Annotated in this window: 49 protein-coding genes (2 of these 49 running past the window's edge); 30 read left to right on the top strand and 19 right to left on the bottom strand. The window is 71.6% G+C overall.

The window, feature by feature from the left end; genetic code table 11:
* The 6 genes from ACWDVW_RS10470 to polA all read left to right on the top strand — a co-directional run.
* Window positions 1–243: the 3' portion of a branched-chain amino acid ABC transporter substrate-binding protein gene (locus ACWDVW_RS10470; protein WP_449946673.1), read on the top strand. The gene continues 909 nt to the left of window position 1, outside the view; the window shows 243 of its 1,152 coding nt (coding positions 910–1,152); its start codon lies beyond the left edge, outside the window; the stop codon is at window positions 241–243.
* A 61-nt stretch (window positions 244–304) separates the two neighbouring features.
* Window positions 305–1,288: a branched-chain amino acid ABC transporter permease gene (locus ACWDVW_RS10465; RefSeq protein ID WP_449946671.1), complete on the top strand. Its 984-nt coding sequence runs from the start codon at window positions 305–307 to the stop codon at window positions 1,286–1,288.
* Complete coding sequence (locus ACWDVW_RS10460; RefSeq protein WP_449946669.1) at window positions 1,285–2,442, top strand: branched-chain amino acid ABC transporter permease; 1,158 nt, start codon at window positions 1,285–1,287, stop codon at window positions 2,440–2,442. The genes ACWDVW_RS10465 and ACWDVW_RS10460 overlap by 4 nt, the downstream gene beginning before the upstream one ends.
* The gene (locus ACWDVW_RS10455; RefSeq protein ID WP_449946667.1) at window positions 2,435–3,394 is read left to right on the top strand and encodes an ABC transporter ATP-binding protein; all 960 of its coding nucleotides are present in this window, start codon (window positions 2,435–2,437) and stop codon (window positions 3,392–3,394) included. Before ACWDVW_RS10460 ends, ACWDVW_RS10455 begins: the two co-directional genes overlap by 8 nt.
* On the top strand, window positions 3,384–4,094 hold the full coding sequence (locus ACWDVW_RS10450) for an ABC transporter ATP-binding protein (protein ID WP_131053259.1): 711 nt from the start codon (window positions 3,384–3,386) through the stop codon (window positions 4,092–4,094). Before ACWDVW_RS10455 ends, ACWDVW_RS10450 begins: the two co-directional genes overlap by 11 nt.
* 123 nt (window positions 4,095–4,217) lie before the next feature.
* Entirely contained in the window at window positions 4,218–6,917 is a 2,700-nt protein-coding gene (polA, locus tag ACWDVW_RS10445; RefSeq protein ID WP_449946664.1) for a DNA polymerase I, read from the top strand.
* A gap of 19 nt (window positions 6,918–6,936) precedes the next feature.
* Here the strand turns inward: polA and ACWDVW_RS10440 are convergent, their stop codons facing one another.
* The 5 genes from ACWDVW_RS10440 to ACWDVW_RS10420 all read right to left on the bottom strand — a co-directional run bounded on the left by ACWDVW_RS10440 (window position 6,937) and on the right by ACWDVW_RS10420 (window position 9,711).
* Entirely contained in the window at window positions 6,937–7,353 is a 417-nt protein-coding gene (locus ACWDVW_RS10440; protein ID WP_449946662.1) for a MerR family transcriptional regulator, read from the bottom strand.
* A 7-nt stretch (window positions 7,354–7,360) separates the two neighbouring features.
* Complete coding sequence (locus tag ACWDVW_RS10435) at window positions 7,361–8,113, bottom strand: SDR family NAD(P)-dependent oxidoreductase (protein WP_449946660.1); 753 nt, start codon at window positions 8,111–8,113, stop codon at window positions 7,361–7,363.
* A 101-nt stretch (window positions 8,114–8,214) separates the two neighbouring features.
* Window positions 8,215–8,643: a DUF3140 domain-containing protein gene (locus ACWDVW_RS10430; RefSeq protein ID WP_449946658.1), complete on the bottom strand. Its 429-nt coding sequence runs from the start codon at window positions 8,641–8,643 to the stop codon at window positions 8,215–8,217.
* Entirely contained in the window at window positions 8,630–8,848 is a 219-nt protein-coding gene (locus ACWDVW_RS10425) for a DUF2945 domain-containing protein (protein WP_396742803.1), read from the bottom strand. Before ACWDVW_RS10425 ends, ACWDVW_RS10430 begins: the two co-directional genes overlap by 14 nt.
* A gap of 38 nt (window positions 8,849–8,886) precedes the next feature.
* Window positions 8,887–9,711 (bottom strand): class I SAM-dependent methyltransferase, encoded by an 825-nt coding sequence (locus tag ACWDVW_RS10420; protein WP_350696489.1) that lies wholly within the window; start codon window positions 9,709–9,711, stop codon window positions 8,887–8,889.
* Window positions 9,712–10,039: 328 nt separating this feature from the next.
* On the opposite strand from ACWDVW_RS10420, the gene rpsA reads away from it, so the two are divergent.
* Both rpsA and coaE read left to right on the top strand, forming a co-directional pair.
* The gene (rpsA, locus tag ACWDVW_RS10415) at window positions 10,040–11,527 is read left to right on the top strand and encodes a 30S ribosomal protein S1 (RefSeq protein ID WP_117227135.1); all 1,488 of its coding nucleotides are present in this window, start codon (window positions 10,040–10,042) and stop codon (window positions 11,525–11,527) included.
* 139 nt (window positions 11,528–11,666) lie between these two features.
* The gene (gene coaE / locus ACWDVW_RS10410; protein ID WP_449946656.1) at window positions 11,667–12,845 is read left to right on the top strand and encodes a dephospho-CoA kinase; all 1,179 of its coding nucleotides are present in this window, start codon (window positions 11,667–11,669) and stop codon (window positions 12,843–12,845) included.
* Between the two features lie 10 nt (window positions 12,846–12,855).
* Here coaE and ACWDVW_RS10405 read toward each other — a convergent pair whose 3' ends face one another.
* Window positions 12,856–14,604 carry a hypothetical protein gene (locus ACWDVW_RS10405; protein ID WP_449946654.1) on the bottom strand — a complete coding sequence of 583 codons (1,749 nt, stop codon included), beginning with the start codon at window positions 14,602–14,604 and terminating at the stop codon, window positions 12,856–12,858.
* Window positions 14,605–14,904: 300 nt separating this feature from the next.
* On the opposite strand from ACWDVW_RS10405, the gene uvrB reads away from it, so the two are divergent.
* Together uvrB and ACWDVW_RS10395 are read left to right on the top strand one after the other, a co-directional pair.
* Window positions 14,905–17,013 (top strand): excinuclease ABC subunit UvrB, encoded by a 2,109-nt coding sequence (uvrB, locus tag ACWDVW_RS10400; protein WP_449946652.1) that lies wholly within the window; start codon window positions 14,905–14,907, stop codon window positions 17,011–17,013.
* Between the two features lie 111 nt (window positions 17,014–17,124).
* Window positions 17,125–18,084, top strand: a complete 960-nt coding sequence (locus ACWDVW_RS10395) for a helix-turn-helix domain-containing protein (RefSeq protein WP_449946650.1) — start codon at window positions 17,125–17,127, stop codon at window positions 18,082–18,084.
* 170 nt (window positions 18,085–18,254) lie between these two features.
* On the opposite strand, the gene ACWDVW_RS10390 is transcribed toward ACWDVW_RS10395, so the two are convergent.
* The gene (locus ACWDVW_RS10390) at window positions 18,255–18,548 is read right to left on the bottom strand and encodes an antibiotic biosynthesis monooxygenase family protein (RefSeq protein ID WP_350696498.1); all 294 of its coding nucleotides are present in this window, start codon (window positions 18,546–18,548) and stop codon (window positions 18,255–18,257) included.
* 101 nt (window positions 18,549–18,649) lie between these two features.
* Between ACWDVW_RS10390 and pnuC the strand changes: the two genes are divergently transcribed.
* A complete protein-coding gene (gene pnuC / locus ACWDVW_RS10385; protein ID WP_449946648.1) occupies window positions 18,650–19,303 on the top strand; it encodes a nicotinamide riboside transporter PnuC in 654 nt (217 codons plus the stop codon).
* Entirely contained in the window at window positions 19,300–20,412 is a 1,113-nt protein-coding gene (locus tag ACWDVW_RS10380; RefSeq protein WP_449946646.1) for an AAA family ATPase, read from the top strand. The genes pnuC and ACWDVW_RS10380 overlap by 4 nt, the downstream gene beginning before the upstream one ends.
* 50 nt (window positions 20,413–20,462) lie before the next feature.
* Here the strand turns inward: ACWDVW_RS10380 and ACWDVW_RS10375 are convergent, their stop codons facing one another.
* A complete protein-coding gene (locus ACWDVW_RS10375) occupies window positions 20,463–21,380 on the bottom strand; it encodes a C40 family peptidase (RefSeq protein ID WP_449946644.1) in 918 nt (305 codons plus the stop codon).
* Window positions 21,381–21,565: 185 nt separating this feature from the next.
* Here ACWDVW_RS10375 and ACWDVW_RS10370 point away from each other — a divergent pair, with 185 nt between their 5' ends.
* Window positions 21,566–22,360, top strand: coding sequence for a tyrosine-protein phosphatase (locus ACWDVW_RS10370; protein ID WP_449946806.1), 795 nt, complete (start codon window positions 21,566–21,568; stop codon window positions 22,358–22,360).
* On the opposite strand, the gene ACWDVW_RS10365 is transcribed toward ACWDVW_RS10370, so the two are convergent.
* Window positions 22,314–23,213: a serine hydrolase gene (locus ACWDVW_RS10365; RefSeq protein ID WP_449946642.1), complete on the bottom strand. Its 900-nt coding sequence runs from the start codon at window positions 23,211–23,213 to the stop codon at window positions 22,314–22,316. The two genes, ACWDVW_RS10370 and ACWDVW_RS10365, sit on opposite strands and share 47 nt — an antisense overlap.
* Before the next feature lie 8 nt (window positions 23,214–23,221).
* Window positions 23,222–25,090 (bottom strand): translational GTPase TypA, encoded by a 1,869-nt coding sequence (gene typA, locus ACWDVW_RS10360; protein WP_449946641.1) that lies wholly within the window; start codon window positions 25,088–25,090, stop codon window positions 23,222–23,224.
* 126 nt (window positions 25,091–25,216) lie between these two features.
* Between typA and ACWDVW_RS10355 the strand changes: the two genes are divergently transcribed.
* Complete coding sequence (locus ACWDVW_RS10355; protein WP_449946639.1) at window positions 25,217–26,587, top strand: DedA family protein; 1,371 nt, start codon at window positions 25,217–25,219, stop codon at window positions 26,585–26,587.
* A 102-nt stretch (window positions 26,588–26,689) separates the two neighbouring features.
* On the top strand, window positions 26,690–27,580 hold the full coding sequence (locus ACWDVW_RS10350) for a transglycosylase SLT domain-containing protein (protein ID WP_449946637.1): 891 nt from the start codon (window positions 26,690–26,692) through the stop codon (window positions 27,578–27,580).
* Here ACWDVW_RS10350 and ACWDVW_RS10345 read toward each other — a convergent pair.
* On the bottom strand, window positions 27,526–29,655 hold the full coding sequence (locus ACWDVW_RS10345) for an MMPL family transporter (RefSeq protein ID WP_449946636.1): 2,130 nt from the start codon (window positions 29,653–29,655) through the stop codon (window positions 27,526–27,528). The genes ACWDVW_RS10350 and ACWDVW_RS10345 overlap by 55 nt on opposite strands.
* Window positions 29,656–29,844: 189 nt before the next feature.
* Here ACWDVW_RS10345 and ACWDVW_RS10340 point away from each other — a divergent pair, with 189 nt between their 5' ends.
* From ACWDVW_RS10340 to ACWDVW_RS10330, 3 genes are all read left to right on the top strand, one after another.
* Window positions 29,845–30,360 carry a MarR family winged helix-turn-helix transcriptional regulator gene (locus ACWDVW_RS10340; RefSeq protein WP_449946805.1) on the top strand — a complete coding sequence of 172 codons (516 nt, stop codon included), beginning with the start codon at window positions 29,845–29,847 and terminating at the stop codon, window positions 30,358–30,360.
* A 4-nt stretch (window positions 30,361–30,364) separates the two neighbouring features.
* On the top strand, window positions 30,365–32,089 hold the full coding sequence (locus ACWDVW_RS10335; RefSeq protein WP_449946634.1) for a CocE/NonD family hydrolase: 1,725 nt from the start codon (window positions 30,365–30,367) through the stop codon (window positions 32,087–32,089).
* A gap of 164 nt (window positions 32,090–32,253) precedes the next feature.
* Window positions 32,254–33,150, top strand: a complete 897-nt coding sequence (locus tag ACWDVW_RS10330) for a hypothetical protein (protein WP_449946632.1) — start codon at window positions 32,254–32,256, stop codon at window positions 33,148–33,150.
* A 62-nt stretch (window positions 33,151–33,212) separates the two neighbouring features.
* Here ACWDVW_RS10330 and ACWDVW_RS10325 read toward each other — a convergent pair whose 3' ends face one another.
* Window positions 33,213–33,416, bottom strand: coding sequence for a cold-shock protein (locus ACWDVW_RS10325; protein ID WP_111219891.1), 204 nt, complete (start codon window positions 33,414–33,416; stop codon window positions 33,213–33,215).
* A gap of 237 nt (window positions 33,417–33,653) precedes the next feature.
* Between ACWDVW_RS10325 and ACWDVW_RS10320 the strand changes: the two genes are divergently transcribed.
* Window positions 33,654–34,262, top strand: coding sequence for a DedA family protein (locus ACWDVW_RS10320; protein ID WP_449946631.1), 609 nt, complete (start codon window positions 33,654–33,656; stop codon window positions 34,260–34,262).
* Between the two features lie 61 nt (window positions 34,263–34,323).
* On the opposite strand, the gene ACWDVW_RS10315 is transcribed toward ACWDVW_RS10320, so the two are convergent.
* Window positions 34,324–34,977: an MBL fold metallo-hydrolase gene (locus tag ACWDVW_RS10315; RefSeq protein ID WP_449946629.1), complete on the bottom strand. Its 654-nt coding sequence runs from the start codon at window positions 34,975–34,977 to the stop codon at window positions 34,324–34,326.
* Window positions 34,978–34,984: 7 nt separating this feature from the next.
* Entirely contained in the window at window positions 34,985–35,701 is a 717-nt protein-coding gene (locus ACWDVW_RS10310) for a maleylpyruvate isomerase family mycothiol-dependent enzyme (protein ID WP_449946628.1), read from the bottom strand.
* A 121-nt stretch (window positions 35,702–35,822) separates the two neighbouring features.
* Here ACWDVW_RS10310 and rsgA point away from each other — a divergent pair, with 121 nt between their 5' ends.
* The 3 genes from rsgA to ACWDVW_RS10295 all read left to right on the top strand — a co-directional run bounded on the left by rsgA (window position 35,823) and on the right by ACWDVW_RS10295 (window position 40,616).
* Window positions 35,823–36,848 carry a ribosome small subunit-dependent GTPase A gene (gene rsgA / locus ACWDVW_RS10305; protein ID WP_449946626.1) on the top strand — a complete coding sequence of 342 codons (1,026 nt, stop codon included), beginning with the start codon at window positions 35,823–35,825 and terminating at the stop codon, window positions 36,846–36,848.
* 129 nt (window positions 36,849–36,977) lie between these two features.
* Window positions 36,978–39,974, top strand: a complete 2,997-nt coding sequence (uvrA, locus tag ACWDVW_RS10300; RefSeq protein WP_449946625.1) for an excinuclease ABC subunit UvrA — start codon at window positions 36,978–36,980, stop codon at window positions 39,972–39,974.
* 156 nt (window positions 39,975–40,130) lie between these two features.
* A complete protein-coding gene (locus ACWDVW_RS10295; RefSeq protein ID WP_449946624.1) occupies window positions 40,131–40,616 on the top strand; it encodes a Rieske (2Fe-2S) protein in 486 nt (161 codons plus the stop codon).
* 60 nt (window positions 40,617–40,676) lie between these two features.
* Here the strand turns inward: ACWDVW_RS10295 and ACWDVW_RS10290 are convergent, their stop codons facing one another.
* The gene (locus ACWDVW_RS10290; protein ID WP_449946622.1) at window positions 40,677–43,937 is read right to left on the bottom strand and encodes a penicillin acylase family protein; all 3,261 of its coding nucleotides are present in this window, start codon (window positions 43,935–43,937) and stop codon (window positions 40,677–40,679) included.
* Between the two features lie 195 nt (window positions 43,938–44,132).
* Between ACWDVW_RS10290 and uvrC the strand changes: the two genes are divergently transcribed.
* Complete coding sequence (gene uvrC / locus ACWDVW_RS10285) at window positions 44,133–46,199, top strand: excinuclease ABC subunit UvrC (protein ID WP_449946620.1); 2,067 nt, start codon at window positions 44,133–44,135, stop codon at window positions 46,197–46,199.
* A 483-nt stretch (window positions 46,200–46,682) separates the two neighbouring features.
* Here uvrC and recQ read toward each other — a convergent pair whose 3' ends face one another.
* The 3 genes from recQ to ACWDVW_RS10270 all read right to left on the bottom strand — a co-directional run bounded on the left by recQ (window position 46,683) and on the right by ACWDVW_RS10270 (window position 49,469).
* Window positions 46,683–48,563: a DNA helicase RecQ gene (gene recQ / locus ACWDVW_RS10280; protein ID WP_449946618.1), complete on the bottom strand. Its 1,881-nt coding sequence runs from the start codon at window positions 48,561–48,563 to the stop codon at window positions 46,683–46,685.
* Between the two features lie 38 nt (window positions 48,564–48,601).
* A complete protein-coding gene (locus ACWDVW_RS10275; RefSeq protein ID WP_449946616.1) occupies window positions 48,602–48,910 on the bottom strand; it encodes a hypothetical protein in 309 nt (102 codons plus the stop codon).
* Window positions 48,911–49,028: 118 nt separating this feature from the next.
* Complete coding sequence (locus tag ACWDVW_RS10270) at window positions 49,029–49,469, bottom strand: hypothetical protein (RefSeq protein WP_449946615.1); 441 nt, start codon at window positions 49,467–49,469, stop codon at window positions 49,029–49,031.
* 239 nt (window positions 49,470–49,708) lie between these two features.
* On the opposite strand from ACWDVW_RS10270, the gene ACWDVW_RS10265 reads away from it, so the two are divergent.
* From ACWDVW_RS10265 to ACWDVW_RS10255, 3 genes are all read left to right on the top strand, one after another.
* A complete protein-coding gene (locus ACWDVW_RS10265) occupies window positions 49,709–50,563 on the top strand; it encodes a DUF5753 domain-containing protein (protein ID WP_449946614.1) in 855 nt (284 codons plus the stop codon).
* 25 nt (window positions 50,564–50,588) lie between these two features.
* Window positions 50,589–50,792 (top strand): DUF397 domain-containing protein, encoded by a 204-nt coding sequence (locus ACWDVW_RS10260; RefSeq protein ID WP_449946612.1) that lies wholly within the window; start codon window positions 50,589–50,591, stop codon window positions 50,790–50,792.
* A gap of 228 nt (window positions 50,793–51,020) precedes the next feature.
* A complete protein-coding gene (locus ACWDVW_RS10255; RefSeq protein ID WP_449946611.1) occupies window positions 51,021–51,749 on the top strand; it encodes a hypothetical protein in 729 nt (242 codons plus the stop codon).
* A 152-nt stretch (window positions 51,750–51,901) separates the two neighbouring features.
* On the opposite strand, the gene ACWDVW_RS10250 is transcribed toward ACWDVW_RS10255, so the two are convergent.
* Complete coding sequence (locus ACWDVW_RS10250) at window positions 51,902–52,555, bottom strand: hypothetical protein (RefSeq protein WP_449946609.1); 654 nt, start codon at window positions 52,553–52,555, stop codon at window positions 51,902–51,904.
* Window positions 52,556–52,848: 293 nt separating this feature from the next.
* Between ACWDVW_RS10250 and rapZ the strand changes: the two genes are divergently transcribed.
* The 4 genes from rapZ to gap all read left to right on the top strand — a co-directional run.
* Window positions 52,849–53,724: an RNase adapter RapZ gene (gene rapZ, locus ACWDVW_RS10245; protein ID WP_449946803.1), complete on the top strand. Its 876-nt coding sequence runs from the start codon at window positions 52,849–52,851 to the stop codon at window positions 53,722–53,724.
* Complete coding sequence (locus ACWDVW_RS10240) at window positions 53,721–54,698, top strand: gluconeogenesis factor YvcK family protein (RefSeq protein ID WP_449946608.1); 978 nt, start codon at window positions 53,721–53,723, stop codon at window positions 54,696–54,698. Before rapZ ends, ACWDVW_RS10240 begins: the two co-directional genes overlap by 4 nt.
* 54 nt (window positions 54,699–54,752) lie before the next feature.
* A complete protein-coding gene (gene whiA / locus ACWDVW_RS10235; RefSeq protein ID WP_350696532.1) occupies window positions 54,753–55,733 on the top strand; it encodes a DNA-binding protein WhiA in 981 nt (326 codons plus the stop codon).
* Between the two features lie 333 nt (window positions 55,734–56,066).
* Window positions 56,067–56,919: the 5' portion of a type I glyceraldehyde-3-phosphate dehydrogenase gene (gene gap, locus ACWDVW_RS10230; protein ID WP_350696533.1), read on the top strand. The gene runs 152 nt beyond the window's last position; only the first 853 of its 1,005 coding nucleotides appear in the window; its start codon is at window positions 56,067–56,069; its stop codon lies off the right edge, out of view.

Raw genomic sequence — 56,919 nt, 5'->3', positions numbered from 1 at the left:
CTGCCGGGTTCGTACGGCGCTGAGGGCTTCGACGCCGCGCAGATCTTCATCGACGCCTTCAAGGACGGCAAGAACACCCGTGCCGACGTCCTGGAGTTTGTGAAGAACTACGACAAGCAGGGCGTGTCGAAGTACATCAAGTTCGACGCCAACGGCGACGTGGACCCGTCGAGGGTCGTCATCTGGGCGTACCAGATCAAGGGCACGGAGATCTCTCCGCTGCAGGAGCTCAAGCTCAGCTGACGAACAGTATCGGGGTGCGGCCGGGGTGATCCCCCGGCCGCACTCGATGCAAGGAGACCTGGTGAATTTCGCGGACCTCTTCAGCCACATCGGTCAGCACACCGTCGACGGGTTGTCCAAGGGGGCGATCTATGCCCTGATCGCTCTCGGCTACACCCTGGTGTACGGCGTCCTGCGCCTGATCAACTTTGCTCACTCCGAGGTCTTCATGGTCGGCACCTTCGCGGTGCTCGGCCTGTGGACGGCCTTCGGGGTGGAGAACAACCCGCCGCTCGGTCAAGCGGTGCTCTTCCTGGTACTCGGCCTGATAGTCGCGGCGATAGCCTCCGGCGGCACGGCCCTGGCGATCGAACGGGTCGCGTACCGACCGCTGCGGCGCAAGAACGCGCCGCCCCTCATCTTCCTGATCACCGCGATCGGTCTGTCGCTGGTGCTGGTGGAGGTCTTCGGCCTGGTGTTGCCGAAGCTGCTGGGCGACCTGGTGCCGTCCATGTTCGGCCGCGGCCGGATCATCCTCGGCATGCCGACGATCATCGAGCAGAAGACGCTGTTCACGATCGGCAACACGGAGATCAACAACGTTCAGTTGATCGTGATCGTGTCCGCGGTGGCGATGATGGCGGTGCTGGACTGGTTCATCAACCGCACCCGGTACGGCCGGGGTGTGCGGGCGGTGGCGCAGAACCCGGAGACGGCGGCCCTGATGGGTGTCAACCAGGAGCGCGTGATCATGCTGATCTTCGTGCTCGGTGGCATCATGGCGGGCGCGGCGGCGCTGCTGTGGGGCATGCGTTTCGGCTTCACGCAGAACAGCATCGGTTTCGTGCTCGGCCTCAAGGCGTTCACCGCAGCCGTTCTCGGCGGCATCGGTAACCTGCGCGGCGCGTTACTGGGTGGGCTGTTCCTCGGCATCGTCGAGGTCTACGGCGCCACCATCTTCGCGTCCAACTGGGAGGACGTCATCGCCTTCGTGGTGCTGGTCATCGTGCTGATGTTCCGCCCGACCGGCATTCTGGGCGAGTCGCTGGGGAGGGCCCGAGCATGATCGACAAGATTCGTGACCTGGACCGTAAGCGCACCAATGCGCTGCATTCGGTCGGCGACCGGTGGCGGGCACTGCCGAGGTGGCAGCGGGCGCTGTCCTTCGTGGCCTTCGTGATCTTCCTCTACTACCTGCCGCTGCTCGGCATCCCCGGCCTGACCTGGCTGCGGACCGACTCGATCTCGGGTGGTAGCAACTGGGCCGGTGTGCTGTTCACCTGCGCCGTCTACGTGTTGGTGGCGATCGGTCTCAACGTCGTGATCGGCCTGGCCGGTCTGCTGGACCTGGGCTACATCGGCTTCTTCGCCATCGGCGCGTACGCGGTGGCGCTGTTCGGCTCGGTGAACTCGCCGGTCGTGAAGTGGATCCAGGCGGAGTTCAACCTGCCGACGACCTGGGCGGTGGCCTGGGCGATCTGTGTGTTCATCGCGTTGGTGATGTCGCTGATCTCCGGGGTGATCCTGGGCTGGCCGACGCTGCGGCTGCGCGGTGACTACCTGGCCATCGTGACGCTCGGCTTCGGCGAGATCATCCGGATCGTGGCCCGCAACCTGGAGGGCGTCACCCGGGGTCCGCAGGGCATCTCGGCGATTCCCGGGCCGGAGGGTCCGCCCTCGCCGGACAACCAGATCTTCGGCCTGGTCGACGTCAAGCCGTGGTACTGGCTGGCGATCACCGTCGTGCTGCTCATGGTCTTCGCGGTGCGGCGGCTGGAGAACAGCCGGGTCGGTCGGTCCTGGCTGGCCATCCGGGAGGACGAGGACGCCGCGGCGGTGATGGGTGTCTACCCGTTCAAGTTCAAGCTCTGGGCGTTCGCCATCGGTGCGGCGCTCGGCGGTTTCGCCGGCTTCCTGTTCGCCAGCCGGTACGCCTTCATCGACCCGACCCAGTTCAACGTGAACCTGTCCATCCTGTTCGTGGCGATGGTCGTGGTCGGTGGGTCCGGCAACATGGTCGGCGTCTCGGTGGGCGCGGTGCTGCTGGCGTACCTTCCGGAGCGGTTCCGTGAGGTCGCCGACTACCGGTGGCTGGCCTTCGGTCTGGCCATGGTGCTGGTGATGATCCTGCGTCCGCAGGGCCTGATCCCCAGCGGACGGCGGGCCCGTGAGCTGAAGGACCGCGCGGCGGAGGCAGAGGAGGCGCCCGCTCATGTCTGACGAGACCAACACCCCGTCCGACGAGACGGAGACCCCGGTGGCGCAGAAGATCCCGGCGCAGCCGGGACCGCGCAAGACGCTGCTGGAGATCGACGACGTCACGCTGCGCTTCGGTGGCGTGGTCGCGCTCAACGGGATCAGCTTCGAGATCAACGAAGGCGAGATCCTCGGCCTGATCGGGCCGAACGGCGCCGGCAAGACCACCTGCTTCAACGTGATGACCGGGGTCTACAAGCCGACGTCGGGCGCGGTCCGGTTCCGCGGTGAGCGGGTCACCGGCCGTAAGCCGCACCAGATCAGCCGGATGGGCATCTCCCGGACGTTCCAGAACATCCGGTTGTTCCCGGAGATGTCCGCGCTGGAGAACGTCATGGTCGGGACGGACTCCCGGCACAAGACGAGCGTGCCCGGCGCGCTGTTCCGGCTCTACCGGGTGCGGCCCAAGGAGGAGGAGCTGCCGCAGGTCACCGCCTCCGGCGGGATCGTGCGGACCTGGCAGCAGGTGCGGCGTTCCTTCGCCAAGACCTTCGGTCTGTCCCGGCACATCCTGGAGGAGCGGGCGGCCGAGGAGAAGGCGATGGAGCTGTTGCGCTTCGTCGGCATCGCCGACCGGGCGAACGACGCGGCGCGCAACCTCCCGTACGGCTACCAGCGACGACTGGAGATCGCCCGGGCGCTCGGCACCGAGCCGAAGCTGCTCTGCCTGGACGAGCCGGCGGCCGGGTTCAACCCGGCCGAGAAGGAGGATCTGCTCGGGCTGATCCGCCGGATCCGGGACAAGGGCGTGACGGTGCTGCTGATCGAGCACGACATGCGGCTGGTGATGGGTGTCACCGACCGGATCGTGGTGCTGGAGTTCGGCAGCAAGATCGCCGATGGGCTGCCGACCGAGGTCAGTCGAGACCCGCGGGTGATCGCGGCGTACCTGGGGGAGCCCGCCGATGCTGCTTGAGTTGAACGACGTCAGCGTCTCGTACGGTCGGATCGAGGCGTTGCACGGCATCAGCCTCACCGTCAACGAGGGCGAGGTGGTGGCCCTGATCGGTGCCAACGGCGCCGGCAAGACCACCACCATGCGGGCGATCTCCGGTATCCGTTCGCTGTCCGGCGGTCGGATCACCTTCGACGGCGAGGACATCAGCAAGCTCCGTGCCGACCTGCGGGTGGTCCGGGGTCTGTGTCAGTCACCCGAGGGCCGGCAGATCTTCCCCGGCATGACGGTGCTGGAGAACCTGGACATGGGGGCGTACACCCGGCGGGACCACGCCGGCATCGCCGCCGACCTGGAGAAGGTGCTGGAGCTGTTCCCCCGGCTGCGCGAGCGTCGCAAGCAGGCCGGTGGCACGCTCTCCGGCGGTGAGCAGCAGATGCTCGCCGTCGGTCGGGCGCTGATGAGCCGGCCGAAGCTGCTGCTGCTGGACGAGCCGTCGATGGGCCTGGCCCCGATGATCATCCAGCAGATCTTCGACATCATCGTGGAGATCAACCAGCAGGGCACCACGGTGCTGCTGGTGGAGCAGAACGCGCAGCAGGCGCTCTCTCGCGCGCACCGGGCGTACGTCCTGGAGACCGGGCGGATCGTCAAGGAGGGGACCGGGCAGGAGCTCCTGCACGACCCCTCGATCAAGGAGGCGTACCTGGGCGTGGCCTAGTCGCCGCGTGCCGTCGACGGCCGCCCGTCCCCGTGTCCGGGGGTGGGCGGCCGTCGACGTTTCCGGTCGGCCGCCGGTGCCGCCGCGCGGGGGGTGTCGGGGGCACGGGCTAGAGTCGCTGCCGTGACAGCTACGACGCCGCGCCTGCTCCTCGTCGACGGACACTCCCTGGCATACCGGGCGTTCTTCGCCCTGCCGGTGGAGAACTTCTCCACCACGACCGGGCAGCCGACCAACGCCGTCTACGGCTTCACCTCCATGCTGATCAACGTGCTGCGCGACGAGCAGCCGACGCACATCGTGGTCGCCTTCGACGTGTCCCGCCGCTCCTTCCGCACCGAGAGGTACGCGGAGTACAAGGCCGGCCGCAGCGAGACGCCGACCGACTTCAAGGGCCAGGTCAGCCTGGTCAAGGAGGTCCTGGAGGCGTTGCGGGTGCCGGTGGTGGAGAAGGAGGGCTACGAGGCCGACGACGTCATCGCCACGCTCGCCTGCCAGGCCCGTGACCAGGGCATGCCGGTGCTGATCTGCACCGGTGACCGGGACGCCTTCCAACTCGTCGGCGACCACGTCACCGTGCTCTATCCGCGCAAGGGCGTCTCCGACCTGGCCCGGATGGACCCGGCCGCGATCGAGACGAAGTACGGCGTCGGCCCGCAGCGTTACCGCGACCTGGCCGCGCTGGTCGGCGAGACCAGCGACAACCTGCCCGGTGTCCCGGGCGTCGGCCCGAAGACCGCGGCCAAGTGGATCAACACGTACGGCGGGGTGGAGGGTGTGATCGCCCGCGCCGACGAGATCAAGGGCAAGGCCGGTGACAGCCTGCGCGAGCGGCTGGCCGACGTGATCCGCAACTACGAGATCAACTGCCTGGTCACCGACCTCGACCTGCCGGTGCGGCCGGAGGACGCCCGCTGGCAGGGGTGGGACCGCGAGGCGGTGCACCAGGTCTTCGACACCCTCCAGTTCCGTATCCTGCGGGACCGGCTCTACCAGTACCTCGACGCCGTGGAGCCGGAGGCGGAGGCGGGCTTCGACCTGACCGGCGAGGTGCTCGCCGCGCCCGGTGCGCTGGCCGGGTGGCTGGAGACGCACGCGACGGCCGGCACGCCGGTCGGCGTCGCGGTGAAGCTGGACACCGGCCCCAACCGCCGGCACACCGCCGTGGTCACCGGCATGGCGCTGGCCACCGCCGACGGCGCGGCGGCCTGGTTCGACCCCGCCGCGCTGGCGCAGGACGACGAGGCCGCCCTGGCGGGGTGGCTGGCCGACGAGAGCCGGCCCAAGGTGCTGCACGACAGCAAACCGGCCGTGCTGGCCTTCGGCGCGCACGGCTGGTCCCTGGCCGGCATCGCCCGGGACACCCAGATCGCGGCCTACCTGGCCCGCCCGGACCAGCGCTCGTACGACCTGACCGACCTGGCGCTGCGCTACCTGCACCGTGAGCTGCGGGTCGACACGCCGGACGACGGCCAGCTCACGCTGGACGGGTTGGGTGGTGACGGCGAGGCCGAGCAGAACCTGATGCTGCACGCCCGGGCCACCCTCGACCTGGCCGAGGCGATCGACGCCGAGCTGTCCCGCGACGGGGAGCAGTCGGCGCGGCTGATGGCCGGGGTGGAGCTGCCGCTGATGCGGGTGCTGGCCGCCATGGAGCGCATCGGCATCGCGGCCGACACCGACTACCTCTCGGAGTTGGAGGCGCACTTCGCCGCCGAGGTGAAGGCCGCCGCCCAGGGCGCGTACGAGGTGGTCGACCGGGAGTTCAACCTGGGTTCGCCCAAGCAGCTCCAGGAGATCCTCTTCGGTGAGCTGAACCTGCCCAAGACCAAGAAGATCAAGACCGGTTACACCACCGACGCGGACGCCCTGCAGTGGCTCTACGCGCAGACCGAGCACCCGTTGCTGCACCACCTGCTGCGGCACCGTGACGTGGCCAAGCTCAAGTCGACCGTGGACGGTCTGCTCAAGTCGGTCTCCGACGACGGGCGCATCCACACCACGTTCAACCAGACGGTGGCCGCCACCGGCCGACTCTCCTCCACCGAGCCGAACCTGCAGAACATCCCGATCCGCACCGAGGAGGGGCGCCGGATCCGTCGCGCGTTCGTGGTGGGCGAGGGATACGAATGCCTGCTCACCGCCGACTACAGCCAGATCGAGATGCGGATCATGGCGCACCTGTCGACGGACGACGCGTTGATCGAGGCGTTCAACTCCGGTGCCGACTTCCACGCCGCCACCGCCTCGTCGGTCTTCGGGGTGCCGGTCACCGAGGTCACGCCGGACCAGCGCCGCAAGATCAAGGCGATGAACTACGGCCTGGCGTACGGGTTGAGCGCGTTCGGTCTGTCCCAGCAGCTCGGCATCACCGCCGAGGAGGCGCGGGGGCTGATGGAGGACTACTTCGCCGGGTTCGGCGGGGTCCGCGACTACCTGCACGAGGTGGTGGCGCGAGCCCGCCAGGACGGCTACACCTCCACCATCCTCGGTCGCCGCCGATACCTGCCCGACCTGGTCAGCGACAACCGGCAGCGGCGTGAGATGGCCGAGCGGATGGCCCTCAACGCCCCGATCCAGGGCTCGGCGGCGGACATCATCAAGGTCGCCATGCTGCACGTCGACACCGCGTTGCGGGAGGCGGGCCTGGGGTCCCGGATGCTGTTGCAGGTGCACGACGAACTGGTCTTCGAGGTGGCGCCGGGCGAACGGACGGCGCTGGAGGAGCTGGTACGCCGCGAGATGGGTGCGGCCTATCCGCTCTCCGTGCCGTTGGAGGTGTCGGTCGGCGAGGGCCGGGACTGGAACAGCGCCGACCACTGACCCGTGCGGCGGTCAGCGGTCAGACGGTGAGCGCGGTGTCCGGGGACACGGCCGGCGTGGCGGTGTCGGGGCCGGTGGCCGGGGTGGCGTCGCGCAGTGCGGCGGCGAGCCGGTCGCGGAGCGCGACCTGGGCGGCGATGCGGGCGTCCAGCACGGCCAGACGGTCCCGGGCGATCCGGAGCCCGGCGGGGGAGGGCGCCGCGGCGGCCACGTCCCCGTCGAGGCAGGGCAGGAACGCCCGGACGTCGGTCAGCGTCAGCCCGGCGGCCAGCAGGTGCCGGATGTTGCGGACCCGGACGACGGCCCGGTCGTCGTACTCGCGGTAGCCGTTGGCGGTCCGGTGCGAGTCGATCAGGCCGTGTTCCTCGTAGTGGCGCAGCGCCCGGGGCGTGCTGCCGGTGACCCGGGCCAGTTCCCCGATCCGCAATCCGGGCACCGTCCTCTCAGGCGACGACCGCTCCGCCGTCGACCGGCAGCACCACCCCGGTGACGAAGGCGGCTGCCGGTTCGCAGAGCCGCAGGATCGCCCACGCTACCTCCTCGGGGTGGCCGATCCGGCCGAGCGGGGTGTGCGCGAGCTGCCAGGCGCGTACCGCCGCGCGTTGCTGCGGGTCGAGGCCCTGGTGCGTACCGATCGGGGTGTCGATCGCGCCGGGGGCGACCGCCACCACCCGGACGCCGCGCGGCGCCAGTTCCACCGCCCAGCTTCGGGTCAGCGAGTCGAGGGCGGTCTTGCCGGCGGCGTAGAGCGCGGAGCCGGGCCAGGCGCGCTGTCCGACCGCCGTGGTGACGTTGACGATCACGCCCCGGGTGGCGGTCAGCGCCGGAACGGCGGCGTGCGCCAGCCGGACCGGGGCGAGCAGGTTGGTCTCCAGTTGCCGGCGGGCTGCCGTCTCGTCCAGGTCGGCCAGGTCACCGCCGCCGGCGATGCCGGCGTTGTTGACCAGTACGTCCAGGCGTCCGTGGCGGTCGACGGCGGCGCGGAGCACCCGGTCGGGCGCGTCGGCGGCGGTGACGTCGACGGTCAGCGGGGTGATCAGCGGGTGGTCGGCGGCGGTCTGCGCCAGCGGCGCGGCGCGGCGGCCCACCGCGATGACGTGGGCCCCGGCGGAGCTGAACGCCCGGGCGGTGGCCCGGCCGATTCCGGTGCCGGCACCCGTCACGACGACGACCCGGCGTGGCATGTGATCGTTCATGCCGCCGATCGTCGGACCCTGCCGTCAGTGACAGGGTCAAGCCATGCCTCGGCCGGGCCGGATCGCCGAGGTCGGCGCGGGCCGCGGGCAGCTTGCCGGGGTCAGCGGGCCGGGCCGCGCCGGTTCTTCGGCGGGGCGCCGTGCCGTTCCAGTGCCTTGCGGGACGGGCCGCCGGGCGGGGGCAGCGGGGCCTTGACCGGGTCGTGACCCCAGTTCATCAGCGAGTACCGCCAGCGTGTCTCGCGGACGTCGCCGCTGGGTCGCTGGGCCATGTGCCGCCGGACGTAGCCGACGACCTTGCGCATGTGTTTGTAGTCGGCCGCGCTGAGCTGGTCCCGCTTGCGGCGGAGCAGGTCGACGATCCGGCGGCCGGATTCGTGGCCGACCGACTCGCCGCCCGCGGTCCCCTTCTTCTGCCAGCCGACGTGCTTGGACTCCGGCGTCTCCAGCCACTGCTGGAGTTCGCCGGGCTTCATGTTCACCGCCTCGGTGAACTCCCGGTAGGTCTGCTGGTCGTCAGTCCCGCTCACGGCGCAGCACCTCCGGATGGTGGGCGACGTCGCGGCCCGAGTCGTCGTTGCGGATGCGGTACTGCGGGGCCTGCGGGGACGCGTCGACGGTGTGTCCGCGTACCCGGGTGCGTTCGGTCAGTTTCTCCTGCACCACGCCGTGCGCCCGGCCGCTGTGGCTGGCCCAGGAGACGTGGTCGCCTCGGCGGAACTCCTTCTCGGCCATGTCGCGGGTTACCCGGGGGAGTGGGACGGAAACGGCGGCTACGGGCGCGCGCCGACAGCTCGGTCGGGTCGCTCGGTGACGAAGATCGCGGTGCCGGGGAAGAGCCGGCCGCGCAGCGGGCTCCACTGGCCCCAGATCCCCTCGTGTCCCGCCGGCCACTCCGGCTCCACCAGGTCCACCAGGCGGAATCCGGCACCGACCAGTTCGCGGATCCGGTCGCCGAGGGTGCGGTGCTGCTCGACGTAGGTGGCCACGCCGCCCTCGTCCTGCTCCACGTACGGCTGCCGGTCGAAGTAGGAGTGCACGGCGGTCAGTCCGCCCTCGCCGGGGTCGTCGAGGAAGATCCAGCGCATCGGGTGGGTGACCGAGAAGACCCAGCGACCGCCGGGGCGCAGGATCCGGTGCACCTCGCGCATCAGGGCCGCCGAGTCGTCGACGAACGGCACCGCGCCGAACGCCGTGCAGGCGATGTCGAAGCTGGCGTCGGCGAAGGGCAGCGCCAGCGCGTCGGCCTGGGCCAGCGGTACGCGTACGCCGCTGCGGTCGGCGGCGCGGGCGGCGTGGCGCAACATGCCGGCGGACAGGTCCACCGCGACCGGGTGGGCGCCTTCGGTGGCCAGCCAGCGGGCGCAGGACGCCGCGCCCGCGCCGACCTCCAGCACCCGGCGTCCGGCCAGCTCGCCGAGCAGCCGGGCGTCGGCCTCGCGCAGCCCCTCCGGGCACCAGACGAAGTCCACGTCGCCCAGGAAGGCCCCGTGTTCGGCCTGGTAGGCGTCGGCGTCGGTGTCCCACCAGCGGCGGTTGGCGTGGCGGATCTCGGCGTCGCCGACCCGGCGCCGGGTCACCCGGTTGTCGTCGTTCACCCGCTCACGCTAGGCGTCCGGAGGGGGTGGGAGGACGGTGGGCCGGGGTGTCGTGGCACCGGCTGGCCGAAATCTCCGCTTTCGCGGGTGGTGAGGTGATGAGGAGACGGGAGGGCTTGCACGCTGTGGTAATGCAGCGGGTAGGGTAGACGATGCGCTCGCGGATCGTGTGCCTCGGCAGGGAGCAGGTGCGCGGTCGACGGAGTCACATCAAGATCTCGTTCAGCGATTTCCGGGTGGTGGGTCCGCCGGCGGATCCGTTGGCGCGCACAGGTCACCGCGACACCAGCCTGCTGTGACACACCATCCGACCGGAGCAACCGCCCACATGACGAGCAGCATCGAGGCCCCCTCGAGCGCCACCAAGGTCACCGTCGACGATCTCGGCTCTGAGGAGGCTTTCCTCGCCGCGATCGACGAGACCATCAAGTACTTCAACGACGGCGACATTGTCGAAGGCACCGTCGTCAAGGTCGATCGGGACGAGGTCCTGCTCGACATCGGCTACAAGACCGAGGGTGTCATCCCCTCTCGTGAGTTGTCGATCAAGCACGACGTGGACCCGGCAGAGGTCGTCTCGGTCGGTGACCACATCGAGGCCCTCGTCCTCCAGAAGGAGGACAAGGAGGGTCGGCTGATCCTCTCGAAGAAGCGGGCGCAGTACGAGCGGGCCTGGGGCACGATCGAGAAGATCAAGGACGAGGACGGCGTCGTCCGCGGTTCGGTCATCGAGGTGGTCAAGGGTGGCCTCATCCTCGACATCGGGCTGCGCGGCTTCCTGCCCGCCTCCCTGGTCGAGATGCGGCGTGTGCGCGACCTGCAGCCGTACGTCGGCCGCGAGCTCGAAGCCAAGATCATCGAGCTGGACAAGAACCGCAACAACGTGGTCCTGTCCCGCCGTGCCTGGCTGGAGCAGACGCAGTCCGAGGTGCGCACCGAGTTCCTCAACAAGCTCCAGAAGGGGCAGGTCCGCAAGGGCGTCGTCTCCTCGATCGTCAACTTCGGCGCGTTCGTCGACCTCGGCGGCGTGGACGGTCTGGTGCACGTCTCCGAGCTGTCCTGGAAGCACATCGACCACCCCTCCGAGGTGGTCGAGGTGGGCCAGGAGGTCGAGGTCGAGGTCCTGGACGTCGACCTGGACCGCGAGCGGGTCTCGCTGTCGCTGAAGGCGACCCAGGAGGACCCGTGGCGGCAGTTCGCCCGCACCCACGCGATCCAGCAGATCGTGCCGGGTAAGGTCACCAAGCTGGTGCCGTTCGGCGCGTTCGTCCGCGTCGACGACGGCATCGAGGGCCTGGTGCACATCTCCGAGCTGGCCGAGCGCCACGTGGAGATCCCCGAGCAGGTCGTGCAGGTCGGCTCCGAGGTCATGGTCAAGGTCATCGACATCGACCTGGAGCGCCGCCGGATCTCGCTGTCGCTCAAGCAGGCCAACGAGGGCTTCGTCGAGGGCGAGGAGCACTTCGACCCGACCCTCTACGGCATGGCCGCGACGTACGACAACGAGGGCAACTACATCTACCCGGAGGGCTTCGACCCGGAGACGGGCGAGTGGCTCGAGGGGTACGACAAGCAGCGCGAGACCTGGGAGAACCAGTACGCCGAGGCGCGGCAGCGCTGGGAGGCGCACCAGAAGCAGGTGCAGACCTCTCGGGCCGCCGAGGCCGAGGCGGCTGCCAACCCGCAGCCCGCCCCGACCGGCACCACCACCTCGACCAGCGCGGCCCCGAGCCGTCAGGCCGAGGAGCCCGCGGGCACCCTGGCCACCGACGAGGCGCTCGCCGCTCTGCGGGAGAAGCTCGCCGGCGGTAAGTGACCCGCTGCTGACGACGACGGGCCCCGCCCCGACCTGGATCAACCGGGTCGAGGCGGGGCCCTCGCCGTCGACCGGCCCGCACGCGCGACCCCCGCCACCCGGGCTTGGCGCAACCGGCCTGGTCAGGTTGACTGGTGCCGTGTTGAAGATCGGACTCACCGGCGGGATCGGCTCGGGCAAGAGCGCGGTGGCGCGCCGGCTGGTCGAGCGCGGGGCGGTACTCGTCGACGCCGACCGGATCGCGCGGGAGGTCGTCGCCCCCGGCACCGACGGGTTGGCCGAGGTCGTCGCGACCTTCTCCGAACGGGTACTCGCCGCCGACGGCGACCTGGACCGGGCCGCCCTCGGCGAACTGGTCTTCGCCGACGAGTCGGCCCGCCGCCGGCTGGAGGCCATCGTGCACGGCCGGGTGCGGGCCCGTACGGCGGAACTGGTCGCCGCGGCGCCACCGGACGCCGTGGTGGTCAACGACGTGCCGCTGCTGGTGGAGGTGGGGCTGGCCGCCACGTACCACCTGGTGGTCGTGGTGCGCACGGAGGTGGAGACCCGGCTGCGCCGGTTGGCCCGCGACCGGGGGATGAGCCGCGACGAGGTGGAGCGGCGGATCGCCGCGCAGGCCGACGACGCCCGACGCGCGGCGGCGGCGGACGTGCTGCTCACCAACGACGGCACCCTCGACGAGTTGCACGCGGCGGTCGACGCGCTCTGGCGGGACCGGCTGGTGCCCTACGAGGTCAACCTGCGGCAGCGACGGCCGGTCCGGCTGGACCGGGTACGCCTGATCGAACCCGATCCGACCTGGCCGCAGCAGTACGCCCGGCTGGCCGCCCGGATCCGGCACGCGGTCGCCCCCGCCGACCTGCGCGTGGACCACATCGGGTCGACCGCGGTCACCGGACTGGCCGCCAAGGACGTCATCGACATCCAGCTCAGCGTGTCGTCGTTGGCCGAGGCGGACGGGCCGATGGCCGACCGGCTCGCCGACGCCGGGTTCCCCCGGTTGCCCGGCGAGTGGTGGGACACCGCGCGCACCGGCGGCGGCCGGTGGGAGAAGCGGCTGCACGGCAGCGCCGATCCGGGCCGCCCGGTGCACCTGCACATCCGGGAGACCGGCTCACCCGGCTGGCGGTACGCCCTGCTGATGCGCGACCACCTGCGCGCCGATCCGGACCGGCGGGCCGCTTACCTGGGACTCAAGCGGGAGCTGGCCGCCTCCGCGCCGGAGAGCGGCGCGTACGCCACGGCGAAGGACCCGTGGTTCGACGAGGAGCACCTGCGCGCCGAGGAGTGGGCCGCCCAGACCGGGTGGCGTCCCTGACCGGAGGCTCTCAGGTCGGTGGGGTCAGCCGGGGCACCCGCCCGACGGTCAGGTCGAGCTGTGCCCAGGCCCCGGCCGGGGTCCGTGCCTCCAGCCGGCGCAGCAGCCCGGTGCGGTCCACCCAGTAGCGCGTCGGTCCCCGGGCGGTCTCGACCTCGACGACGTCCACCGGTACGCCGTCGTGGCTGTCGCCGCGGACCCGGCGGGTACCGCCCTGCGGACCGGTGCCCCGGGCGGCCCGCAGCGCGGCGGACACCAGCGGATCCAGCGCCGAGGTGCGGTGCGGGCCGGTCCGCCAGCCGGTGGCCGGGGGTGGCAGCGGTGGCCGTGCCGCCGGATCCGTCGCGGGCCGGGTCTCGATCCGCGTCACCGCGTGTCGGTCGTGCCGGACCAGCACGCAGCGGTCCGTGGCGTCGAGTTCGGTGACGCCCAGGTACGCGGTGCCCGCCGTCCAGCTCAACCAGCCGGAGCCGCGCAGGTCGAGGCCGGTGCCGACCGGGCCGACCAGGGTGACGGTGGCGCCACCGGCGGCGCGCAGGCGGGCGGGCAGCCGTCGCCAGCGGTCCCGTTCGGTGGTGGTGAGGGCACGGGGCAGGCCGGGTCGGCCGCCCAACGCGTCGACCGGGCGCAGCGTGGGTCGGTCGGCGCGGTGCACCTGGAGTTGCACCGTGCCGACGCCGGGCAGTGCGGTCTCGAGCCGGTGCAGCCGTCCGGCCGCGTCCAGCCAGTACCGGGCGGTGTCGCCGGGGACGGTGCGGGGCGCGGCGGTGGGCGACCCGGTCGGGGAGGGGGCGGGGCGCGGCAGGGTCGCCTCCAGCACGTCGACCGTCTCGCCGTTGACCTGCTCGTGCCGCAGCCAGCGGCCGGTCAGTTCGTCGGCGGGTTCGGGCCGGTCGCGGGCGAGGTCGAAGAGCAGGTGGAGCAGGGGGTCGAGGCTCGGGTCGGCGGGCAGTCGCCAGCCGCCGCCCGGGGGCATCAGCGGTGGCATGGCCGGGGTCGACATCGCCTCCGGGTCGGGGCGGAGCACGGTCACCGTGGGGGTGGCCTGGGCCAGTCCGCGCAGCGGGCCGGCGCCGGGACCGCTGACGTCGAGGTAGACCAGTCGGCGGGCCCAGTCGACCCAGCCGAGCAGGTCGGTGCGGCCGGCGGTGCCGCTGACCGTGAGGTGCAGCCCGGCACGGACGTCCCGGTAGTTGACGACCCGCATGGCGGCCAACCGGTCCCGCTCGGCCGCCGTCAGCTCGCGGGCGGGCGGTGCGGCGGGCGTCCAGTTCACCAGCGTCGCGACCAGGGTGACGGCGGAGGCCGCGGCGGTCAGGGCGAGTGCGGCCAGGACGACGCGGCGACGTCGGGCGGCGGCCTGCCGGGACTGCTCGACGTCCTGGTCGGTGCCGGCGAGGTCGTCGTCCTCGGCCGGGTTGCCGGCCGCCGGGTCGAGCATGCCGTGCACCACGGCCGCCCGGCGCACGCCGGGGCGCGGTCGGGGTGTTCCGGTGGCCGGATCGGGCCTGGTCAGGCCGAGGATCGCCGGTGGGGTGATGCCGGCGCGGTGCCGACGGGCACCGGCGCGGTGGCGGCGGCTGTCCCGTCCGGCGGGGCCGTCCGTCGGACGGTCGGCCGTGAGGTGCGCCTCTGCCGTGAGGTGCGCGCCGGGCGGGGTGTGCGCGTCGGCCGTGGTGTGCGCCGGAAGCGGGGTGTGCGCGTCGGGCGGGTCGCCGGGGCCGGTGTCGTCGGAGGCCGGTCGTGAGGTGTCCTTCACGGGAGGTTGAACGGGACGGACCGGGCTGGGGTGACGAGGTGGCGGCGCTCGCGGCGGCCGGTCTGCGCGTTCGGCGCGACCACCTCGGGCGCGCACGCCGGGCATGCCGGGTGCTGCGGCCTTCGGTGCCGGGGGCGGCGTGGCCTGTGGGGCCCGCCACCGGCCCGGTCGGCCGCCGCGAGCGGCCTACGGAAAAATCGTAGCCGGGTGAGAAGAACCACACAATGCGAATATCGAAGCCGATCAGGTGCCGCCTGTAGTCGCGGCGGAGTGTCGGTCCCCGGGCGTACGGTTGACGTCATGGCGCTCGACATTCCCCGGCTCGACGGCCGTTTCCAGGTCGTCAGCGATTTCCAGCCGGCCGGTGACCAGCCGGCGGCGATCGACGACCTGGAGCGACGGGTCCGCCGTGGTGACCGGCACACGGTGCTGCTCGGCGCGACCGGCACCGGCAAGAGCGCCACCACCGCCTGGCTGGTCGAGCGGCTGCAACGGCCCACGCTGGTGCTGGCGCCCAACAAGACGCTCTGCGCCCAGCTCGCCAAGGAGTTCAGCGAGCTGCTGCCGGACAACGCGGTGGAGTACTTCGTCTCGTACTACGACTACTACCAGCCCGAGGCGTACATCCCGCAGACCGACACGTACATCGAGAAGGACTCCTCGATCAACGAGGAGGTCGAGCGGCTGCGGCACTCGGCCACCATGTCGCTGCTCACCCGGCGCGACGTGGTGGTGGTGGCGACCGTCTCGGCGATCTACGGCCTGGGCACCCCGGAGGAATACCTGGACCGCGCGGTGCGGGTCGCCGTCGGCCAGGAGCTCGACCGGGACCAGTTGCTGCGCCGGCTGGTCGACATCCAGTACACCCGCAACGACATGGCCTTCCAGCGGGGCACGTTCCGGGTCCGGGGCGACACGTTGGAGATCATCCCGGCGTACGAGGAACTCGCCGTCCGCATCGAGCTCTTCGGCGACGAGGTGGAGAAGCTCTACTACCTCAACCCGCTGACCGGGGACGTGGTGCGCGAGGTCGACCATCTGCTGATCTTCCCGGCGACGCACTACGCCGCCGGGCCGGAGCGGATGGAGCGGGCGGTCCGCGACATCGAGGCCGAGTTGGGCGAGCGCCTGGCGGAGTTGGAGCGGCAGGGCAAGCTGCTGGAGGCGCAGCGGCTGCGGATGCGCACCACGTACGACATCGAGATGATGCGGCAGGTCGGCTTCTGCTCCGGCATCGAGAACTACTCGATGCACATCGACGGCCGGTTGCCCGGCAGCCCGCCGCACTGTCTGCTCGACTACTTCCCCGACGACTTCCTCACCGTGGTCGACGAGTCGCACGTGACGATCCCGCAGATCGGCGGCATGTTCGAGGGCGACGCCTCGCGTAAGCGGATGCTGATCGACCACGGGTTCCGGCTGCCCAGCGCCGCCGACAACCGTCCGTTGCGCTTCGACGAGTTCCTGGAGCGGGTCGGCCAGATGGTCTTCCTGTCGGCCACCCCGGGGCCGTGGGAGTTGGAGCACGCCCAGGGCGAGTACGTCGAGCAGGTGATCCGCCCGACCGGCCTGGTGGACCCGGAGGTCGTGGTCAAGCCCACCAAGGGCCAGATCGACGACCTGATGCACGAGATCAAGCTGCGCACCGAGCGCGACGAGCGGGTGCTGGTCACCACGTTGACCAAGAAGATGGCCGAGGACCTGTCGGACTATCTGCTGGAGAACGGCATCCGGGTGCGTTACCTGCACTCCGAGGTGGACACGTTGCGTCGGGTCGAGTTGCTGCGGGAGTTGCGTCGGGGCGACTACGACGTGCTGGTCGGCATCAACCTGCTGCGGGAGGGTCTGGACCTGCCCGAGGTGTCGTTGGTGGCGATCCTGGACGCGGACAAGGAGGGCTTCCTGCGCAGTGGCCGGTCGTTGATCCAGACCATCGGTCGGGCGGCCCGGAACGTCTCCGGCCAGGTGCACATGTACGCCGACAAGATCACTCCGTCGATGGCGGCCGCGATCGAGGAGACCGACCGGCGCCGGGCCAAGCAGATCGCGCACAACGAGGCGCACGGGATCAGTCCCGAGCCGCTGCGCAAGAAGATCCACGACATTCTCGACGACATCTACCGCGAGGCGGAGGACACCGAGGCGACCCGGGTCGGTGGCGCGGTGCGTCAGTTGTCGCGGGGCAAGGCGCCGGTCAAGGAGACCCGCAGCCGGTCCCGGGGCGGTGCGGCCACCCCGGCTCGCGAGGGCATGGCGCGGGCCGAGTTGGCGCAGCTCATCCAGGAGCTCAACGACCAGATGCTGGCTGCCGCGCGGGAGTTGCAGTTCGAGTTGGCCGCCCGGATCCGCGACGAGGTCGCCGACCTCAAGAAGGAGTTGCGGGGAATGGACGCTGCCGGGGTGACGTGACCGCCGCAGCGGGTGTGGTGGCGCGCGGTGATATCGGTTCGTTGCATAGCGCGAGCGAGGTATTGCCGTGCGTGACTGTCCTGCGTACTCTCCGACGGTGGGGAGGCCGGGATGCCGTTGTCAGCAAGTCCTGTCATCCGCCGGGTACGGCTCGGTGCAGAGTTGCGCCAGCTACGCCGCGGTGAGTCGCTCACCTTGGAGCAGGTCTGTGGCCAGCTCGGGTGGGCGTCCACGTCGAAGTTGTCCCGCATCGAGCTGGGTCAGAGCCGGCCGGACCTGGCCGACGTGCTCGACCTGCTCGACGTCTATCAGGTGCCGGCACCGCAGCGCGAGGCGTTGATCGTCATCGCTCGGGACGCGGCGGCCGGTCGTGGCTGGTCCCGGGCGCTGGGTGAGATGGGGGAGCGGCAACGCGCGTACGCGGAGTTGGAGGCGGGTGCGGCCGGCATCGTCGAGTACCAGCCTGCTGTGCTGCCCGGGTTGTTGCAGACCCCGGCGTACGCCCGGCTGCGGCTGACCGCCGCGGCGCTGATCGCTCCCGAGCTGGACCTGGAGGCCGAGGTGCGGGCTCGTGGGCTGCGGCAGCAGGTGCTGCGTCGGGACGATCCGCCGCACTACACGGCCCTGCTGGACGAGCGGGTCTGCGCCCCCGCCGGCACGCCGGTGGACGTCTGGCGGGAGCAGGTGTGGCACCTGGTGGCGTTGACCGAGCTGCCGCACGTCACCATCCGGCTGGTGCCCGCCGACGCCGCGCCGCACCACGGTGTGCACCCGCTGGCCGGGTTCTCCTGGTATGTCTTTCCCGACCCGGCGGATCCCCGCACGGTGATGCTGGAGACGCTCACCACCGACCTGCGGTTGGCCGCCGAGGCCGACATCGCGCGCTACGAACGGATGATCGACTGGCTGTCCGGGGTGGCGCTGCCGGCCACGGAGACCGCGACGGTGCTGGCCCGGCAGGTCGAGCGGCCGGAGATCCCCCGGCCCGCCGATCCCGTCGATGACGCCGCGCCGCCACCCGTCGAGGAGGTCCCGGCGGTGGGGCGCGACGCGGAGCGCCTCGCCGGCTGACGCGCCCCTGACAGGACGCGCACGCAGGATGCGGGTGATCGGGTGGGGACGCGCGGCCGTCGGGCCCGGCGCGCCCCCGAGCCCGTCGGGACCGGCGACCGCGCGTCGCGGGCACGATAGACGAGGGGTACGACACTTCCCAGGCGGCAGCCCGGCAGCCGCAGGTGTCGTCAGGCGGGTACGTCGACGAAGTGCTCGACGAGCGGCGGACCGGCGAAGTACGGGCCGATCAGCCCGCGCCACTGCGCGAAGCGGTCGGTCTGCCGGAAGTTGACCTCGTGCGCCTCGACCGAGTCCCACTCGACCAGCAGCACGAACCGGGTGGGGGACTCGACACCCCGGGTCATCCGGACCGACCGGCAGCCGGGCGTGTCGGCAAGGACCGGGTGCGCCGTGCGGTACGCGGCGGCGAACTCGTCCTCCTGCCCGGGAATCACGTCGATCAGCGCGACTTCAAGCACCATGTCAGCAGCCTCGCACGGCGGCGGGGTCGAGGTGGCCGCAGGGGTCTGTTCCGCCGCCGGTCGGCGCTCTAGGGTGAGCCCGCGAAGGACCGGGAGGACCTGTGATCGACTGGCTCACCAGCACGGCGTTCAGCGTCGCCGGGGCGGGCATCAGCTGGGCGGAGCTGCTGGGCTTCGGCACCGGTGTGCTGAACGTCTGGCTGATCGCCCGACAGCACATCGCCAACTGGGCGATCGGCATCGCCAACGTGCTGCTGCTCGGGCTGCTGTTCTGGACCGCCGGCCTGTACGCCGACGCGAGCCTGCAACTGGTCTACGTGGCTCTCGGCTGCTACGGGTGGTGGCACTGGCTCTACGGCGGCGAGCGGCGCAGCCGGCTCACCGTGACCCGCACCGGACGGCGGGAGTGGCTGGGGCTCGGCGTGGCCGGGGTGCTGCTCACCGGTGCGATCTGGCTGCTGCTGGACCGGGCCACCGACTCGACCGTGCCGCTGCCGGACGCGCTCACCACCGCGCTGTCGCTGCTGGCCACGTACGGGCAGACCCGCAAGCTGGTGGAGAGCTGGTGGCTGTGGATCGCCGCCGACCTGATCTACATCCCGCTGTACGGGTACAAGGGACTCTGGCTGACCGCCGTGCTGTACGTGATCTTCCTCGGTCTCTGCGTGGTGGGTCTGCGGGCGTGGCGGTCGGATCTGCGGCGGCGGGAGTCGCCCGCGCCGGTGCCGCCCGGTCCGGCGCCGGTGGTCGCGTGAGCGGCGGGACCGACCCGGCGACCACCTCGTCCGGGGCCGCGTCCCGGTTCCGGCACGGCATGGTGGTCGGGAAGTTCTATCCGCCGCATGCCGGGCATCACGCGCTGATCGAGGCGGCGGCGGCCCGTTGCGCGACGGTGACCGTGGTGGTCGCGCCGTCGCGGCGGGAGTCGATTCCGCTCGCCGAGCGGGTCGCCTGGTTGCGGGAGGCGCACGCGGGCAGCGGCCGGGTGCGGGTGGTGGGTCGCTACGACGACCATCCGGTCGACTACGCCGATCCGGCGGTGTGGGACGCGCACTGCGCGGTGTTCCGGGAGGCGGTCGGGCCCGAGCCGGTGGACGCGGTCTTCTCCTCCGAGGAGTACGGCGCGGAGCTGGCCCGTCGCTTCGACGCGGTGGCGGTCTGCGTGGACCCGGATCGGCGTGCGGTGCCGGTCTCCGGCACGGCGGTCCGGGCCGACCCGGTGGCGCACTGGCGGTGGTTGAGTCCGGCGGTGCGGGCCTGGTTCGTCCGCCGGGTCGTGGTGGTGGGCGCCGAGTCGAGCGGCACCACGACGATGGCGCAGGCCCTGGCCGCGCACTACGGCACGGTGTGGGTCCCCGAGTACGGCCGCGAGGTGACCGCCCGCAAGCTGACGCGACTGCGTCGGCGGGAGCCCTCGGCGACGGTCTTCGACGTGACCTGGGACCGGGACGACTTCGTCGAGGTGGTCCGTGGTCAGCAGGCGGCCGAGGACGCGGCGGCCCGGGTCAGCGGCCCGCTGCTGTTCTGCGACACGGACGCCCGGGCGACGGCGGTCTGGGAGGAGCGGTATCTGGGCTCGACCTCACCGGCGGTGCGGGCGGCGGCCCGGCGTCCGGCGCAGTATCTGCTGACCGACCACGAGGGCGTGCCCTTCGACGACGACGGCCTGCGCGACGGCGAGCACCTGCGGGCCTGGATGACCGAGCGGTTCCGCACCGAGTTGGCCGGGTGCGGGGTGCCGACGGTGGCGTTGCGGGGCTCGCACGCCGAGCGGCTGGCCACGGCGGTGGCCGCCTGCGACGCGTTGCTGGCGGCCGGGTGGTCCCTGGCCGATCCGCTGCTCCCGGCCATCCACGACACCTAGCCTCCTAGGAAGCTATAGCGAGAGAGTGCTGAGTCACCCTGACGGGCGGCTCAGATGCGGTGCGCGCCGACGAGAGTGGCGGTGCGCTCCTCGGGCAGCCGTTCCTCCACCACCCGGCGGTGCCGGAAACAGGCGTGCAGCATCCGCCGCTCGTCGTGTCGCCGGGGAGCGGCGGTGACGATGCCGATGTGATGGATCCGCTCGCCGGGTCGGGCGAAGGTGTACAGGTCGCCCGGCCGTTCGGCGCCGAGCGCCACCGGGTGGGTGGCGACGGCCTGGTCGGCGGCGTCGCGGGGGAGTCGCACTCCGAGCCGTCGCCAGGCCAGGTGCACCAGACCCGAGCAGTCGATCCCGTACGCGGACAGGCCGCCCCACAGGTAGCCGACGTCGACGAGTCGTGCCGCCAGAGCGGCTACCTGCGCGACGTCGGGCGGCGCGGTCGGCGCGGTCGCCAGGTGCGCCGCCGGCAGCCACAGCGGGTCGGCGTACCCGGGGGCGTGCACCGGGCGCCAGTTGTCGACGGCCGCACCGGCGGCGGCCAGTCGGGTGCCGAGCACGACGCCGGGAAGCACGACGTGTCCGCTCGGGCCGGTGCGCAGTGCGGTGACCCGGGCGTCGACGACCACCGGCGTGCCACGCTCGGCGGCGGTGGCCGGGGCGAGTTGGGCGGCGGACAACCAGCCCGGGTAGCCGCGCGGGTCGAGCCGCGCCGAGGGTTGTTCGAGCGCCACCACGTGCGCCCAGCCGTCCGGCCGGATCTCGGTGACCAGCACCCGCTCGCCGAGCAGGAGTTGGCTCAGCACGCAGGAGTCGACCTGCCGACCGGCGTCCAGGCCGGCGATCCACGCCCCGACCTCGGCCGGTGCGCCGAGTGCCGGGGCGTCGACCGCCCGCACCTCGTCGGGAGATCGCCAGAGGGTGGCGACGGCGACCCGGACCACCGCTTCGGCACCGTGTCGCACACCCACCCCCGGCCGGTTGCACCCCTGGGTCCGGACGATAGGAAAGTTCTCGACGGTCGACAATCCTCAGTCCGCATCTTTACTCCGGGTGGCGCGGTCACTCCTACCTGCACCGGGCGTGTGGTGGTGATCGTCGGATCGGGCACCCTGGTGGGCGCGGTGTACGGCGAGGGGAAGGTGAGAACGTGGGCCTGGAACGGGACTGGCGGCTCGTGGGCGCGCCCAACGCGCGGGACCTGGGTGGTCTGGTCGGTGCGCGGGGACGGCGGGTACGACCGGGGCGGCTGATCCGTACCCCGGCGCTGGGTCGGCTGACCGACGAGGACCTGACGGTGCTGGCCGGGCTCGGTCCGGCGTGCGTGGTGGACCTGCGGGACCGCTCGGAGGTGTCGGTGGCCCCGCCGGACCGGTTGGTCGGCGCGCCGACCGTGGTGCACCTGCCGGTGCACGACCCGGCCCATCCGGTCTTCACCTATGTCTCGGCGGTGCTGCTCGGGCACGACCTGGACGGGTACGCGGACCTGGCGCGGCAGGGGACACCGGCGGCGATGGCGGACATCTATCGCTGGTTCGTGACCGGGGAGTCGGCCCGGGCGGGCTTCGGCGCGGCGGTGCGGCTGGCGGCCGAGTCGCCGAACCTGCCGCTGGTGTACCACTGCTCGGCGGGCAAGGACCGCACCGGTTGGCTGACCGCGGTGTTGCTGCACGCCCTGGGTGTGGACGAGGCCGCTATCCGGGCCGACTACCTGGCCAACAACGAGTTGACCGAGAGCCTGCGCGAGGTGCTGATCGAGGCGATGCGGCGGCGGCATCCGGGGTGGGACGACGCGGCGGTGCGTCCGGTGCTGGAGGTCCGCCCGGAGTATCTGGACGCCGGGTACGCGCAGGTGCGGCGGGTGCACGGGTCGTTCGACGCGTACCTGCGGGACGGGCTGGGGGTCACCGACGAGACGGTGGCGGCGTTGCGGGCGAACCTGCTGGAGTGAGGTGGTGGCGGTCGCGCCACAGCCGGGCGGAGATGTCGGCGACCAGCCGGCGGGCGTGCGTGTCGGCCGGGCCGCTGGGCTGCTGCGCGGTCAGCGGGGTGGTGGTGCACACCGCCAGCAGGTACGGGTCGGCGTCGGTGGGGAAGACCACTGCGGCGCCGTGGCGTACGCCGCGTACCCAGCCGTTCTTGTGGGCGAGCCGGGTGCCGGCGGGCAGGCCCTCGGCGATGTCCTGGCGGACCTGCTGGGCGCAGAGCACGTCGAGCATCGCGGTGCAGGCGGCGGGTGCGGCGATCGGTCCGGGGCGGGTGGCCCCGACGGCGACGGCGCGCAGCAGGGCGGCCAGGTCGGCGGCGGTGACCAGGTTGGTGATGCCCGCGTCGCGGGCGGCGAGGTCCTCGATGCCCCGGGCGGTGACGCTGTGCCGGGCGCCGGCCGCCGCCCAGACCTCGGCGACGGCGGGTCGGCCGACGTGTTCGAGGACCAGGTTGGTGGCGAGGTTGCTGGACCGGACGATCATCCGTTCGGCGAGCCAGCGCAGTGGCTCCTCCCGCCCGAGCCGGTGCCAGACGTCCTGGTCGTTGTCGTACTCCCGGACGCAGGAGTACGCGGGTGCGTCCGGGAGGGCGGAGGTGAACCGGTTGCGGACCGGCACCGGGGTGTCCAGGTCGAGCCGTCCGGCCTCGGCGGTGCGGTGCAGCGCGGCGAGCACCGCGAGTTTCATGGTGCTCGCCGCGTAGTGGGTGGCCTCGGCGTGTCGGGTCCAGGTGGGCGGGGCGTCGAGCCGCCCCGCGTACACCGAGATCGTGCCGGGTTCCCGGTCCAGCCGCGCGTCGAGGTCGTCGGCGGACATGGCAGGGGTCAGCCGGCGTGCTTGCGGCGGGCGGCGGTGCGCGCCCGCTGGGTCTGGTCGAGCACGACCTTGCGGATGCGTACGGCGGCGGGGGTGACCTCGACGCACTCGTCCTCGCGGCAGAACTCGAGGGCCTGCTCCAGCGACAGCTTGCGCGGCGGGATCAGCTTCTCGGTCTCGTCGGCCGTGGAGGAGCGCATGTTGGTGAGCTTCTTCTCCTTGGTGATGTTGACGTCCATGTCGTCGGAGCGGGAGTTCTCCCCGACGATCATGCCCTCGTACACCTCGGTGGTGGGCTCGACGAAGAGCTGGCCGCGTTCCTGGAGGTTGGTCATCGCGAAGGCGGTGACCGTGCCTGACCGGTCGGCGACCAGCGAGCCGTTGTTGCGGGTCCGCAGCTCGCCGAACCACGGCTCGTACGACTCGAAGACGTGGTGCAGGATGCCGGTGCCGCGGGTCTCGGTGAGGAACTCGGTGCGGAAGCCGATCAGGCCGCGCGCCGGGACCAGCCACTCCATCCGGATCCAGCCGGTGCCGTGGTTGACCAGTTGCTCCATCCGGCCCTTGCGGGTGGCCAGGAGTTGGGTGATCGCGCCGAGGTACTCGTCGGGCGAGTCGATGGTGAGCCGCTCCACCGGCTCGCAGGTGCGGCCGTCGATCTCGCGGGTGACCACCTGCGGCTTGCCGACGGTCAGTTCGAAGGACTCGCGGCGCATCTGCTCGACCAGGATCGCCAGCGCCAGCTCGCCCCGGCCCTGCACCTCCCAGGCGTCCGGGCGCTCGGTGGGCAGGACCCGCAGCGACACGTTGCCGACGAGTTCCTTGTCCAGCCGGTCCTTGACCATGCGGGCGGTGACCTTGGCGCCCTTGACCCGGCCGACCAGCGGCGAGTTGTTGGTGCCGATGGTCATCGAGATGGCCGGCTCGTCGACGGTGATCAGCGGCAGCGGCTGAGGGTTCTCCGCGTCGGCGAGGGTCTCGCCGATCATGATCTCGGGGATGCCGGCGACGGCGATGATGTCGCCCGGGCCGGCCGAGTCGGCGGGCTTGCGCTCCAGGCCCTCGGTCATCAGCAGCTCGGAGATGCGGACCCGCTGGGTGCTGCCGTCGGTGCGGCACCAGGCCACGCTCTGGCCCTTGGCGATGGTGCCCTGCCGGACCCGGCACAGCGCGAGGCGGCCGAGGAACGGGGAGGCGTCGAGGTTGGTGACGTGGGCCTGCAGCGGGGCCTGCTCGTCGTACGCGGGCGGCGGGATGGTGTCCAGCAGGGTGCGGAACAGCGGCTCCAGGCTCTGGCTGTCCTGGGGCACGGAGCCGTCGGCGGGCTGGGTCAGCGAGGCGATGCCGTCGCGGGCGCAGGCGTAGACGATCGGGAAGTCGATCTGCTCCTCGTCGGCGTCGAGGTCGAGGAAGAGCTCGTAGGTGTCGTCGACGACCTCTTTGATCCGGGCGTCGGGTCGGTCCACCTTGTTGATCACGAGGATGATCGGCATCCGGGCCTTGAGGGCCTTGCGGAGCACGAACCGGGTCTGCGGCAGCGGGCCCTCGCTGGCGTCGACCAGCAGCACCACGCCGTCGACCATGGTCAGGCCGCGCTCGACCTCGCCGCCGAAGTCGGCGTGGCCGGGGGTGTCGATGATGTTGATGGTGACCGGGTCGGAGCCGTCCGCCGGCAGGTAGCGCACGCCGGTGTTCTTGGCGAGGATGGTGATGCCCTTCTCGCGTTCGAGGTCCATCGAGTCCATCACCCGCTCGGTCACCTCGCCCCGGGCGCCATAGGCGCCGGCCTGCCGCAACATGGCATCGACCAGGGTGGTCTTGCCGTGGTCGACGTGAGCGATGATGGCGACGTTGCGAAGGTCGGTGCGCAGCTGCATGAGCTCCATCCTCCCGCCTGGTCGGTAGCCGCGTGGCGTCGGGGTCACCGGAGAGTGGGGCCGCGCGGTGACGGAGAGCACTGTCACACTTGCAGGGCAGTCCTGCCGAGGTGATCCGGGGGCGCCGTGCACGACCTGCTGAACTCGGTGCAGAGCCTGCCACCGGGTCTGATCTACGTGGTGGCGGCCCTGGTGGTCGCGGCCGAGACGGCGTTGCTCGTCGGGTTGGTCGCGCCCGGTGAGGCCACGCTGCTGTTGGTGGGCTTCCTCACGTACACGGGAACGTTGCGGCTCGGTCCGGCGCTGGCGGTGATGATCGTCGCGGCGGCGACGGGCGACGCGGTGGCGTTCCGCGCCGGGCGGCGCTACGGGCCCCGGTTGCGGGCGAGCCGGTGGGGTGCGCGGGTGGGACCGCAGCGGTGGGCGCGGGCGGACGCGATGCTCGGCCGGATGGGCGGGCGGGGTGTGCTGACCGCCCGCTGGGTGGCGTTCGCCCGGACGCTGGTGCCCCGGCTGGCGGGTGCGGCGGGCATGCCGTACCGCCGGTTCGCGCCGTGGAACCTGGCCGGGGTGGCGACCTGGGTGGGCGGGTCGGTGCTGGTCGGGCACCTGGCGGGCGAGTCGTACGAGACGGTGTCGCGGCTGCTCGGGCGGGCCACCGGCGCGGTGCTGGTGCTGATCGCGGCCCTGCTCGCGGTGGTGCTGGTCGGGCGGTGGCTGGGGCGTAATCCGGACCCGGCGCGGGCGTTGTTGACCCGGGCCGCGCGGCTGCCGCCGCTGCGGTGGTTGTCGGCCCGGTACGGGCTGCTGTTCTTCCTGCTCAGTCTGCGGCTCGGTCCGGCGTGGGCGTTGCTGGCGAACCTGGCGGCCGGGGTGGTGCTGCTGTTCGTGGTCGGTCTGCTCATCGCCTGGACGTTGCGGACGGTGGTCCGGCACAGCGGTCTCGCGCTGGTGGACGGGGCGATCGCGGGATGGTTCGCGGCCCGGCGTACGCCGGATGCGGTGGAGGCGACGCAGGCGGCGGTGTCGGTGCTGCGCGGCTCGTCGCTGATCGTGGTGGTCGCGGTGGTGGCGCTGGTGCAGGCGTGGCGGCACCGGCCGTGGCAGGCGGACCTGCTCAGTGTGGTCGGCACGGTCGGCGCGTTCGTGCCGTTGGTGGTGCTGGCGGTGGTGGCCGACCTGGCCGCCGGAGGTCGGACGGTGCTGTTCTCCACGCAGAACGTGGTGGTCACCGCCAGTCTGTGCACGCTGGCCTGGTTGCTGTCGCGGGGGGCGCGGTGGCCGTTGGCGGTGGCGGCCTGGACGGTCGCGGCGGTCGGGGTGGTCGCCATCGGCGGGGCGCGGCTCTATCTGGGGATGAGCACGGCCAGCGGGACGGTGGGCGCGGTGTTGCTGGGCGCGGCGTGGCCGGCGGTGTTCATGGTGGCGTGGGCCACTCGGGACCGGGCGGTGACCGCCGGGTCGCGGGGCGATCCGGGCTACGGCTCGGCGGTGTAGCCGAGAGGGGGGTTGACCTGGGCGGGGTGGATGTGCGGGCCCCGAATCACGACCTGTGGCTGTTAGGGTGCGGCGGGCTCGTCACTGCCGAAGGGGGTCGACATGGGACGGAGCGTCACCAGGCTGGGCGTCGCGCTGCTCGCCGGAGTGTTGTTGGCGACCGGGGCAGGTTGCGCCAGAGTGGACGCTCCCGCGACGGAGGTGCCCGCGCCGGTCGCGTTGCCGACGGAGGCGGCGGAGCCGACGCCGGCCACCGAGTCGGAGGAGCCGGACGAGGCCAGTCCCACGCCGAAGGCGGTCCAGTCGATGGGGGCCGCGCCCCGGTCCGCTGCCGCGCCGTCGCCGACGGCGAGCGTGCGGCCGACGCCGCGACGGAGCGCCCCGGCACCCCGGGCGGTGCCGAAGCCGCCGACGGAGACCAACGTGCCGCCGAAGCCGCCGAAGCCCGCGCCCAGTGGCTGTCGGCCCACGTACAAGGGCGAGCAGGCCAGCCGGGCGCAGGCCAAGGCGGCGCTGACCGACGCGGCAGGCCGGACCTACTGGCCGACCTCCGCGCCGGACATCCGCGTCCCGCTGAACCTGATCAAGGCGACCGCCTGGCAGGAGAGCGGGTGGCAGTCCAACATCGTCGCCTGCGACGAGGGCATCGGCCTGATGCAGGTGATGCCGGACACCGCGACCTGGATGAACCAGCGGTTCGGGCAGAGCTACGACGTGTGGGACTACCGGGACAACGCCTACCTCGGCGGCACCTATCTGGCGTGGCTCACCAAGTACATCGGCGACATGTACTTCGACGCCGACTACCGGCTGGACGCGAGCCTGTGCACCTCGGGCGTACTGGACTCCTGTCTGCTCAACGCGGTGATCGCCGCGTACAACTTCGGTCACGGGGCGGTGGCCCGGCCGGGAGAGCCGTTGGCCATCCCCAATCCGGGTTACGTGCGCAACGTGCGGGCGCTCATGTCGGAGTGCGTCTGCCTGGGGTTTTGATCGCGGGTGATCCGGCCGGGCCACCAGAACTTCTCGCCGAGCAGGAACGCCAGCGCCGGCACGACGACCGTGCGGACGAGCAGGGTGTCCAGCAGGACGCCGAGGCAGACGATGATGCCGATCTGGGTCAGCGTGATCAGTGGCAGGACGCCGAGTAGCGCGAAGACGGCGGCGAGCAGGATGCCGGCGCTGGTGATGACGCCGCCGGTGGCCCGGAGCGCGGAGAGCATGCCCTCGCGGGTGCCGGTGGCGCGGGCGTCCTCCCGGGCCCGGGTGACCAGGAAGATGTTGTAGTCCACGCCGAGTGCGACGAGGAAGACGAAGGCCAGCAGCGGGACCGTGGTGTCCAGTGCCGGGAAGCCCAGGACGTGGTCGAAGAGCAGCCACGCGCCGCCGAGGCTGGCGAAGTACGAGGCGACCACGGTGACCACCAGCAGCACCGGCGCGATGATGCCGCGCAGCAGGAGGACGAGCACGGCGCCGACCAGCAGCAGGATCAGCGGCAGGATCACCCGTAGGTCCCGGTTGTCGGCGGCGGCGGAGTCGTAGTCGCCGGCGAGGCTGCCGCCCACCAGGGCGCCGGGGACGTCGTCGACGCCGGCCGGGGCCGGTGGCGCCGAGTCGGGTACCGCGGCGACGGCGTCGCGCAGCGCGGCCAGGGTGCGGTTCGCGGCGGCGGTGCCGGGTTCGGCGTCGAGGACGACGTCGATCTGGGCGACGGCGTCTCCGGCGGGGCCGGGTCGGGCGGAGGCGACCCCGTCGACGGTGGTGGCGGCCTGGGTGACGGCCGGTACGGCGCCCGGGTTGGTCATCACGGCGACGGGTTGGGTGGTGCCGGCGGGGAAGGCGCGGCCGAGAGTCTGCGCGCCGGCCACCGCCTCCGGCTCGACCCGGAACTGCTCGGTCTCGGAGAGGCCGGTGCGCAGGCCCAGCCCGCCCAGGGCGAGCGCGGCCAGCAGCAGGGTGGCCAGTGCCGCGACGGGCACCGGGCGGCGGATCACGGCGGCGCCGAGGCGGCCCCAGATCCGGCCCTCGCGGCCGACGCTGCCGACCTCGGGCACCAGCGGCCAGAACAGGCGGCGGCCGCCGAGCACCAGGGCGGCGGGCAGCACCAGCAGCGCCGAGGCCATCGCGAGCAGGATGCCGGTGGCGCAGGCCACGGCGAGGGCACGGTTGAGTTCCCGTTCGCTGAGCAGCAGCGTGAGTACGCCGAGCATGACGGTGCCGCCGCTGGCCAGGATCGGTTCGGCGGTGCGGCGCAGGGCCTTGCGCATCGCGACGAAGCGGTCCTCCTCGCGGCGTAGTTCCTCGCGGTAGCGGGCGATGAGCAGCAGGGCGTAGTTGGTGGCGGCACCGAAGACGAGGACGCTGGCGATGCCGGTGACGGCGCCACCGGCGAAGTTGATGCCGACCGCCGGGATGATGGTGTCCAGGGCGCGCAGGGTGATCTGTTCGGTGGAAGCCACGATGGTCAGCGGAACCAGCCAGAGCAGTGGGCTGCGGTAGGTGACCAGCAGCAGGACCGCGACGACGGCGGCGGTGAAGGCCAGCAGGGTGAGGTCGGCGCCCTCGAAGACCTTGGTGAGGTCGGCGGTGAAGGCGGGCCCGCCGGTGACCTCGACGGTCAGCTCCCCGGGCAGCGCGGTGAGCGACTCGCGCAGCTCGGCCACCTGTGCGGTGACCACGTCCTGGCCGCCGGCGGTGGACATCGGCACGACGACCAGGGCGACCGTGCCGTCGGGGGAGACCTGGGGCGGGACGACCTGGCCGCCGACGGCGAACTCGCTGAGCCCGGTGGTGCCGTCGGTGATCGCGGCCCGGTCGGCGTCGGTCAGCGGGGCGTCGTCGTCGCGGCTGACCACGACCACGGCGGCGGCGACGTCGCTCTGGGGTAGTTCGTCCTGGAGTAGCTCGACCTGGGTCGACTCCCAGCTCTCGGACAGCCCGGTGGCGGAGACCGGTGCCGGGTTGTCGGGGGTGGGCAGGGCGAAGACGATCGCGCCGAAGACGACCGTCAGCAGAACGGTGAGCCAGGCTGCGCGGCGGCTGCGCGCGACGCGGGTTAACACGGACATCCGTAAGGGCCCCTCGAAACAGGTCTCTCGACAGCCAGATATCTAGACAGTCGAGAGTTTTACCCATCAAGATAGATGTGGCAACTACTGGCGGGGTGAGAATCTCGACAACGGTGGGGAACGTCCGGCTGGGTATGCTCCGACGCGGACGTTCGGGAGGGGAAGCGACGCGACGTGGCGGCTCAGGGGATGTACCGGCGGCGGGATACCCGCCGGGACCTGCTGATCGCCGAGATCACCGCGGAGCTGCGCCGCTACGGCGTGGACGCCCAGCACGTGGGTCACGCCTTCGCCGGGCAGCACGGCCTCAACGTCACCGACCTGCAGGCGCTGATCGCGGTGATGGACGCCGAGCTGGCCGATGCGCCGATCACTCCCGGGCGGCTCGGCGAACACCTCGGCATCTCCTCCGGATCGGTCACCGCCCTGATCGACCGGCTGGAACGGGGCGGGCACATCCGGCGGGACCGCGATCCCACCGACCGGCGCAAGATCCTGCTGCGCTACGCCGACCGGGGCGCCGCGCTGGCGATGGACTTCTTCCGGCCGCTGGGCGAGCGCACCGACCGGGTGATGAGCGGCTTTCGCGACGACGAGCTGGAGGTGGTGTACCGCTTCATCTCGGCCATGGGCGCGTCGCTGCGGGAACACCGGGACACGGTCCGCGGCGCCCGGCCCGAGTCGCCCCGACGCCGGGCGGACTGAGCCGATGTGGGATCGGCTGACGTCGGCGCTCGCCGGGGCCGCGCTGCGACTGCCGCCGGGGCGTACCCGTCGGGTCACCGTCACCCGGGACATCCCGGTGCGGGCCCGCGACGGGGTGATCCTGCGCACCGACCACTACCGCCCCGACCTGGTGGACGCGGCCACCGTGCTGATCCGTACCCCGTACGGGCGGGGCGGGCCGATGCGGCTGCTCTGCCGGCTCGCCGCCGAGCGTGGATTCCACGTGGTCATCCAGTCCTGCCGGGGCACCTTCGGCTCCGGCGGGTCCTTCGACCCGTTCGTGCACGAGCGCGACGACGGGCTGGACACCCTCGACTGGTTGCGCCGGCAGCCCTGGTGGCGCGGTGCGTTCGGCATGTTCGGCGCGAGCTATCAGGGTTTCGTGCAGTGGGCGCTGGCCGCCGACGCGGGTCCGGAGCTGCGGGCGATGGTCGCCGTGGCCACCGCCTCGACCACCCGCGACTCCACCTACGCGGGTGAGTCGTTCGCCCTGGACACGGTGCTGACCTGGGTGGAGCTGCTCCAGGCGCAGACCGTGCCGTGGCTGGCCCGGCAGTGGGAGCTCAAACGCGGCCAACCCCGGCTGGCCGCCGCCCTGGCGCACCTGCCGCTGGTCGAGGCGGACCGGATCGCCACCGGGGTCACCGTGCCGTTCTTTCAGCAGTGGCTGGAGCACCACACCCCGCAGGCCGACTACTGGCGTACCCGGGTCTTCGACGACCGTCTCGATCGGGTGCGGGCCCCGGTGGCGATGGTCAGCGGGTGGCACGACATCTTCCTGCCCGCCCAGTTGCGCGACTACGCGGCCCTGCGCGCCACCGGCGCCCGGCCGAGGCTGGTGGTGGGGCCGTGGACCCACGGCAGTCCCGGCCTGTTCGTGGCCGCGCTGCGCGAGGGGTTGGGCTGGCTCGACGAGCACCTGAACGACCGCACCGCCGACCCGGTAGGCGACGGTCGAAACAGCGCCGACGGCCGGGACAGCACTGCCGGCCGGGGCACCGGTGGCGGCGCGCCGGTGCGGGTGCACCTGGGCGGTGCTGGTGGCGGCTGGCGTGACCTGCCCGACTGGCCACCACCGGCTCGGACCGTCCGGTGGCACCTGCACCCGGGCTTCGCGCTGCGCACCTCGGCGCCGGTGCCGTCAGCGCCGGACGGCTTCTGGTACGACCCGGCCGACCCGACCCCCTCGCTGGGCGGCCCGCTGCTGGTGGCCCAGCGCGCCGGGCCGTTCGACAACCGTCCGGTCGAGGCCCGTCCCGACGTGCTGACCTGGACCACCGACCCGCTGACGCACGCGGTCGAGGTGATCGGTCCAGTGCGGGCGGAGATCCACCTGCGGAGCGAGCTGGCCCACCTGGACGTCTTCGTGCGACTGTGCGACGTGGACCGGCGGGGCCGTTCCTGGAACGTGTGCGACGGGCTGGTACGCGTCGACCCGCAACGGTTCCGGCCGGACGCCACCGGCGCGGTCGCCGTGCCGGTGGAGATGTGGCCGGCTGCCCACCGCTTCGCACCCGGGCACCGGTTGCGGTTGCAGGTCTCCGGCGGGGCCCATCCCCGGTACGCGCGTAACCCGGGCACCGGTGAACCACTCGGCGCTGCCATCACTCTCCGTGGTGGACGCCGGGAAATCATCCATGACCCGGAGCATCCGTCCGCAGTGGTCCTATCGGTCGTCCACTCTGCCTCACAGCCTTCTCCAAGCTGAAACAAAGCGGCTCTGAGCTGGGCATTCGTCCAGAAGTGGGGCTATGGTGGGAGTACGCCCGGCGCTGTGCAACCACTGGCCGGGAGCGCTTGTGCAGCCTTCCTACCGCGCACGCGGTGTCACTGCCGTGCCCGGCCCCCGACGAATCAGCAGAGGGGGGAACCATGACGCGGGCACCGGCGAACCTGATGGCCGTCCGCAGCTTGCTGCTCAAGCACCTCAACCGCGATCCGAACCGGGTACGCGACGAGGACCTGGAACCCAACGAGGTCGGCATCGTCGGCGACGCCAACCACCGCGGGGGATACCACACCGGGTCGGACCGAGTCGTCGCGAACGACTACTCGGTGGTCGAGTCACCCCGGGACCGCAACGGTCTGACCCTGGACGCGGCCGCGCTGGACGTGGGCATGTTCCGGGTCAGCAGCGGCGGTCGCCAGCACGACCTGTTCACGTTCTCGACCTGGTGTGTGGCGCAGTGCGCCGCCAACACGGCGGACACCCGGGACATCCGCGAGATCATCTACTCACCCGACGGCAAGGTGGTGCGGCGGTGGGACCGCCTGGGACGGCGCAGCACCGGCGACCGTTCCCACCTGTGGCACACCCACTTCAGCTTCTTCCGCGACTCGATCAAGGCGGGACGTGACCAGACGCCGCTGTTCCGCCGTTACCTGACCACCATCGGACTCATCACGCCCGAGCAGGAGGAGACGGACATGACACCCGAGGAGCACAACTGGCTCAAGACCGTTCACCGCAACCTCACCGTCCTGGACGGGCGCAACCCGATCGGGCAGACGTACACCCGCACGACCATGGGTGAGGACCACACCGACCCGAAGTTCAAGGTCGGGCACCCGACGCTGCGGAGCCTGGGCGCGCAGTTGACCGCGCTGCAGGCGGCGGTGGAGTCGCTGGCCAACCGCGACTTCACCGACGAGCAGGCGATCATCGCCGGCGTGTTGGCCGGGCTCACTCCCGAGGAGATCGCGGCGGCGATCCCGCCGACCGTGGCCGAGCAGGTCGTGCAGGAATTGGGCCGGCGGCTGGCCGCCTGAGGCGAGGCCGGTGCACGTGCGGCGGCGGCCGGTCGTGCCGGCCGCCGCCACCCCGGCACGGGTCACATCGGTCGGACGTTGTCCGCCTGCGGCCCCTTCTGCCCCTGGGTCACGTCGAACTCGACCTTCTGTCCCTCGGTCAGCTCCCGGTAGCCACTGCTCGCGATGGCCGAGTAGTGGACGAAGACGTCCGGGCCTCCGCCATCCTGTTCGATGAAGCCGAAGCCCTTTTCCGAGTTGAACCACTTCACGGTGCCGGTTGCCATGCGTCTCTCTCCCTGTTCCAGGCGGGCGACCGCCGGCTCCACGCCGGTGGCCGCCCGATACCTTCCCGACAGTAACCGGTGAATAGCGGATTTGCGGGGCGAAGCGCCTCAGGGAGTCGCCGGCGGGGCGATCCAGGCGGTGGAGAGACGGATCAGGGATGACCCGGAGCACACCAGCCGCAGTGTGGGGAGGAATCCTGATGTCCACACCCAGGGTCAGGCAATAGCGTACGGGGCATGGCGAACCAGCTGGCCCAGGTCGGAGAACTTCCCGTCGCCCTGTTGATGGCGGTGCTCGGGGTGGTCATGCTCTTCGACGCGGTCCCGCTGTTCGGTGTCCTCGTCCCCGGCGACGTGGCGATCCTCGCCGCCGTGGCGGTCGGCAACCCGACCACGGGGCTGGCGACCTTCGTCGCCGTGGTCACCGGATGCCTCGCCGGATGGTCGCTGACCTTCCTCGTCGGCCGGCGGTGGGGCGAAGACCTGCGTCGCAGCCGCTTCGGTGGCTGGGTCGGGGAGAGCCGCTGGGCCACCGCGGAGGCCATCCTGCGTCGCAACGGCGGCCGGCTGGTGCTGGTCGCCCCGTTCCTGCCGGTGTTCAACGCACTGCTGCCGCTCGCGGCCGGCGGCCTGCACATGTCGTATCCGCGCTTCCTCGGCTTCGCCTCGCTCGGCGCGGGCGCGTGGGCCGGGCTCTATCTGGCGGTGGGCACCGCGTCGCGCTCGCTGGTCGGGCTGCTGCCCGGTGGCGCCAGCCCGATGCTGGTCACCATGGTCGGCGGCCTCCTGCTGGCCGCCCTGGTGCTGGTCGGCGTGCGGCGCCGGCTGCGCGAGGTCACACCCTGAGCTGCGGACACCGGTCCGGATTCGACGACTGCGCATCGCACCCGGACCGGCGTCGGCGGGTTCACCAGCCCCGGGCGCGCCACTCGGCCAGGTGCGGGCGTTCCGCGCCGAGCGTCGAGTCCCGGCCGTGGCCCGGATAGAACCAGGTCTCGTCCGGCAGCCGGTCGAACAGCTTGTGCTCCACGTCGTCGATGAGCGCCGCGAAGCGCTCCGGGTCCTGGTCGGTGTTCCCGACACCACCCGGGAAGAGGCTGTCGCCGGTCCACAGATGCCCGGTGCCGGTCGGGTCGCGGTAGAGCAGCGCCACCGAACCCGGCGTGTGCCCCTTGATGTGGATGACGTCCAGCGTGCAGTCACCCACCGGCACCGTGTCCCCGTCGGTGAGGGTCTGCGCCTCGATCGGCAGCCCCTGGGCGTCGTCGGCGTGCACCAGCGCGCGGGCCCCGGTCTTGGCGACGACCTCCTCCAGCCCCACCCAGTGGTCCATGTGCTGGTGGGTGGTGACCACGGTGCGCAGCCCGCCGTCACCGATCAGCTCCAGCAGCCGGGGCGCCTCGTTGGCGGCGTCGATCAGCACCTGATCACCGGTGTGCCGACAGCGCAGCAGGTACGCGTTGTTGTCCATCGGCCCGACCGACACCTTGGTGATGGTCAGGGCGTCGAGTTCGCGTACGGCCGGCGGGCCGCCGGGGGTGACATCTCCGCTGTAGGTCATCGTCTTCCTAGATCCATTCCGGTGGGCGGGGCAGGTCACCGTCGGGGGCGACGGTCAGGGCGGCGCCGGTGCTGCGGCCGGTCAACCAGGCGGCGAGTTCCTCCGCCGGACCGGTGACGACGGGCGCCCCCGCGCGCTCGCCCACCACCAGTTCGTGGCCGGCGCCGTCGAAACGCAGCACCATCGGCGGTGCGTCGTCGCGGTCGGCGAAGCCGGTGGCCACCTCGTGTAGCAGTCGGTGGCCGAAGGTCGGCGACCAGTCCGCCGGCTGGTAACCGGCGGCCAGGTCGACGTGGTGGATCTCCAACTCCCGCAGTCGTCCCCAGACCAGCAGGGCGGCCGGCCAGGGACCCCGTCGGGTCTCGACGGTGGCCGCCCAGGCCGGCACCGGCATCGCGGCGACCGCCTCGGTGAAGCGGTCCGCGCTGCGGCGCAGGTCGTCCAGGTGCTCCTCGGGCGGTCGGGACGCACCGGCCTCGATGTCGGCGTCGCGTGCCTCCGCGCTGGCGTACTGCGGGATCGGCTCGCCGGTGCGCGCCGAGGTGAGCAGGTTCACGAATCCGTCGGCGTTGCGACAGAGGTGGGCCAGGACGTGGCCACGGGTCCAGCCGGGCAGCAGCGACGGTGTCGCGAGGTCGTCGGTGTCGAAAGCGGCCGCCGTCCGCAGCAGCCGGGCGGTGGCGTCGGTCACGTCACCGGTCAGTAAAAGGGGATCCGTCGTCACGTTCCGACCCTAGCCGTCCGGGCGTACCGCGTCGCCGGGGAATTCACTTCCGGCGCGGCGGCACCGGGCCTACCGTCTGCGGTGACTGACGAGGCCGGAGTGGAAGAGGTGGCGGTCGGGCATGAGTATCACGTTGACCGCCCTGGGCTGGGACGCCGAGCGGGCGGCGCACCTGCGACGGATCCGTACCGATCATCGTCCGGGCCGGGTGGCCCGGGTCGACCGTGGGGTCTGCACCGTCCTGACCGAGGCCGGGCCGGTGCGCGCCACCTCGGGTGGGGCGGTGCTGGTCGCCGCCGCCGGTGACCCCACCCGGCTGCCCGGCGTGGGTGACTGGGTGCTGCTCGGGCGCTGGCCCGACGCCCGGATCACCGTGGAGGCGGTGCTGCCTCGGCGTACCGCGTTGGTGCGGCGTACCGCCGGCAAGGACGCCGCCGGTCACCTGCTGGCCGCCAACCTGGACGTGGCCGCCGTGGTGGAGGCGGTGCACCCGGAGCCGGACGCCGCCCGCGTCGAGCGGCTGCTGGCGCTGGCCCACGAGTCCGGCGCCCGTCCCCTGGTGGTGCTGACCAAGACCGACCTGGCGGCCGACCCGGCCGCAGTGGCGCGGCAGCTCGCGGCGCTCGCCCCCGGGGTGCCGGTGCTGCCGGTCAGCGCCGAGCACGGGACCGGTCTGGACCCGCTGCGCGCCGAGGTCGGCGCCGGTCGCACCCTCGGCCTGCTGGGGCCCTCCGGTGCGGGCAAGTCGAGCCTGGTCAACGCGCTGGCCGGGGCGACGGTCATGCCGACCCAGGCGATCCGGCGGGTGGACGGCAAGGGCCGGCACACCACCACCTGGCGGGCGCTGGTGCCGCTGCCGGGCGGTGGGGCGGTGGTGGACACCCCGGGCGTCCGGGCGGTCGGTCTGCTCGACGGCGCGGCCGGGCTCGACCGGGCCTTCGGCGACATCGCCGCCCTGGCCACCGAGTGCCGGTACGGCGACTGCGGGCACGAGGCCGAGCCGGGTTGCGCCGTGCAGGACGCGCTGCGGGCGGGCGAGCTGACGGCCCGGCGCTGGGAGAGCTGGCGGCGGTTGCACCGCGAGATCGCTCACGAAACCCGGCGGCGCGCCGCCCGGCGGCCCCGCCGTCGGGGCAGATTGTCGTAGGGCGGGTCTACAGTTGCCGGGGCGCTTTTCGGCGCCGGCACAACCGCTGGGGTACCCCCCATAACCTCGGGTTCGCCCCGAAAGCGGACAGATCTTCCTTCGTCATTCTCACCCGGGAGTACACGGACCGTGGCCGACCGTTTGATCATTCGTGGCGCACGCGAGCACAACCTGCGTGACGTCAGCCTCGACCTGCCCCGGGACGCCCTGATCGTGTTCACCGGGCTGTCCGGGTCGGGCAAGTCGAGCCTGGCCTTCGACACGATCTTCGCTGAGGGGCAGCGCCGTTACGTCGAGTCGCTGTCGTCGTACGCGCGGCAGTTCCTCGGCCAGATGGACAAGCCGGACGTCGACTTCATCGAGGGCCTGAGCCCGGCGGTCTCGATCGACCAGAAGTCGACCTCGCGCAACCCGCGCTCGACCGTCGGCACCATCACCGAGGTCTACGACTACCTGCGGCTGCTGTTCGCCCGGGTCGGCGTGCCGCACTGCCCCGTCTGCGGCGAGCGGATCTCCAAGCAGAGCCCGCAGCAGATCGTCGACCGGGTGCTGGCGATGGCCGAGGGCACCCGCTTCATGGTGCTCGCCCCGGTGGTGCGCGGCCGTAAGGGCGAGTACGTCGACCTCTTCGCCGAGCTGCAGTCCAAGGGGTACGCCCGGGCCCGGGTCGACGGGGTGGTGCACCAGCTCACCGACCCGCCGAAGCTCAAGAAGCAGGAGAAGCACACCATCGAGGTGGTGATCGACCGGCTCAGCGTCAAGGCCGGCGCCAAGCAGCGGCTGACCGACTCGGTCGAGGCCGCGCTCGGGCTCTCCGGCGGGCTGGTGCTGCTGGACTTCGTCGACCTGGCCGAGGACGCCCCGGACCGGGAGCGTCGCTACTCCGAGCACCTGGCCTGCCCGAACGACCACCCGCTGGCGATCGAGGACCTGGAGCCCCGGGTCTTCTCCTTCAACGCGCCGTACGGCGCCTGCCCGGAGTGCACCGGCCTGGGCACCAAGAAGGAGGTCGACCCGGAGTTGGTCGTCCCGGACCCGGAGCGCAGCCTGCGCGAGGGCGCGATCCAGCCCTGGGCGACCGGACACAACCTGGAGTACTTCCTGCGGCTGCTGGAGGCGCTCGGCGAGGCCGAGCACTTCACCGTCGACACCCCGTGGCGGGCGCTGCCGTCGCGGGCGCAGAAGACCATCCTGCACGGCTCCGACGACCAGGTGCACGTGCGCTACCGCAACAAGTACGGCCGGGAGCGCTCGTACTACACCGGCTTCGAGGGCGTGGTGCAGTGGATCGAGCGCCGGCACTCCGACACCGAGTCGGAGTGGTCCCGGGACAAGTACGAGGGGTACATGCGTGACGTGCCCTGTGCGGCCTGCGGCGGTGCCCGGCTCAAGCCGGAGGTGCTCGCCGTCACGCTGGCCGGGCGCAGCATCGCCGAGGTGTGCAACCTGTCCGTCGGCGAGTGCGCCGACCTGCTGGCCGGTATCGAGCTGACCGACCGGCAGAAGCTGATCGCCGAGCGGGTGCTCAAGGAGATCAACGCCCGGCTGCGGTTCCTGCTCGACGTCGGTCTGGACTACCTCTCCCTGGACCGGGCCGCCGGAACCCTCTCCGGTGGTGAGGCGCAGCGCATCCGGCTCGCCACCCAGATCGGTTCCGGCCTGGTCGGCGTGCTCTACGTGCTGGACGAGCCGTCGATCGGGCTGCACCAGCGCGACAACCACCGGCTGATCGAGACCCTGGTCCGGCTGCGCGGCCTGGGCAACACGCTGATCGTGGTCGAGCACGACGAGGACACCATCCGCACCGCCGACTGGATCGTGGACATCGGTCCCGGCGCCGGGGAACACGGTGGGCAGATCGTGCACAGCGGCTCGGTGCCGGAGCTGCTGAGCAACCCGGAGTCGATGACCGGGGCGTACCTGTCGGGTCGCCGGGAGATCCCGATCCCGGCGGGGCGTCGCCCGCAGACGCCGGGCCGGGAGCTGGTGGTGCAGGGCGCCCGCGAGCACAACCTGCGCAACCTGACGGTGAGTTTCCCGCTGGGCCAGCTCATCGCCGTCACCGGGGTCAGCGGGTCGGGCAAGTCGACGCTGGTCAACGACATCCTCTACGCGGTGCTGGCCAACCAGATCAACGGTGCCCGGCTGGTGCCCGGCCGGCACACCCGGGTCGGCGGGCTGGAGCACGTGGACAAGGTCGTCGGGGTCGACCAGTCACCGATCGGCCGGACGCCGCGCTCGAACCCGGCCACCTACACCGGGGTCTGGGACCACGTGCGCAAGCTGTTCGCCGAGACCACCGAGGCCAAGGTCCGCGGGTACGGGCCGGGGCGGTTCTCGTTCAACGTCAAGGGCGGGCGCTGCGAGGCGTGTTCCGGCGACGGCACCATCAAGATCGAGATGAACTTCCTGCCCGACGTGTACGTGCCGTGCGAGGTCTGCAAGGGCGCCCGGTACAACCGGGAGACCCTGGAGGTGCACTACAAGGGCAAGACCGTCTCCGACGTGCTGGAGATGCCGATCGAGGAGGCGGCCGAGTTCTTCTCCGCCATCCCGGCCATCCACCGGCACCTCAAGACGCTCGTCGACGTGGGTCTGGGCTACGTCCGGCTGGGCCAGCCGGCGCCGACGCTCTCCGGCGGTGAGGCGCAGCGCGTCAAGCTCGCCTCCGAGCTGCAGAAGCGGTCCACCGGGCGGACGGTGTACGTGCTCGACGAGCCGACCACCGGCCTGCACTTCGAGGACATCCGCAAGCTGCTGCTGGTGCTGGAGGGGCTGGTCGACAAGGGCAACACGGTGATCACCATCGAGCACAACCTCGACGTGATCAAGAGTGCCGACTGGCTGATCGACATGGGCCCGGAGGGCGGCCACCGCGGCGGCACGGTGCTCGCCACCGGCACCCCGGAGGAGGTCGCCGAGGTCACCGAGAGCCACACCGGGCAGTTCCTGCGGAGCGTGCTCAAGCTCGACGGCACGGCCAAGGGCGCGAAGGCGGCCACCGCCCGGGCCGCCAAGGCCAACGGCGCCAAAGCCGGCGGTGCCAAGACCGGCGGTGCCAAGACCGGCGGTGCGAAGGCGACCGGGGCCACGACGCGCGCTCGCAAGGCGGCCGCCACCCGCTGATCGGCAGGCCCGGCCGTCGCCCGTGGCGACGGTCGGGCCACCCGTTGGGGTACGCCCGGGTGGCCGATCGGGTGAACCACCGGGCAGAGTGGTGCGTGTCGTGAGATGTAGCCACGGATCATGCACGGTGGTAGCCGAACAGAGAAGCGAGGCGGCATGAGTGACGAACAGGTGCTGGCCGGACCGGACACGCGTACCCGACGGAGCCTGCTGACCGGCGTGGGCGCGGTCGGTGCGGCGGTGGTGCTGGCCGGGTGCGGTGGCGGTGACGACTCCGGTGACGGCGCGGCCCCGACCAGCGGCGGCCCGGAGGTCACCGGCACCGGTGACGCCGGGGGCGGGGACCGTGACGGGGCCCAGTCGCTGGCCAGGACCGCCGACATCCCGGTCGGCGGGGGAGCGGTCTTCGCCGCGCAGGGCGTGGTGATCACCCAGCCCAGCGCCGGTGAGTTCAAGGGGTTCGACCCGATCTGCACGCACCAGGGCTGCCCGGTGTCGAACGTCGACGGCGGGACGATCAACTGCACCTGTCACGGCAGCAAGTTCTCCATCGAGGACGGCTCGGTCAAGGCCGGGCCGGCGACCACCGGCCTGCCGGCCAAGGAGGTCAAGGTCGACGGGGACCAGATCTCGCTGGCGTGACCGGGGCACGTGGGTACGGGCGCGGCCGGGGCGATCTCGCCCCGGCCGCGCCCGTCTGTGTCACTGCGCGTACGCGGACAGCTCCCACAGCGAGAAGCCGTACGTGGTGGCCCGGGTGAGCCCGTACACCCGCACGTAGCGGGCCTGTTGCGGGGCGAAGGTGAGCACGTCGGTGCCGCCGTCGCCGGCCGTGGTCGACCAGACCGTCCGCCAGGTGTCGCCGTCGTCGGAGACCTCGACGCGGTACGACCGGGCGTACGCGGACTCCCAGGCCAGGACCACCCGGCCGACCTGCCGCACCGAGCCCAGGTCCACCCGCAGCCACTGGTTGTCCGACCAGGAACTGGCCCAGCGGGTGTTCAGGTCACCGTCGACGGCGCGGGCGGCACCGTTGCCGAGTTGGCTGCTGGAGGCGGTCACCGGCCGCCCGGTGGCCAGGTTGGTCACCGCGTCGCCACGTCGGGCCGGGAACGACACCACCTGCTGGTAGGTGGGGCGGTTCTGCCAGGCGATGGTGGCGTGCTTGATCCCGCCCAGCGGCGACTGGACGATCGCGTCCGCGCACCACTGGTCACCGGCGGCACAGGTGGCGTCGCCCGGGTACGTCTGGGCGGCCGGGGTCGTCGACGCGGTGCGCAGCGTGTCCAGCAGCACCTGACGACACGTACCCAGGTTGCCGGCGCCGCAGAAGGTCCGCCCGGGGCCTCCGGCGACCGGGTCACCCAGCACCGCCCGCAGGTCCTTGTCGACGTAGCCCCACCAGCCGTACTGGAACGCCGAGCCCTTGTGGGTCTGCGCGCTGTTCGCCGAGGACGGCAGGTTCGACACGTCGCCCTGTTGCAGGCCGGACGGCGACTCGTTGATCTGCATCGCGTTGATTACGGACTGGTAGAGGTCGGTGCCGAGCTGGTCGCGGAACATGCCCCGCACCAGCAGCGGCCACCAGGCGTCGAAGGTACGGATCGCCTCGGCGTGCTGGTACACCTTGGAGCCCTTGGCGGTCTCCACCCGCAGCGCGCCCGCCTGCCGCCAGGCCTTGAGTCGGGTGATCTCGGTGCTCAGGGCGCTGTCGGTGACCGGCTGGCTCTCCAGCACCCGGATCAGCTCGCCGAGCACCTCGGCGCCGCGCAGGTCGGTCAGCCCGGCCTTCTGCACCAGCTCGGTCAGCGAGGCCCGGTCGAACTTGCGGCCCGCCGAGATGGCCGCCTTCATCGGCTTGTCCAGCAGGTCACCCCGGTGTACGGCGCCGAAGCTGAAGTTGCCGTCGGCGGCACCGAAGTCCTTGGCCTGCTTGTTGTTCCAACTGATGTAGTAGTCCTGGTTGATCGACTGCGGGTGGGCCGAGCGCGGCGCGTACCGGGCGGTGCCGGTCGCCGGGTCGAAGTCCTGCCACTCGTAGGCGCGCTCGGCCTTCATCGGCAGGTTCGGGTTGCTGCCGGCCGCCCGCACCGGGTTGAGTCCGGAGTTGAAGTACGCCGACTGGGTGGAGTTGACGTAGAACCAGTTGAAGGCGTACTCGACGTTGTGCGCGGAGGTGAGGAACGCCTCGGCGGAACCCATCTGGGTCGGGTCGTTGAACATCTGGAAGCCGATGGCCGAGTCGGCCTCGCGACCGTAGGTGGAGCGCAGCTGGGTGAACGCGTGCGGCACGCCGCCCACCGTGCCACGCCACCCCACCAGGCCCAGCTTGGTACGCCAGGCGACCAGCTTGTACGACCCGGCGGCGGTGCCGTCGGCGACGGTCGGGGTCCACCGGTTGACCCGGGACAGCTCCTCCATCGCCAGGCACTGGCCCCGGAACAGGTAGTGGTTGCTGGCCAGCGTCGGCGTACCGCCGCCGGGGACGCAGAGCGGCACCGCGTAGGTGTCGGTGATGTCGTGGACCGAGGAGGTGGCGCTCCACGCGTAGTCCTGACCCCGGCCGAGCAGGACATAGAGGTTGAGTCCGGCGAAGGCCGCGCCCCGGGCGCTGATGCCCGGTCCCTGCAACTCCTGCACCATCAGCAGTTGCGGGGAGAAGTAGCCGGTCTGCGGCCCGAAGACGGCGATCGGGTGGCCGGTGGCGGAGTGGGCGGCGGAGACCACGGCCGCGTTGGACATGCCCCGGTGCGCCGGGTCGATGGTCAGCCCGGAGAGCGCGGCGGCCAGCTCGGAGCTGCGGTTCGAGGTGGTGGCGGCGGTGGCGGAGCCGGTCGGGTCGGTGAAGATCGGCTCGACCCGGGCCGACCCGGCGTCCGGCAGGACCACGCTGGACGCGTTCGGCGAGGCGTCACCGTACGGGAAGCTCTGCCCGTCGTGCAGGGTCAGCACGGTCTCCGGGTCGTTCTGCCCCCGGAAGGCGTTCCACACCCGGTCGCCCTCGGTCGGGCCGAACTTGGCCCGGGAAGCGATGCGCACCAACGCCGACTGCATCTCGGTGCCGCCACCACCGCCGAAGAGGCCGCCGACGACCCCGGCGATGGCGATCAGGTCGGTCATCACGAACGGCTTCGGCCCACCGGCGTTGGTGATCGCGTCGAGGTGACCGGTCAGCACGTACTCGCCGGGGCAGTTGCGGTTGGCCATGCAGGTCTGGATGTAGGCGTTGACCCCGGCGACGTACTCCTGCACGTCGGCGTAGAGCTGCTCGCCGCGCGCCCCGCCCTTGCCGCGCAACGCGTTCACCTGGGCCTGCAGGTCCGCCTCCGTGTACGGGGAGGTGCGCCACACGCTCTGCTCCAGCGCCCGGTTGCCCGGTGCGCCACCGGCGAACGGGGTCAGCGTGCCCCGACCGACGTGCCGCAGCAGGTCCATCGTGAAGAGTCGGTCCTCGGCTCCGGCGTAGCCGGCGCCGTACATGGTGCCGCCCCGGGTGGTGCCGGTGATGTGCGGGACGCCGTTGGTGCGGTCGCGCACGATGCGGACGTCGGAGCGCGGGGAGTAGTCGCGTTCGACCTGGCTGGGGGCGACGCCGAAGGAGGCGTCCCGGAAGAACGTGCTGACCTGGTCCTCGCGCAGCCCGGCGTAGCCGTAGACCAGGTTGGCGTACGTGTCGAGCTGGTCGGCGGAGTGCCGGGGCAGCGTGCCGAACGCCTGGTTGCCCAGGACCTCGACGAGGGTGGCGTTGCCGTTCTGGCCGGGCGGCAGGATCTCGGAGCACTCGCCGAGGCAGTAGTCGTTGCCGGCGAAGGCGCTGGCGACGTTCACGGCGAGGGTGCCGGCGTCGGTGGCGGGGGTGGCGGTGGCGGTGGCGGGGGACGACACGCCGACGAGCGCGGTGGCGACCGTGAGGGCGGCGGTCGCACCGGCGAGCAGCCGGCGGGTGGCGGTGTGACCAGGCATGGCGATCCTCTGTGGACGGGGGACCATCGGGCGGGATCATTACGTGAAGAACATTCGGTTACTGGATGGTAGGCGTCGGCACCCGAGATTGGAAGGCGTCAATCACGACTGCCCGGTACGCCGGACCCACGGGGGCGCAGAAGAGGCCAAGTGGGGATGATCAGGGCTGTCGGGGGTGGCGACTAGTCTCGGAGTGTGGCTGATCCGTCGACCTACCGTCCCGCGCCGGGCACCATCCCCGAGGCGCCGGGGGTCTACCGCTTCTACGACGGCACCGGCCGGGTGATCTACGTCGGCAAGGCGCGGAACCTGCGCAGCCGGCTCAACTCCTACTTCGGCGACCTGTGGGGCCTGCACCAGCGCACCCAGCAGATGGTCACCACCGCCGAATCGGTGGACTGGGTCACCGTCGGCACCGAGGTCGAGGCGCTCCAGCTCGAATACCTCTGGATCAAGCAGTACGACCCGAGGTTCAACGTCCGCTACCGCGACGACAAGTCGTACCCGTACCTGGCGGTCACCCTCGACGAGGAGTACCCACGGTTGCAGGTGATGCGGGGCAGCAAGCGCAAGGGAGTGCGCTACTTCGGGCCGTACTCGCACGCCTGGGCCATCCGCGAGACGCTCGACCTGCTGCTACGGGTCTTCCCGGCGCGGACCTGCTCCGCCGGGGTGTTCAAACGGGCCGGGCAGGTCGGCCGGCCCTGCCTGCTCGGCTACATCGGCAAGTGCTCGGCACCCTGCGTCGGCAGCGTCACCGCCGAGCGGCACCGCGAGATCGTCGACGACTTCTGCGACTTCATGGCCGGACGCACCGACTCCATGGTGCGCAAGCTGGAACGCGAGATGACCGAGGCCAGCGAGGCGCTGGAGTTCGAGCGGGCGGCCCGGCTGCGCGACGACGTCGCCGCGTTGCGCCGGGCGATGGAGAAGCAGACCGTGGTGCTCGGCGACGGCACCGACGCCGACGTGGTCGCGTTCGCCGACGACCCGCTGGAGGCCGCGGTACAGGTCTTCCACGTACGCGGCGGCCGGGTACGCGGTCAGCGTGGCTGGGTGGTGGAAAAGACCGAGGACCTCAGCACCGGCGACCTGGTGCACCACTTCTGCACCCAGGTCTACGGCGGCGAGCAGGGCGAGACCGACGTCCCGCGCGAGTTGCTGGTGCCGGAGCTGCCCGCCGACGCCGAGGCCCTCGCCGACTGGCTCTCCCAGCACCGGGGCAGCCGGGTGACGCTGCGGGTGCCGCAGCGCGGCGACAAGCGCACCCTGATGGAGACGGTCGGGCGCAACGCGAAGGACGCGCTGGCCCGACACAAGCTCAAGCGGGCCGGCGACCTCACCACGCGCGGCAAGGCGCTCGACGAGATCAGCGACGCGCTCGACATGCGTACCGCGCCGTTGCGCATCGAGTGCTTCGACATCTCGCAGATCCAGGGCACCGACGTGGTGGCCAGCATGGTCGTCTTCGAGGACGGCCTGCCCCGCAAGAGCGAGTACCGCCGGTTCATCATCCGGGGCGCCACCGACGACCTCTCCGCGATGTCCGAGGTGCTGCGCCGCCGCTTCGCCCGCTACCTCGACGCCCGCGCCGAGACCGGCGAGGCGGGCGTGGAGTCCGCCACCGACCTGGCTGCTGCTGCCGACCCGGCTGCCCCCGCCGACCTGGCTGCCCCCGCTGACTCGGCCGCTGCCGACCTTCCCGCCTCCGCTGAGGCGACGCGCGACGGTGCGGACATGGGCGAGGACGAGCCGAGGGTGGGTGTGCTGGTCGACCCGACCACCGGACGGCCGCGCAAGTTCGCGTACCCGCCGCAGTTGGTCGTGGTCGACGGCGGCGCGCCGCAGGTGGCCGCCGCCGCCCAGACGCTGGCCGAGCTGGGCATCGACGACGTGGCGCTGTGCGGTCTGGCCAAGCGACTGGAGGAGGTCTGGCTGCCCGACGACGACTTCCCGGTCATCCTGCCGCGCACCTCGGAAGGGCTCTACCTGCTCCAACGGGTACGCGACGAGGCGCACCGCTTCGCCATCACCTTCCACCGGCAGCGCCGCTCGAAGCGGATGACCACCTCCGCGCTGGACAGCGTCCCCGGCCTCGGCGAGGTACGCCGCAAGGCGCTGCTGCGCCACTTCGGCTCCCTCAAGCGCCTCTCGGCCGCCACCGTGGACGAGATCACCGAGGTCCCCGGCGTCGGCCGTCGCACCGCCGAGGCGATCCTCACCGCCCTCGGCGCCACCGACAGTCGGGCCGTCACTGACTGACCCTCGCGGTCAGCTCCGACGCGACCGCCCCATCGACCCCCGTGGCGGCCTCGGTGGGCTTCGTCGCCGCCTCGTCGGCTTCGGTGTGATCGCGGTCGAGGGCTGCCGACCGGGTTCGGTACCGGAGCGCGTCGTCGGCGCCCTTGCCAGGTGAGGTGTCACGACTATCGAGCTGACTGCATCGACGGGTCACCGCTTCCGGCAGCGTGAGTGGTTCAGCTCCGGTCACCGCGTCTGACGGCGTGAACGGGTCGGCCCGGATTACCGCTTGTCCGAGGGCGTCAACGGGTCGGCTCGGGTTACCGCGTGTCCTCGGGTGCGAACGGTTCGGCTCGGGTCACCGCGTCCGATAGCACGAACGGGTCAGCTCGAAAGGCGCCGACCTGGTCAGGGAGGAGAAGCTGCCGCACGCCAGGCAGGCCAGAGTCACCGCTCCGGCCGACTGTCGAACAGCAGGCGCGTGAACAGCGGGCGGGCGGCGGGTCAGGCCGTGTCGGTGAGCACCCCGAGGATCTGCTCGCCGTACTTCGCCAACTTGTTCTCGCCGACACCGCTGATCCGCGACAGCTCGGCCAGCGACGACGGGGCGTCGGCGGCGATCTGCCGCAACGTGGCGTCGTGGAAGATGACGTAGGCGGGTACGCCCTGCTCCTTCGCGGAGGCCGCCCGCCAGGCGCGTAGGCGCTCGAACGTACCGGCTGCCTCGGCCGGCAGTTCCGCGACCACGGTGGCCGCGCCCCGCGGCTTGGCCACCTTCGCCGGGCGGGCCGGCTCCCGGCGCATCATCACGGTACGTCGGCGGCCGAGCACCTCGGCGCTGGCGTCGGTGAGTGCCAGGGTGCCGTAGTCGCCCTCGACGGCGAGCAGGCCCTCGGCGAGCAACTGGCGCACCACGCCCCGCCACTCCGCCTCGCTCAGATCGTCGCCGATGCCGAAGACGGTGAGTGAGTCGTGCCGGTGCTGGACGATCTTGTCGGTGCTCTTACCCAGCAGGATGTCGACGCAGTGCCCGGCGCCGAACCGCTGGTTGCGTTCCCGGTCCAGCCGGAACACCGTGGAGAGCAGCTTCTGCGCGGCCACTGTGCCGTCCCAGGACTCCGGCGGGGCCAGGCAGGTGTCGCAGTTGCCGCAGGTGCCGTCCAGGCGCTGCCCGAAGTAGTCGAGCAACTGCACCCGTCGGCAGCGGACCGTCTCGCAGAGCGCCAGCATCGCGTCGAGGTGCGCGGCGAGGTTACGCCGGTGGGCCAGGTCGCCCTCGGAGGTGTCGATCATCTTGCGTTGCTGGACGACGTCCTGGAGCCCGTACGCCAGCCAGGCGGTCGACGGCAGCCCGTCCCGGCCGGCGCGTCCGGTCTCCTGGTAGTAACCCTCGACCGACTTGGGCAGGTCGAGGTGGGCGACGAAGCGGACGTCCGGCTTGTCGATGCCCATGCCGAAGGCGATCGTCGCCACCATCACCACACCGTCGGCGCGCAGGAACCGCTGTTGGTTGGCGGCGCGGGTCGCCGCGTCCAGACCGGCGTGGTACGGCAGCGCGTCGACACCGTTGGCGGTGAGGAACTCGGCCGTCTTCTCCACCGAGGCGCGCGACAGGCAGTAGACGATGCCGGCCTCGCTCGGGTGCTCGTCGCGCAGCAGGGCGAGCAGTTGCTTGCGTGCCTCCCGCTTCGGCACGATCCGGTACTGGATGTTGGGCCGGTCGAAGCTGGCCACGAAGTGCCGCGCCTCGGTCAGGTTGAGTCGGGTGGCGATCTCCGTACGGGTGGCGCTGGTCGCGGTGGCGGTCAGCGCGATCCGGGGTACGCCCGGCCACCGCTCGTGCACCATCGACAGGTTGAGGTAGTCCGGCCGGAAGTCGTGGCCCCACTGCGACACGCAGTGCGCCTCGTCGATGGCGAACAGGCTGATCCGCCCCCGGTCCAGCAGGCTCAGCGTGGAACGACTGGCCAGCGCCTCCGGGGCGAGATAGAGCAGGTCGATCTCCCCGGCGACGAATTCCGCCTCGACCAGCCGACGGGTGTCCAGATCCAGCGTGGAGTTCAGGAAACCGGCGCGTACCCCGACGGCGGTCAACGCGTCGACCTGGTCCTGCATCAACGCGATCAACGGCGAGATCACCACAGCGACGCCGTCCCGGACCAGCGCCGGGATCTGGTAGCACAGCGACTTGCCGCCACCGGTCGGCATCAGCACCAGCGCGTCACCGCCGGCCGCCACGTGCTCGATGACCTCCTGCTGGAAGCCACGGAACGCGTCGTACCCGAAGACCCGGCGCAGCACGTCGAGCGCCGCTGTCACCTTCTCGGCGACAGGCGCGTCGGAGGTGGCCAGGTCGGTGACGCTCACGTCGGCGGGGGAGACCATCCGAGGAGTCTACGATCCGCACCCGACGACGGCGGGAGCTATGCCAGCGAACTCCTGAACTGTGTGGGCATGGCCAGGACTGCCCGAGCACCCGGAAGGTCGGCCAGCCGGGCGGCCAATGTCGCCTGGGCCAGTCGCGGTGGTAGCGCAGCGCCAAACGTGAGGCCCGCGAGGAGGAGCCGGCGTGGGCCGGTGGTTTCCTCGGTGAGCAGAACCGGATCAACCCGGCCCAGTTCCGTCCGCCCGGCCAGGACGGTGAACTGTGGCGGTGCGGTGAAGACGGAGAGCATCTCCATGAAGTGGCGGTGGCCGAAGCGACGTTCGGCTGCCGGACCGACGAAGAGCATGCCGAGCAGGGGTTGAGGGACGGTGCCAGCATGGCTGACGCCGTAGCGGAACGCGCACCGGGGACGGCCGACCGTAAGGCCCCGCCACCCACCGTGCCGGGCCTGGTGACCTGTCCGGTCACCGTGCCGTCGCGTCGTCGTCGCCGTCACCCCAGCAGAGTCCGCCGACTCCGGCCGCACGATGGAAGCCGGGATGCCCCGTGACGTCCATGCAGATCTCGTTGTCCGGGCCGATCCGACCGCAGAAGACCGGCTCGACGTGGTTCCAGGCATCGGCCCGGGACAGCAGCGCGGCACCGGCCGGCAGTTCGGGCCGGAGGATCGTCAGACCCTCCGTGTAGACGACCGCCTGTTCCCGGGCCTCCTGCGGGTCGACGGCAAGGTATGTCAGGTGCAGCGTCCAGCGGCGGGGGAAACGGCCCGCGTTGGTGGGCGACGGGCCATCCGACCGCCGCTCGCGCTCCGTCGTGTAGCGGTCGACAAGCGCATCGACGTACGACGAGAGGGCGCTCGGCCTGGTCAGCGCGTGCGCGATGGCGGCCCGCTGACGCTCGGACACGTCAGCCCCATCGAGTACGGCGGACAACTCTTCCTGGAACCCGCTGGGCCCTGAGGTCCACCGCCCCCACCGCGACGATCGGTTGTCAGTCATGTCTCTCCCGTCTCTTGGTAGTGGAGTCGTTACTTGCAGACTGGGCGATGGCGGATGGAAATGCAACGTCGGATTTTAAATAGCGCCGACTTGATTCGATCTTGCTTCCTGGCCGAGAATCGGTGACTCTGAGTGGAGGTTTGAGGATGGCGCAGGTGCCGAGCCCGACGATCCGAGCCCGTCGCCTTCGACGGGAACTGCGTCGTCTTCGTGATCGGACAGGTCGCACCGCTGAGGAGGTGGCCAAGCAACTCGGCTGGCATCGAACGAAGGTCATCCGATTCGAGGTCGGACACTCGCGGGTGATGGTCAAGGACATGCAGTCGCTGCTCGACCTCTACGACGCCACCGAGGAGGAGCGGGAGGAGCTGACCACACTGCACCGTCAGGCCCGCCAAAAGGGCTGGTGGAGTGCATACGGCGACGTGCTGCCGGACGACTACGTGGGTTTCGAGGCCGAGGCCACCTCGATCAGCACCTTCGAGAGCCTCTACGTGCCGGGCCTGTTGCAGACCGAGGAGTACGTCCGCGCAATCGTCAAAGCGGGCCGCAGCACCGCCGACCAGGATGAAGTCGATCGAGTCGTGGCAGCGAGGCTCGCCCGTAAAGCGCTGTTGTCCCGAGATGAGCCGCCAGCGCTCTGGATCGTATTGGACGAAGCGGCCGTTCGCCGAGTTGTTGGCGGGCATCGAGTGATGCGTGCTCAGCTCCAGCGCCTGGTCGAGGCGTGCGAGTTGCCGACTGTGGAGATCCAGGTTCTGCCGTTCGGAGCCGGAGCACATGCTGCCATGGGCGGGGCGTTCACGCTGCTTGGCTACGCCGATCTGCTGCTGGACCCGACTGTGGTCTATCTCAGCAACGACACCAGCACCCTTCTGCTGGAGGAGGATCGTCAGGTGAACCGCTATAGACTCATGTTCGACCACCTTCGGGCCAAGGCACTCGACCCTGACCACTCCGCGGATTTCCTCGCCCAGGTAGCTGCCGAGGTTCCGGACTGAGCCCCGCCCCCTTGGAGCGTTACCGATGACTCCCTCGGATCTGGCATTAACTCACTGGCGGAAGAGCAGCCGGAGCGGCGCGAACGATTCAAACTGCGTGGAGGTGGCTGAGTTGGATCGGGCGCTGGCAATACGGGACTCCAAGGATCCGACGGGGCCGGTGTTGCGCTTCGGTCGGGATGCCTGGTCGTCGTTCGTAACCGGGCTGCGAGGCGGCCAGCCCGGCTGAGCCGGCCAGCTTTCCCCACCCGATGCCGGCGGCGTCACCCGCGCCCGGTTAGATGGCCGGATGGCGGTACGTATCGATATCGACTCCCTGCGGAACGCGGCCGGGTCCGTGGCATGCGGCGCGGCGGACAAGCTTCGGGTGGCCGGTCAACCGGACGTGATCGTTCCGGTCGGCGGGGGAGCGTCCTGCACCTTCCGTGGGGCTGGTCAGCCGCCCTACGAGGTCTGGGTGGGGATCACAGCCGACGGCTTCACTGTCGAGTGCGGCTGCCCGATGTCGGAGGAGTTGTGCGCCCACGCGGTGGCGCTCGCCGAGGCCGCTTTGGAGAATGGATTCGCGTGGTCCTCGCTGGCCACGCCGCCGTCGGCCACGGAGGTCGATCCCCGGGTCGCGGAGCTGGCCGAGGTGGCGAGCACCATTCCGGCCCGGCGGCTGGCGTTGCTGCTCGCCGAGTGGGCGGCCACGGACCGCGTGTTGGCGTCCAGGCTGCTGGCGTACGCCGGGCTGCTGGCGCCGCCCACCGACGCCGAACTGGCCGATCTGCGCCGGACCATCGACAACCTGGCCCACGAGGCGACCAGCGGCAATCGTTGGGACCTGCACGACGTGGAAAAGGCCGGCCGGGCGATCGTCGAGGAAGTGCGGGTGCTGGCCGAGCGCCCGGCGAGCCTTGAGACGCTGCTGGTGGTCGAGCGGGCGGCCCGCGCGTGGGACGGCCTTGCCGGCTACCTCTACGACGCCTGGGAAACCTACGAGGAGGAACCGGCCGAGATCGGCGGCGCGCTGCGGGCCGCCCACATCCAGCTCTGCGAGCAGGCGCAGCCGGACCCCGACGAGCTGGCCGCCCGGCTGACCGAGATCATCAAGGCGGCCGAGGTGGACTCCTGTCTCGACGAGCCGTGGGACTATCTCGGCATCTTGGGCCGCGACCGGGTCAAGGCACTGCGTCGCCGCTGACCAGGGGCAGGGATGCTCCGTAGCCGGCGGGGCCTCTAGTGGCGCGAACTAGTCGCGTTCGTGATCTTGGTGAAAATCGGCGAGAGATGCAGCGAGGCCACCTGCGGATTCTACGGACCTACGCGACGAGGCCCGTAGGTCGATCGAGTCGGTCAGTAGGTCGGTGGGACCGGGATGCGCTTGGCCCAGCGCACCTCGCCGTCGGCGTCGACGTAGCAGAAGGCCACCACCAGGGGAGACGGGTCGTCCAGCGGCAGCGCCCCGGGATCGAGGCGGAAGACCGCGATCAGGCTGCCGTCGCCGATCGCGCGAGTGCCGATAGCGCCGACGTGCGGTGCGCTTCCCTGCGTACCGTCGGACTCCTCGCGGGCGGCGGTGTCGGCCAGCCAGTCGTAGCGGGCGGCCAGCACCTCGTACTCGGTGGACCAGCCGAATCCGGCGTCCCCGGCGGCGTCGGAGCCGCCCTCGGGGCGCAGCACCCGAGGCGGTGATTGCCGGTCGTCGAGCAGCATGACCTGGTAGGAGCCCTTGCGTGGCGGCCCGGACCAGCGCAGTCGCAGCACCACCGACTGCCGGTCGGGATCGCCGTGGACCCGATGGGTCGCGTGTGGCCAGCCGAGCGCGGCGGCGGTGCGCCCCACCCGGTCCGGCTCCGGCAGACGGGCCTCGACGGTCACCGCGACCTGGTCGCCGCCGTGTGCCCACTCACGTTCGCGTTCGACGAATCGATCCACCGTGGCCAGCACCGCGATCGTGACCGAGACAAGGGCCACCACCCAGCGCAGCCGCGCCCCGTGCCTCCCCATTTCCGGAGGATAACGGCCTCGGGCGTCACGCGCCGTCAGTCAGCCGACACGAGCCGTGTTAGGAAGGGACCCTTTCTAACGCCTGGTGTATAGCAGGGGACCCCTCCTTACGCTCGCAGCCCATCGAGGGTGTGGGTGCGGCGGTGCGCTCCGTCGGGCCGGGAGCGGCGAGCTAGAGTCGGCGCTTGACCATGCCCGGTCGGCTCCGACCGCGGCGCCACGGCTTTGGGGGTTGATGGGTGGGCGAGGCGCACACGACCGGTCACCACGGCGGCGTACCCGGTGAGTCCGGGATGGTGGCCGGCGAGACGGACACCACCCTGGTCGTGGTCACCGGCCTCTCCGGTGGCGGGCGCAGCACCGTGGCCCGGGCCCTGGAGAACGTCGGCTTCTACGTGGTGGACAACCTGCCGCAGGCGCTGTTGCTGGACATGGCCGAGCTGGCGGTGAAGGCCGGTGGGGCGGCCCGGCGTACGGCGATGGTGCTGGACGTGCGCTCGCGTGCCTTCTCCACCGACCTGGCCGAGGCGATCCGGGAGTTGAAGGAGCGTGGCTACGCCCCCCGGGTGGTCTTCGTCGACGCCGACGACGAGGTGCTGATCCGGCGCTTCGAGAGCGTGCGGCGCTCGCATCCGTTGCAGGGCGACGGACGGCTCGCCGACGGTATCGCCGTCGAGCGGGGACTGCTGGAGGAGGCCCGTGACCAGGCCGACGTGATCATCGACACCAGCCACCTCAACGTCAACCAGCTCCGCCGTCGCGTCGAGGAGCTGTTCGGCGCGGAGGACGCCCGGCGGCTGCGACTGACCGTGATCTCCTTCGGCTTCAAGTACGGCCTGCCGCCGGACGCCGACTTCGTGATGGACGCCCGGTTCCTGCCCAACCCGTTCTGGGTGCCCGAACTGCGGGAGCACACCGGTCGGGAGGAGGCGGTCAGCGCGTACGTGCTGAGCCAGGCCGGCGCCGACGCGTTCGTCGACGGGTACGCGGACCTGGTCGGCGCCACCACCTCGGGGTTCGAGCGGGAGGGCAAGCGGTACCTGACCGTGGCGATCGGCTGCACCGGCGGCAAGCACCGCAGTGTGGCGATCGCCGAGGAGCTGGCGGCCCGGCTGCGTCGTGCCGGGCTGGCCGCCAACGCACAGCACCGGGATCTGGGGCGGGAATGACGCTCCGGGTGGTGGCCTTCGGGGGCGGGCACGGCCTGTCCGTGTCGTTACGGGCGTTACGTCGCTGCGCCCCCGGACTCGATCTCGACATCACGGCGGTGGTGACCGTCGGCGACGACGGCGGCTCCAGTGGGCGGCTGCGCGCCGAGCGGGGCGGGCTGCCCCCCGGTGACCTCCGGCAGGCCCTGGTCGCGCTGGCCGGCGACCATCCGGCGACCCGGCGCAGCGCCGGGCTGTTCCAGCACCGGTTCGGCCCGGCGACGCGCGGCCTGCCCGGCAAAGGCGACGGGCTGGGTGGGCACGCGGTGGGCAACCTGGTGATCGCCGGGTTGATGGAGCAGCTCGGCGACCCGGTGGCAGCCCTGGAGCACGCCGGGGCGATGCTCGGCACGGTCGGGCGGGTGCTGCCGATGTCCTGCGAGCCGGTCGACATCGAGGCCCGGGTACGCGCCGCGGACCCCGGCCGCCCGGACGAGGTGTGCACGGTACGCGGCCAGCACCAGGTGGCGGTCACCACCGGCCGGGTCGAGTCGGTGCGACTGACCCCGCAGGCCCCGGCGGCGTGCCCGCAGGCGGTCGCCGCGATCGGTGCCGCCGACTGGCTGATCTTCGGCCCGGGAAGCTGGTACACGAGTGTCCTGCCGCACCTGCTGGTGCCGCAGTTGGCCGCGGCGATCCTGGCCAGCCCGGCCCGCCGCCTGGTCACCCTCAACCTGGCCGCCGAGAAGGAGACCCTCGGCCTCTCCGTCGCCGATCACCTGGCGGCGCTGCGCTGGTATCTGCCGGAGTTGACGGTCGACGTGGTGCTCGCCGACGCCAAGGCGGTCGGTGCCCCCGAACCGGTCGACCGTGCGGCAGAATCCCTGGGAGCCCGACTGGTCCTCGCTCCCGTCGCGGTCGATGACGGCACTCCCCGGCATGATCCGGCCGCCCTGGGCGCCGCCCTGGTGCCCGTACTGGGCGCCGATCGTTAGACACGTACGTAATCTCCGGCGACACGCCGGAACGGGTCCGTGAGGGGACGCACAATGGCGATGACGGCTGCGGTCAAGGACGAGCTGAGTCGGGTCGACGTGCCCAAGCCCTGCTGCCGGCGGGCGGAGATGGCCGCGCTGCTGCGGTTCGCCGGTGGGCTGCACATCGTCTCCGGGCGGGTGGTGGTGGAGGCTGAACTCGACACCGGCGCGGTGGCCCGTCGGTTGCGGCGGGAGATCGCCGAGGTCTACGGCTACTCGAGCGAGATCCATGTACTGGCCTCCGGTGGGCTGCGCAAGGGCAGCCACTTCATCGTCCGGGTGGTCAAGGACGGCGAGGCCCTGGCCCGACAGACCGGCCTGCTGGACGTGCGGGGTCGGCCGGTACGGGGGCTGCCGCCGCACGTGGTGGCCGCCAACGTCTGCTGCGCGGTGTCCGCGTGGCGGGGGGCGTTCATGGCGCACGGCTCGCTGACCGAGCCGGGCCGTTCCAGTGCGTTGGAGATCACCTGCCCGGGCCCGGAGTCGGCGCTGGCGCTGGTCGGTGCCGCCCGCCGGATCGGCATCACCGCCAAGCAGCGGGAGGTGCGCGGCGTCGACCGGGTGGTGGTCAAGGACGGTGACGCGATCGCCGCGCTGCTGACCCGGGTCGGTGCCCATTCCAGCGTGCTGGCCTGGGAGGAGCGTCGGGTCCGCCGCGAGGTGCGGGCCACCGCGAATCGGCTGGCCAACTTCGACGATGCCAACCTGCGGCGTTCGGCGCGGGCGGCGGTGGCTGCCGCCGCCCGGGTGACCCGGGCCCTGGAGATCCTCGCCGACGACGCGCCCGAGCACCTGACCTCGGCCGGCCGGCTGCGGCTGGAGCACCGGCAGGCGTCGCTGGAGGAGCTGGGCGCGCTGGCCGACCCGCCGTTGACCAAGGACGCCATCGCCGGGCGGATCCGCCGGCTGCTGGCGCTGGCCGACAAGCGGGCCCGCGACCTGGGCATCCCGGATACCGAAGCGGCCGTCACGCCCGACATGCTCGTGGTCTGATAGGACGGTGGGTCGTCCCGGCGCGGGCGGGTCGGCGAGGCACGCCCTCGTCGCCGCGCGTCGTCGAGGCGGTGCGGCGTCCGGCGGCGCGGGTGAGGGAAACCACCCGGCGCGGCGCGGCTCGCCGCGCTCGGATATGGTCGCTGCGTACGGCAAGGGGGCCGGCACCGGCGCTCCCCGCCGTACCCACCGCCTCGGGGCGGTCAGGTCCCTCGGACCGCGGCGGGGTGGCCGAGATGAACCGTCAACGGCCGGCTCCAACGGTCGGCGCACACCACTTCGCCGGCCGAGGGTCTCCACGCCGGCGAACCAGAACGCGAGGAGATGGGACCTGTGACCATCCGGGTTGGCATCAACGGCTTCGGCCGTATCGGCCGTAACTTCTTTCGGGCAGTGCTGGCGTCCGGCGCTGACGTCGAGGTCGTGGCCGTCAACGACCTGACCGACAACGCGACGCTCGCTCACCTGCTCAAGTACGACAGCATTCTGGGTCGCCTCCCGCACGAGGTCAAGGCCACCGCCGACGAGATCACCGTCGGTGGCAAGACCATCAAGGCGTACGCCGAGCGTGACCCGGCCGCGCTGCCGTGGGGTGACCTGAACGTCGACGTCGTCATCGAGTCGACCGGTTTCTTCACCGACGCCACCAAGGCCAAGGCGCACGTCGACGGCGGGGCCAAGAAGGTCATCATCTCGGCGCCGGCCAAGAACGAAGACGTCACCGTGGTGATGGGTGTCAACCAGGACCAGTACGACCCGGCCAAGCACACCATCATCTCGAACGCCTCCTGCACCACCAACTGCCTCGCGCCGATGGCGAAGGTGCTGCACGACACGTTCGGCATCGAGCAGGGTCTGATGACCACGATCCACGCGTACACGCAGGACCAGAACCTGCAGGACGCGCCGCACTCGGACCTACGTCGGGCCCGGGCCGCCGCGCTGAACATCGTGCCGACCTCGACCGGCGCCGCGAAGGCGATCGGCCTGGTGCTGCCGGAGCTCAAGGGCAAGCTGGACGGGTACGCGCTGCGGGTGCCGATCCCCACCGGCTCGGCCACCGACCTCACCGTGACCGTCGGTCGGGAGACCACGGTGGACGAGGTCAACGCCGCGCTGAAGGCTGCCGCCGACGGTCCGCTCAAGGGCATCCTGGTCTACAACGAGGACCCGATCGTGTCGGCCG

The sequence above is a fragment of the Micromonospora sp. NPDC003241 genome, assembly GCF_053589795.1.
The sequence above is the reverse complement of the archived record's forward strand: the minus strand, read 5'-3'. Positions and strand labels throughout refer to the sequence as shown.

Bases quoted from the DNA above. Each gene is read 5' to 3' on its own strand.
- ACWDVW_RS10460 (WP_449946669.1), top strand. From the start codon at position 1,285: ATGATCGACAAGATTCGTGACCTGGACCGTAAGCGCACCAATGCGCTG.
- ACWDVW_RS10455 (WP_449946667.1), top strand. From the start codon at position 2,435: ATGTCTGACGAGACCAACACCCCGTCCGACGAGACGGAGACCCCGGTG.
- ACWDVW_RS10450 (WP_131053259.1), top strand. From the start codon at position 3,384: ATGCTGCTTGAGTTGAACGACGTCAGCGTCTCGTACGGTCGGATCGAG.
- ACWDVW_RS10435 (WP_449946660.1), bottom strand. From the start codon at position 8,113: ATGAACGATCACATGCCACGCCGGGTCGTCGTCGTGACGGGTGCCGGC.
- ACWDVW_RS10425 (WP_396742803.1), bottom strand. From the start codon at position 8,848: ATGGCCGAGAAGGAGTTCCGCCGAGGCGACCACGTCTCCTGGGCCAGC.
- rpsA (WP_117227135.1), top strand. From the start codon at position 10,040: ATGACGAGCAGCATCGAGGCCCCCTCGAGCGCCACCAAGGTCACCGTC.
- uvrB (WP_449946652.1), top strand. From the start codon at position 14,905: ATGGCGCTCGACATTCCCCGGCTCGACGGCCGTTTCCAGGTCGTCAGC.
- ACWDVW_RS10395 (WP_449946650.1), top strand. From the start codon at position 17,125: ATGCCGTTGTCAGCAAGTCCTGTCATCCGCCGGGTACGGCTCGGTGCA.
- ACWDVW_RS10390 (WP_350696498.1), bottom strand. From the start codon at position 18,548: ATGGTGCTTGAAGTCGCGCTGATCGACGTGATTCCCGGGCAGGAGGAC.
- ACWDVW_RS10365 (WP_449946642.1), bottom strand. From the start codon at position 23,213: ATGTCCGCCGACGACCTCGACGCGCGGCTGGACCGGGAACCCGGCACG.
- typA (WP_449946641.1), bottom strand. From the start codon at position 25,090: ATGCAGCTGCGCACCGACCTTCGCAACGTCGCCATCATCGCTCACGTC.
- ACWDVW_RS10350 (WP_449946637.1), top strand. From the start codon at position 26,690: ATGGGACGGAGCGTCACCAGGCTGGGCGTCGCGCTGCTCGCCGGAGTG.
- ACWDVW_RS10345 (WP_449946636.1), bottom strand. From the start codon at position 29,655: ATGTCCGTGTTAACCCGCGTCGCGCGCAGCCGCCGCGCAGCCTGGCTC.
- ACWDVW_RS10340 (WP_449946805.1), top strand. From the start codon at position 29,845: ATGTACCGGCGGCGGGATACCCGCCGGGACCTGCTGATCGCCGAGATC.
- ACWDVW_RS10335 (WP_449946634.1), top strand. From the start codon at position 30,365: ATGTGGGATCGGCTGACGTCGGCGCTCGCCGGGGCCGCGCTGCGACTG.
- ACWDVW_RS10330 (WP_449946632.1), top strand. From the start codon at position 32,254: ATGACGCGGGCACCGGCGAACCTGATGGCCGTCCGCAGCTTGCTGCTC.
- ACWDVW_RS10325 (WP_111219891.1), bottom strand. From the start codon at position 33,416: ATGGCAACCGGCACCGTGAAGTGGTTCAACTCGGAAAAGGGCTTCGGC.
- ACWDVW_RS10320 (WP_449946631.1), top strand. From the start codon at position 33,654: ATGGCGAACCAGCTGGCCCAGGTCGGAGAACTTCCCGTCGCCCTGTTG.
- ACWDVW_RS10315 (WP_449946629.1), bottom strand. From the start codon at position 34,977: ATGACCTACAGCGGAGATGTCACCCCCGGCGGCCCGCCGGCCGTACGC.
- rsgA (WP_449946626.1), top strand. From the start codon at position 35,823: ATGAGTATCACGTTGACCGCCCTGGGCTGGGACGCCGAGCGGGCGGCG.
- ACWDVW_RS10295 (WP_449946624.1), top strand. From the start codon at position 40,131: ATGAGTGACGAACAGGTGCTGGCCGGACCGGACACGCGTACCCGACGG.
- ACWDVW_RS10290 (WP_449946622.1), bottom strand. From the start codon at position 43,937: ATGCCTGGTCACACCGCCACCCGCCGGCTGCTCGCCGGTGCGACCGCC.
- recQ (WP_449946618.1), bottom strand. From the start codon at position 48,563: ATGGTCTCCCCCGCCGACGTGAGCGTCACCGACCTGGCCACCTCCGAC.
- ACWDVW_RS10275 (WP_449946616.1), bottom strand. From the start codon at position 48,910: ATGCTCTTCGTCGGTCCGGCAGCCGAACGTCGCTTCGGCCACCGCCAC.
- ACWDVW_RS10265 (WP_449946614.1), top strand. From the start codon at position 49,709: ATGGCGCAGGTGCCGAGCCCGACGATCCGAGCCCGTCGCCTTCGACGG.
- ACWDVW_RS10260 (WP_449946612.1), top strand. From the start codon at position 50,589: ATGACTCCCTCGGATCTGGCATTAACTCACTGGCGGAAGAGCAGCCGG.
- ACWDVW_RS10250 (WP_449946609.1), bottom strand. From the start codon at position 52,555: ATGGGGAGGCACGGGGCGCGGCTGCGCTGGGTGGTGGCCCTTGTCTCG.
- rapZ (WP_449946803.1), top strand. From the start codon at position 52,849: ATGGTGGCCGGCGAGACGGACACCACCCTGGTCGTGGTCACCGGCCTC.
- ACWDVW_RS10240 (WP_449946608.1), top strand. From the start codon at position 53,721: ATGACGCTCCGGGTGGTGGCCTTCGGGGGCGGGCACGGCCTGTCCGTG.
- whiA (WP_350696532.1), top strand. From the start codon at position 54,753: ATGGCGATGACGGCTGCGGTCAAGGACGAGCTGAGTCGGGTCGACGTG.